The sequence below is a fragment of the Dellaglioa carnosa genome (genome assembly GCF_026948345.1).
GTDB classification, from domain to species: Bacteria; Bacillota; Bacilli; order Lactobacillales; family Lactobacillaceae; genus Dellaglioa; species Dellaglioa algida.
The window spans coordinates 288356-346026 of the sequence record NZ_JANXLI010000002.1; the positions used below are offsets into that span (position 1 = coordinate 288356).

At 35.9% G+C, this 57671-nt stretch carries 50 protein-coding genes and 1 pseudogene (2 of these 51 running past the window's edge); 36 read left to right on the forward strand and 15 right to left on the reverse strand.

The features are described 5' to 3' along the window. The 3 genes from N0K80_RS04300 to N0K80_RS04310 all read left to right on the forward strand — a co-directional run. Positions 1 to 1254: the 3' portion of an ABC transporter ATP-binding protein gene (locus N0K80_RS04300; protein WP_407932686.1), read on the forward strand. 642 nt of this gene lie to the left of the window's left edge; only the last 1254 of its 1896 coding nucleotides appear in the window; its start codon lies off the left edge, out of view; its stop codon occupies positions 1252 to 1254. Between the two features lie 176 nt (positions 1255 to 1430). Continuing rightward, positions 1431 to 3224, forward strand: coding sequence for a translation elongation factor 4 (gene lepA / locus N0K80_RS04305; protein WP_269023891.1), 1794 nt, complete (start codon positions 1431 to 1433; stop codon positions 3222 to 3224). A 21-nt stretch (positions 3225 to 3245) separates the two neighbouring features. Beyond that, the gene (locus N0K80_RS04310; RefSeq protein WP_269023892.1) at positions 3246 to 4790 is read left to right on the forward strand and encodes an ABC-F family ATP-binding cassette domain-containing protein; all 1545 of its coding nucleotides are present in this window, start codon (positions 3246 to 3248) and stop codon (positions 4788 to 4790) included. Between the two features lie 280 nt (positions 4791 to 5070). On the opposite strand, the gene N0K80_RS04315 is transcribed toward N0K80_RS04310, so the two are convergent. Beyond that, the gene (locus tag N0K80_RS04315) at positions 5071 to 5919 is read right to left on the reverse strand and encodes an alpha/beta hydrolase (RefSeq protein WP_269023893.1); all 849 of its coding nucleotides are present in this window, start codon (positions 5917 to 5919) and stop codon (positions 5071 to 5073) included. Positions 5920 to 6044: 125 nt separating this feature from the next. Between N0K80_RS04315 and N0K80_RS04320 the strand changes: the two genes are divergently transcribed. From N0K80_RS04320 to nhaC, 8 genes are all read left to right on the forward strand, one after another. After that, complete coding sequence (locus N0K80_RS04320; protein WP_269023894.1) at positions 6045 to 6485, forward strand: GNAT family N-acetyltransferase; 441 nt, start codon at positions 6045 to 6047, stop codon at positions 6483 to 6485. Beyond that, entirely contained in the window at positions 6486 to 6695 is a 210-nt protein-coding gene (locus N0K80_RS04325; RefSeq protein ID WP_057974010.1) for a hypothetical protein, read from the forward strand. Between the two features lie 45 nt (positions 6696 to 6740). Next, positions 6741 to 7142, forward strand: coding sequence for a MerR family transcriptional regulator (locus N0K80_RS04330; RefSeq protein WP_225428598.1), 402 nt, complete (start codon positions 6741 to 6743; stop codon positions 7140 to 7142). A gap of 1315 nt (positions 7143 to 8457) precedes the next feature. After that, positions 8458 to 9105, forward strand: coding sequence for a metal-dependent transcriptional regulator (locus N0K80_RS04335; protein ID WP_146342676.1), 648 nt, complete (start codon positions 8458 to 8460; stop codon positions 9103 to 9105). A 200-nt stretch (positions 9106 to 9305) separates the two neighbouring features. Beyond that, a complete protein-coding gene (locus tag N0K80_RS04340; RefSeq protein ID WP_269023895.1) occupies positions 9306 to 10682 on the forward strand; it encodes an Nramp family divalent metal transporter in 1377 nt (458 codons plus the stop codon). Between the two features lie 18 nt (positions 10683 to 10700). Then, positions 10701 to 11147, forward strand: a complete 447-nt coding sequence (locus tag N0K80_RS04345; protein ID WP_269023896.1) for a universal stress protein — start codon at positions 10701 to 10703, stop codon at positions 11145 to 11147. A 132-nt stretch (positions 11148 to 11279) separates the two neighbouring features. Further along, on the forward strand, positions 11280 to 12896 hold the full coding sequence (locus N0K80_RS04350) for a SulP family inorganic anion transporter (protein WP_269023897.1): 1617 nt from the start codon (positions 11280 to 11282) through the stop codon (positions 12894 to 12896). A gap of 397 nt (positions 12897 to 13293) precedes the next feature. Further along, positions 13294 to 14664, forward strand: coding sequence for a Na+/H+ antiporter NhaC (gene nhaC / locus N0K80_RS04355; protein WP_146342680.1), 1371 nt, complete (start codon positions 13294 to 13296; stop codon positions 14662 to 14664). A 50-nt stretch (positions 14665 to 14714) separates the two neighbouring features. Here nhaC and N0K80_RS04360 read toward each other — a convergent pair whose 3' ends face one another. Then, the gene (locus N0K80_RS04360) at positions 14715 to 15896 is read right to left on the reverse strand and encodes an MFS transporter (protein WP_269023898.1); all 1182 of its coding nucleotides are present in this window, start codon (positions 15894 to 15896) and stop codon (positions 14715 to 14717) included. Positions 15897 to 16027: 131 nt separating this feature from the next. Between N0K80_RS04360 and N0K80_RS04365 the strand changes: the two genes are divergently transcribed. Continuing rightward, complete coding sequence (locus N0K80_RS04365) at positions 16028 to 16393, forward strand: winged helix-turn-helix transcriptional regulator (protein ID WP_057974003.1); 366 nt, start codon at positions 16028 to 16030, stop codon at positions 16391 to 16393. A 47-nt stretch (positions 16394 to 16440) separates the two neighbouring features. Here the strand turns inward: N0K80_RS04365 and N0K80_RS04370 are convergent, their stop codons facing one another. The 4 genes from N0K80_RS04370 to N0K80_RS04385 are packed head-to-tail and all read right to left on the reverse strand — an operon-like array spanning position 16441 to position 19653. Then, positions 16441 to 17166 carry an energy-coupling factor ABC transporter ATP-binding protein gene (locus N0K80_RS04370; protein ID WP_269023899.1) on the reverse strand — a complete coding sequence of 242 codons (726 nt, stop codon included), beginning with the start codon at positions 17164 to 17166 and terminating at the stop codon, positions 16441 to 16443. A gap of 15 nt (positions 17167 to 17181) precedes the next feature. After that, complete coding sequence (locus tag N0K80_RS04375; protein ID WP_269023900.1) at positions 17182 to 17994, reverse strand: energy-coupling factor transporter transmembrane component T; 813 nt, start codon at positions 17992 to 17994, stop codon at positions 17182 to 17184. Further along, entirely contained in the window at positions 17972 to 18973 is a 1002-nt protein-coding gene (cbiM, locus tag N0K80_RS04380; protein WP_146342684.1) for a cobalt transporter CbiM, read from the reverse strand. Before cbiM ends, N0K80_RS04375 begins: the two co-directional genes overlap by 23 nt. Before the next feature lie 14 nt (positions 18974 to 18987). Beyond that, positions 18988 to 19653, reverse strand: coding sequence for a Crp/Fnr family transcriptional regulator (locus N0K80_RS04385; protein WP_269023901.1), 666 nt, complete (start codon positions 19651 to 19653; stop codon positions 18988 to 18990). Positions 19654 to 19949: 296 nt separating this feature from the next. Between N0K80_RS04385 and larA the strand changes: the two genes are divergently transcribed. The 10 genes from larA (at position 19950) to N0K80_RS04435 (ending at position 27364) form a co-directional block, all read left to right on the forward strand. Next, positions 19950 to 21224 (forward strand): nickel-dependent lactate racemase, encoded by a 1275-nt coding sequence (gene larA / locus N0K80_RS04390; protein WP_146342725.1) that lies wholly within the window; start codon positions 19950 to 19952, stop codon positions 21222 to 21224. A gap of 12 nt (positions 21225 to 21236) precedes the next feature. Further along, positions 21237 to 21983, forward strand: a complete 747-nt coding sequence (larB, locus tag N0K80_RS04395) for a nickel pincer cofactor biosynthesis protein LarB (RefSeq protein ID WP_269023902.1) — start codon at positions 21237 to 21239, stop codon at positions 21981 to 21983. Between the two features lie 14 nt (positions 21984 to 21997). Beyond that, positions 21998 to 22774: a nickel pincer cofactor biosynthesis protein LarC gene (gene larC, locus N0K80_RS04400; RefSeq protein ID WP_269023903.1), complete on the forward strand. Its 777-nt coding sequence runs from the start codon at positions 21998 to 22000 to the stop codon at positions 22772 to 22774. Positions 22775 to 22809: 35 nt separating this feature from the next. Beyond that, the gene (gene larC2, locus N0K80_RS04405) at positions 22810 to 23247 is read left to right on the forward strand and encodes a nickel pincer cofactor biosynthesis protein LarC2 (RefSeq protein ID WP_186726283.1); all 438 of its coding nucleotides are present in this window, start codon (positions 22810 to 22812) and stop codon (positions 23245 to 23247) included. A 2-nt stretch (positions 23248 to 23249) separates the two neighbouring features. Continuing rightward, complete coding sequence (locus N0K80_RS04410) at positions 23250 to 23963, forward strand: MIP/aquaporin family protein (RefSeq protein ID WP_057973995.1); 714 nt, start codon at positions 23250 to 23252, stop codon at positions 23961 to 23963. 17 nt (positions 23964 to 23980) lie between these two features. After that, positions 23981 to 24316 carry a hypothetical protein gene (locus N0K80_RS04415; RefSeq protein WP_057973994.1) on the forward strand — a complete coding sequence of 112 codons (336 nt, stop codon included), beginning with the start codon at positions 23981 to 23983 and terminating at the stop codon, positions 24314 to 24316. A 25-nt stretch (positions 24317 to 24341) separates the two neighbouring features. Further along, complete coding sequence (larE, locus tag N0K80_RS04420) at positions 24342 to 25172, forward strand: ATP-dependent sacrificial sulfur transferase LarE (protein ID WP_269023945.1); 831 nt, start codon at positions 24342 to 24344, stop codon at positions 25170 to 25172. A 123-nt stretch (positions 25173 to 25295) separates the two neighbouring features. Then, positions 25296 to 26033 carry a TerC family protein gene (locus N0K80_RS04425; protein WP_146342689.1) on the forward strand — a complete coding sequence of 246 codons (738 nt, stop codon included), beginning with the start codon at positions 25296 to 25298 and terminating at the stop codon, positions 26031 to 26033. An 18-nt stretch (positions 26034 to 26051) separates the two neighbouring features. Further along, entirely contained in the window at positions 26052 to 26381 is a 330-nt protein-coding gene (gene trxA, locus N0K80_RS04430; RefSeq protein WP_112250742.1) for a thioredoxin, read from the forward strand. 116 nt (positions 26382 to 26497) lie between these two features. After that, the gene (locus N0K80_RS04435; protein ID WP_269023946.1) at positions 26498 to 27364 is read left to right on the forward strand and encodes an NAD(P)-dependent oxidoreductase; all 867 of its coding nucleotides are present in this window, start codon (positions 26498 to 26500) and stop codon (positions 27362 to 27364) included. 53 nt (positions 27365 to 27417) lie between these two features. Here N0K80_RS04435 and N0K80_RS04440 read toward each other — a convergent pair whose 3' ends face one another. Continuing rightward, positions 27418 to 28158, reverse strand: coding sequence for a hypothetical protein (locus N0K80_RS04440; protein ID WP_269023904.1), 741 nt, complete (start codon positions 28156 to 28158; stop codon positions 27418 to 27420). Positions 28159 to 28496: 338 nt separating this feature from the next. Here N0K80_RS04440 and N0K80_RS04445 point away from each other — a divergent pair, with 338 nt between their 5' ends. The 6 genes from N0K80_RS04445 to N0K80_RS04470 all read left to right on the forward strand — a co-directional run bounded on the left by N0K80_RS04445 (position 28497) and on the right by N0K80_RS04470 (position 33675). Further along, positions 28497 to 29585, forward strand: coding sequence for a DUF871 domain-containing protein (locus tag N0K80_RS04445; RefSeq protein ID WP_269023947.1), 1089 nt, complete (start codon positions 28497 to 28499; stop codon positions 29583 to 29585). A gap of 109 nt (positions 29586 to 29694) precedes the next feature. Further along, complete coding sequence (crcB, locus tag N0K80_RS04450) at positions 29695 to 30090, forward strand: fluoride efflux transporter CrcB (RefSeq protein ID WP_269008271.1); 396 nt, start codon at positions 29695 to 29697, stop codon at positions 30088 to 30090. Next, positions 30087 to 30449 (forward strand): fluoride efflux transporter FluC, encoded by a 363-nt coding sequence (locus N0K80_RS04455; protein ID WP_269023905.1) that lies wholly within the window; start codon positions 30087 to 30089, stop codon positions 30447 to 30449. Before crcB ends, N0K80_RS04455 begins: the two co-directional genes overlap by 4 nt. Before the next feature lie 65 nt (positions 30450 to 30514). Next, the gene (locus N0K80_RS04460; protein WP_269008275.1) at positions 30515 to 31384 is read left to right on the forward strand and encodes a DegV family protein; all 870 of its coding nucleotides are present in this window, start codon (positions 30515 to 30517) and stop codon (positions 31382 to 31384) included. Between the two features lie 152 nt (positions 31385 to 31536). Further along, complete coding sequence (locus tag N0K80_RS04465; protein ID WP_269023906.1) at positions 31537 to 32994, forward strand: ABC transporter permease; 1458 nt, start codon at positions 31537 to 31539, stop codon at positions 32992 to 32994. A 21-nt stretch (positions 32995 to 33015) separates the two neighbouring features. Then, the gene (locus tag N0K80_RS04470) at positions 33016 to 33675 is read left to right on the forward strand and encodes an ABC transporter ATP-binding protein (RefSeq protein WP_269023907.1); all 660 of its coding nucleotides are present in this window, start codon (positions 33016 to 33018) and stop codon (positions 33673 to 33675) included. Positions 33676 to 33718: 43 nt separating this feature from the next. Here the strand turns inward: N0K80_RS04470 and N0K80_RS04475 are convergent, their stop codons facing one another. Next, complete coding sequence (locus N0K80_RS04475; RefSeq protein ID WP_269023908.1) at positions 33719 to 34309, reverse strand: TetR/AcrR family transcriptional regulator; 591 nt, start codon at positions 34307 to 34309, stop codon at positions 33719 to 33721. 154 nt (positions 34310 to 34463) lie between these two features. Between N0K80_RS04475 and N0K80_RS04480 the strand changes: the two genes are divergently transcribed. Next, entirely contained in the window at positions 34464 to 35906 is a 1443-nt protein-coding gene (locus N0K80_RS04480) for an MDR family MFS transporter (protein ID WP_269023909.1), read from the forward strand. A 93-nt stretch (positions 35907 to 35999) separates the two neighbouring features. On the opposite strand, the gene N0K80_RS04485 is transcribed toward N0K80_RS04480, so the two are convergent. Together N0K80_RS04485 and N0K80_RS04490 are read right to left on the reverse strand one after the other, a co-directional pair. Next, positions 36000 to 36758 (reverse strand): ABC transporter permease, encoded by a 759-nt coding sequence (locus N0K80_RS04485; protein ID WP_057973982.1) that lies wholly within the window; start codon positions 36756 to 36758, stop codon positions 36000 to 36002. Then, positions 36751 to 37407: an ABC transporter ATP-binding protein gene (locus tag N0K80_RS04490; protein WP_269023910.1), complete on the reverse strand. Its 657-nt coding sequence runs from the start codon at positions 37405 to 37407 to the stop codon at positions 36751 to 36753. Before N0K80_RS04490 ends, N0K80_RS04485 begins: the two co-directional genes overlap by 8 nt. Before the next feature lie 285 nt (positions 37408 to 37692). Here N0K80_RS04490 and N0K80_RS04495 point away from each other — a divergent pair, with 285 nt between their 5' ends. Then, positions 37693 to 39255: a DUF805 domain-containing protein gene (locus N0K80_RS04495; protein ID WP_269023911.1), complete on the forward strand. Its 1563-nt coding sequence runs from the start codon at positions 37693 to 37695 to the stop codon at positions 39253 to 39255. A 108-nt stretch (positions 39256 to 39363) separates the two neighbouring features. Here N0K80_RS04495 and N0K80_RS04500 read toward each other — a convergent pair whose 3' ends face one another. Further along, positions 39364 to 39711, reverse strand: a complete 348-nt coding sequence (locus N0K80_RS04500) for a VOC family protein (protein WP_269008282.1) — start codon at positions 39709 to 39711, stop codon at positions 39364 to 39366. A gap of 20 nt (positions 39712 to 39731) precedes the next feature. Continuing rightward, on the reverse strand, positions 39732 to 41054 hold the full coding sequence (locus tag N0K80_RS04505) for an MATE family efflux transporter (RefSeq protein WP_269008283.1): 1323 nt from the start codon (positions 41052 to 41054) through the stop codon (positions 39732 to 39734). Between the two features lie 307 nt (positions 41055 to 41361). Between N0K80_RS04505 and N0K80_RS04510 the strand changes: the two genes are divergently transcribed. Further along, complete coding sequence (locus N0K80_RS04510) at positions 41362 to 42669, forward strand: sialate O-acetylesterase (RefSeq protein WP_269023912.1); 1308 nt, start codon at positions 41362 to 41364, stop codon at positions 42667 to 42669. A gap of 71 nt (positions 42670 to 42740) precedes the next feature. On the opposite strand, the gene treC is transcribed toward N0K80_RS04510, so the two are convergent. Together treC and treR are read right to left on the reverse strand one after the other, a co-directional pair. After that, the gene (treC, locus tag N0K80_RS04515; RefSeq protein ID WP_269023913.1) at positions 42741 to 44387 is read right to left on the reverse strand and encodes an alpha,alpha-phosphotrehalase; all 1647 of its coding nucleotides are present in this window, start codon (positions 44385 to 44387) and stop codon (positions 42741 to 42743) included. A 21-nt stretch (positions 44388 to 44408) separates the two neighbouring features. Beyond that, the gene (gene treR / locus N0K80_RS04520; RefSeq protein ID WP_269023915.1) at positions 44409 to 45128 is read right to left on the reverse strand and encodes a trehalose operon repressor; all 720 of its coding nucleotides are present in this window, start codon (positions 45126 to 45128) and stop codon (positions 44409 to 44411) included. Positions 45129 to 45348: 220 nt separating this feature from the next. On the opposite strand from treR, the pseudogene N0K80_RS04530 reads away from it, so the two are divergent. The 4 genes and pseudogenes from N0K80_RS04530 to N0K80_RS04545 all read left to right on the forward strand — a co-directional run bounded on the left by N0K80_RS04530 (position 45349) and on the right by N0K80_RS04545 (position 56124). Then, a pseudogene (locus N0K80_RS04530) lies at positions 45349 to 47342 on the forward strand (glucose PTS transporter subunit IIA). A gap of 173 nt (positions 47343 to 47515) precedes the next feature. Further along, positions 47516 to 49546, forward strand: coding sequence for a copper-translocating P-type ATPase (locus N0K80_RS04535; RefSeq protein ID WP_269023949.1), 2031 nt, complete (start codon positions 47516 to 47518; stop codon positions 49544 to 49546). Between the two features lie 409 nt (positions 49547 to 49955). Next, on the forward strand, positions 49956 to 50153 hold the full coding sequence (locus tag N0K80_RS04540; protein ID WP_146342702.1) for a hypothetical protein: 198 nt from the start codon (positions 49956 to 49958) through the stop codon (positions 50151 to 50153). Positions 50154 to 50163: 10 nt separating this feature from the next. After that, entirely contained in the window at positions 50164 to 56124 is a 5961-nt protein-coding gene (locus N0K80_RS04545; protein WP_269023917.1) for an isopeptide-forming domain-containing fimbrial protein, read from the forward strand. Positions 56125 to 56208: 84 nt separating this feature from the next. On the opposite strand, the gene N0K80_RS04550 is transcribed toward N0K80_RS04545, so the two are convergent. Next, complete coding sequence (locus tag N0K80_RS04550; protein ID WP_269023918.1) at positions 56209 to 57114, reverse strand: proline-specific peptidase family protein; 906 nt, start codon at positions 57112 to 57114, stop codon at positions 56209 to 56211. 154 nt (positions 57115 to 57268) lie between these two features. Here N0K80_RS04550 and N0K80_RS04555 point away from each other — a divergent pair, with 154 nt between their 5' ends. Beyond that, positions 57269 to 57671, forward strand: the 5' portion of a protein-coding gene (locus N0K80_RS04555; protein ID WP_269023919.1) for a biotin--[acetyl-CoA-carboxylase] ligase. Its footprint extends 590 nt past the window's final position; the window shows 403 of its 993 coding nt (coding positions 1-403); it begins with the start codon at positions 57269 to 57271; its stop codon lies beyond the right edge, outside the window.

Consider the following 57671-nt stretch of genomic DNA (forward strand, 5'->3'; position numbering starts at 1 on the left):
TTAATTGCTTTAATTATCGTGCCTTTGAGTTTGGGTGTTGTATCATTGATTGCACCTCGTTCTCAAAAATTCTTTGCGGGTCAACAAAAGAGTTTAGGCCTTTTAAATAATCAAGTTGAAGAGACTTATGCAGGCCATACCGTTGTTAAAACCTTTAACAAAGAAGAAAAAAACATTGAGATTTTTGAGAAACAAAATAGTGATTATTATAAAGATTCATGGAAGGCACAATTTATCTCAGGATTAATTATGCCAGCGATGAATTTTATTAAAAATATAGGCTATGTTTTTGTTGCGGTTGTTGGGGGAATTAAGGTCTCACAAGGAACAATCACATTAGGTAATGTTCAAGCATTTCTACAATATGTGAACCAGTTCTCACAACCAATTACTCAGATTGCCAATTTGTCTAATACGATTCAAGCAACAGTTGCCTCAGCAGAACGAATTTTTGAAGTATTGGATGAAGAAGAATTGAAGGATGAAAGTAACGATAATGCGGCTATCTCTGATAACGGTAATAAGATTTCCTTTGAGCATGTCCAATTCGGCTATGCAGATAAGAAACTTTTAATGACTGATTATAATTTGGACGTCAAAGAAGGACAAAAAGTTGCAATTGTTGGGCCGACTGGTGCGGGTAAGACCACGATTATTAACTTAATCGAACGATTCTACGATGTTTCATCAGGTTCAATCCGCCTTAATGGTGTCGATACTAAAAATCTAAAACGTGAAGAGCTCCGAAAATCAATCTCGATGGTTCTTCAAGATACTTGGTTATTTACCGGGACAATTATGGAAAATATTCAATATGGTCGTAAAGATGCAACGGATGAAGAAGTGTATGCTGCTGCAAAAGCGGCTCACGTTGATACATTTGTTCGTCAGTTACCCGATGGCTATCAAACTGTCTTGAACGAAGATGCTTCAAATATTTCACAAGGGCAACGTCAATTATTGACCATAGCCCGTGCATTCTTAGCCGATCCTGAAATTTTGATTTTAGATGAAGCAACGAGTTCTGTTGATACGCGTACGGAAGTCTTGATTCAAAAGGCAATGGATACCTTATTAGATAACCGAACAAGTTTTGTTGTTGCTCATCGTCTATCAACGATTCGTGATGCGGATAACATTATTGTAATGGATAATGGATCGATTATTGAAACTGGAAATCATGATGCTTTGATTGCTAAAAATGGGTTCTATGCTGACTTATACAACAGTCAGTTCACAAATGGTACTATTTAAATAAGATAACGGGTATGATTTTAACAATTGTTGAATTCATGGTCGTTATTTTTTGTTCTGAAATTGGCCAAGTATGTGGACAACCCAATCTTAGATTACTCTATCACCAATTTAGCGTATAATAAAAAAGACTCTAAAATAGTAGATGATTATTTAGAAAATGAGGTTTAATCATAATGAAGCAATCACAAATTAGAAATTTCTCAATCATTGCCCATATTGATCATGGTAAATCAACTTTAGCTGATCGGATTATGGAAGAAACACAGACGGTAAGTGAACGTGAAATGTCGAGCCAATTATTAGATTCGATGGCTGTTGAACAAGAACATGGAATTACTGTTAAATCGAGAACTGTTCGGAGTTATTACACCGCAAATAATGGTGAAACCTTTGAATACAATTTTATTGATACACCAGGACATGTGGACTTTTCTTATGAAGTTTCGAAAAGTTTGGCTGCCAGTGATGGGGCCATTTTATTAGTGGATGCCACTCAAGGTGTTCAAGCACAAACGGTTGCGAATTACCGTTTGGCTAAAGAAAATAACTTGAAAATTATTCCTGTTATCAATAAGATTGACCATCCAAATGCGGACGTGGAAGAAACTAAAATTCAATTAATGGAATTAGCCGATGTCGATGAAGATGAAATGTTATTAATTTCTGCAAAAACGGGAATTGGCGTTGATTTAGTCTTAGAAGCAATTAAAGACCGTATCCCAGAACCAGTCGGAGACATTGAAGCACCACTTAAGGCCTTAGTTTTTGATTCGCATTTTGATGCATTCAAAGGAATTGTTGCTTATATTCGCGTATTTGATGGTGAGTTCAAGGCTAATAACTTACTCCGATTTATGCAGCAAACGACTGATTTTCAAGTTGTTGAGGCAGGAATTTTTAAACCAGATATGGTTGCCGTAGATAGTCTGCATGCTGGGGATGTTGGTTACGTTATCACCGGATTGAAAGATCCTCAATTGGTTAAAATTGGGGATACGTTGACGTCTCAAAACCACCCAACACCAGAAGCGCTTCCCGGGTATAAAGAGTCAGAATCAATGGTTTTTGCTGGATTTTACCCTAAGGATAATAATTACAAAGAATTAAAATCAGCCATTCAAAAGTTAGCTTTAAACGACTCTTCATTCCATTACAAGGAAGAAAAATCTGATGCTTTAGGCTTAGGATTTAGATGTGGATTTTTAGGGATGCTGCATTTAAGCATCATTCGTGAACGTCTTGAAAAAGAATATCAATTAGGCGTCTTAACAACGACACCTAACGTTACGTATCATGTTGTTTTGAAAAATGGCAAAGAAGTTACCGTCGATAATCCCGTTCAATTTCCTGATTTTTCTGAGATTGATCATGTTGAGGAACCATTCTTGGATGTCCATATGACTGTTCCGGATGAACAAGTTGGTGATATTATGAAATTAGCCGAAAAACGTAAGGGGATTTTCCAAGATATGGCTTATAATTCAGGTCAAACTGAGTTGAATTATGCGCTACCTTCATCTGAAATTGCTTACGATTTCTTTAATCAATTAAAATCACTATCACACGGTTATGCAACGATGGAAACCCAGTTCAAAGGCTACCAAACGGCCGATGTTGTTAAAATGGATGTCTTAGTTAATTACGCAACGGTTGATGCTTTAGGCTTTGTGGTTCATAGACAAGATGCTGTTGAGATTGGCCAAAAATTAGTAGAGCAATTAAAATATGCAATTCCACGTAAATTATTTCCAATGCCAGTTCAAGCAGTTGTTGAAAACAAGGCAATTGCGCGCGCGAATGTGCCACCACTTCGAAAGAGTGCAACAACAGGTAGTGATAAAAAGAATGCGGCTAAACAGGATATGCTACGCCGTCAAAGTGCTAATAAACGTTTAGGATCTAAGGCTGAAATGGACTTGCCACAAGAAGTGTTCAATGCCATTTTGGAAGTTAATAACGATAATTAGTCTTTAGAAAGAAGGAACACAATGGGAGTTTTAGAAGTACGTCAACTTTCCCATCAATTTGCGGATAAACAACTGTATGAAGACGCTCATTTCGAATTGAATACAGAAGACCACATGGGTATTATTGGCCAAAATGGTGCCGGTAAAAGTACGTTAATTAAGATTATCACAGGGCAAGAATTACCCGATGAAGGTGAAATTAAGTGGAAGAAAAGCGCCACAATTGGGTACTTAGATCAATATGCTGAGGTAGCTGAAGGTATTACCGTGATTGAATTTTTGAAAACGGCATTTCAACGATTGTATGATATCAGCGATAAACAAACGCAGGCGTATACTGATTACGCTGAAAATTTGGATGAGAAGTTGTTGGAAAAAGCCGGTCGTTATCAAGAAGAGCTTGAGGCTAAGAATTTCTATGATATCGATACTGAGATTGATCGTGTCAGAACGGGGCTAGGACTAGATGCAATTGAAAAAGACCATCAAGTTAGTGAGTTAAGCGGTGGTCAACGTTCAAAAATTATTTTAGCTAAGTTATTATTGGAGAATCCTGAAGTTATCTTATTGGATGAACCGACTAATTATTTAGATACGGAACATATCGACTGGTTAACTGATTATTTGAATCAATTTGAAGGCTGTTTTATGGTTATTTCCCATGATTTTGAATTTTTACAAAATGTGACGAATACGATTATCGATGTTGCATTTGGGAAGATTACAAAATATCGTGGTAATTTTAAGGCAGCAATTAAGCAAAAAGAAGCAAAAAAAGAAGCTCAATTGAAAGCCTTCCAGAAACAACGTCTTCAAATTGAAAAAGATGAAGCTTATATCCGTAAAAATAAAGCCGGAACTCGTGCTACGATGGCTAAGTCCAGACAGAAACGTTTGGATAAAATTGAACGCGTCACGCCACCGAGTGATATCGTAAAAGGTAAATTTGATTTTCCTTACTTGGATACTGGATCTGCATCAACGTTAGCCGTTAAAAATCTGTCCGTTGGTTATAAAACACCGTTACTATCACCGGTAACTTTTTCACTGTCACATCAAGAAAAAGTTGTTTTAAAGGGATTTAATGGGATTGGTAAATCAACTATGATTAAGTCAATTCTGAAGTTAATCCCAACCTTTGGTGGGTCGGCAGAATTTTCTGATTCTGTTGTCGTAAACTATTTTGATCAAGATTTAATTTGGGATAATAAAGAAATGACGCCATTACAAATTATTCAAGATGAATACCCTGATTTGGAACCTAAAACGATTCGTCGTCGTTTAGCTAAATCAGGTATTAATGCTGCTAATACTATGAAATCAATTGGTATTCTAAGCGGTGGGGAACAAATGAAAGTGAAGTTAAGTTTGGTTGAATTAAAACCAAGTAACTTTTTGATTTTGGATGAACCTACTAATCATTTGGATGATGACACGAAAGATGCGCTACAAAGGGCAGTTCGTCGTTTCCCCGGTAATGTTTTATTAGTTAGTCATGAATCTCCATTTTATGAATCTTGGATTGATAAAGTATTTGATGTTGAAGCAATTAGAATTCAAAAATAATAATGAATGGCCTTAAGATTAAGTCTTAAGGTTATTTTTTTGTACAAAAAAAGCACCAACCGAAGTTGATGCTTCTTGATATGGTACTTACCGAAGTAAATAGATTGTATGAATTCCACAAAACAGTGACAATCAGACATACCTACAATGCGGTAGGTAAAAAATGCCCCATCTTCGAACTAATCACTAGCCGCCGCAGCGGAACAACCGAAGTTGTCTGATTTTACTCGACTCATCGCATATATTCAGTGTAACACGATACGAGTGTTTCGTATAGCGTTTATTTACCCCAAAGGAACTGAATGACTGCCTGATCAACTTTGTCATTACTATGGAGCTTACTATGTTGAGCATTTTCACCAGTAATTTTTAGCTCTTTATACGATTTTACTTGGTCTTTTAAAAGATAACTCATCGAACGTGCGGAGACAATGCTGACGGCAGTATCTGAATTAGAACCATCGTCGATATCACCATAAATGACAAAGACATTTGTATTTGATGGGAATTTTTTGCGGTTCTCATAATAACTTTGGTAGTTCTCAGATTTTGATTTAGGTTCACCATTCTTTAAGAGAACATTTTTGTTAGCTTCTTCATTCATACCAAGAACGCCATTAATTGGAACAGCGATTGGCACAAAATTGTTTAACTTGGGATCTGATTCTTTTCTAACGGATTCGGCCCAGTAGACTGCGGATGAACCACCCATAGAATGGGCAACAATATTAACAGCCTTAATTTTATATGATTTTTGTAAATGAGTTACAATTTCTCCAATCCATTCGCCTTCTTCAGGTATTTGAGCATTGCTGCGTTTGAAGACGACTTGAATAATGGGATTTTTTACGGATTCCTGCCAGTCACCAGAGTAAGTGACGTCGCCCGTTGAAGAGACAATTGCCGTTAGAACTTTTTGCGCCTTGTCTGATTTTTCAGCGGCAGCGATCATAGCATTGGTTGAGTTTGCCGACCCGCCATAACCATGGACGTACAAGGTTGGTACTTGATTTGTATCTTTTGTTGAAACGGTAACGACATTTTTTGATGGGGTCTTGTTCAAGAAAAAGAATCCAGTGCCTAATCCTAATATTAGTAAGATGGTAATTAATATGCCATATTTTTTCATTAATAATCTCCCCCTATTGTAAGTAATTTACTCCATTATAGGTCAACGATTCTTGTCGTACAAATTTAGAGCCAGTTATGGTAAGCTATATGCGAAGATACTTAAGAAAGCCGAGGTTTAATAATATGTTTACGGTAAAATCAACTAGGGATTTAGATGGTCAAATATACAAGGATGCTCTAACAATCAGGAAAATCGTTTTTGTTGGCGAACAAAATGTCCCAATCGAGTTAGAAATCGAAAATGAGGCAGAGGCAATTCATTTTGTAGGCTATAAAGATGACAAACCTGTTGTCACAGCACGCACAATAGTCGAAGATTCCGAAACATGGCATATTCAACGTGTGGCAACGATTAAAGATGCTCGTGGTCAACACTTGGCAACAGATATATTAATGTTTATCGAAGGGTTTGCAACCGTTTATGACATTAAATATCTAACGTTAGGTGCACAAGATCAAGCACAAAATTTTTATAAAAAATTGGGTTATGAGATTGAGGGAGAAGGATTTATGGATGCCGGAATCCCGCATCACACAATGGTTAAAACGATTGAAGGAGCTTAAATGGCAAAAGAAACTGCATTTTCCAAATTGTTAACGGATGAACGTTATGCGTTTGCGAGCGAACTCGGAAACAAGTATCACAAAGATGCTAGTCAAATATTATTTACCTATCTGAAATTTATGGCGGACGGAACGCAAAATCAATCAAAGTCATTGCAGAAAAGTTTGCCAGAAATTGATAAGAAGTTTCAAACGTATCTAGAAAGCTAGAGATGGAAGGTATGGACAGTGAATAACAACCCATTAACAAATCTTATGAAACAAGATAGATTGATTGTCGGTATTAGTGAAATCAGTAAAATGACAGGCGTTTCAACACGACAACTACGCTATTGGGAACAAAAAGGGTACATTGAAAGTATTGCGGATGATAGTGCAAAAGCCCGTGAGTATCGCTTGGATATGGTTATAAAAGTGAGTCTCATAAAATCAGAATTAGACGAAGGGTATACATTAGTTGCGGCAATTGAACGTGTTAATGGAAAAATGGCTATTTTTAAACAATTTAAACATTTTATAATTGACCGTGTTTCGGATGTTGGTAAACAAGGCAATAAAACCGTGTTTGATATGGGCTATTTTGATCAGACTGAGAAGCAACGTTTGTTTGCAGTTATTGATGAAGATGGGACTCATTTTGAACTTAGAGACGTATAAAAAAGAATTTTAAAATAAATGAACAAAACACTTGCAACCGTTTTCATATGTGTTATACTTTATTTGTAGCAAGGAAAGCTATCGAAATCCCTGAACAAAATAAAACTGAAGTCACTTTTTTAAACTCACTTAATGGTTTTTAAAAACGGAGTTAGTTGGACGATGTTTAGTGCTGAAGATAGTTGAAAAATGTAACACAAGTTATTGACGTTGAGAGACGTCGAGCAAGGCGTATTAAAACGGTGCCGGTCTTGAGCATTAAAAAGCAAATCAAGACACATCAAGTTAGATGATGTTTACTCCGATAGTTTAGAATTTTGGTATTAGCGACGTCGTGAGACGTCGAACGAGGTTTTAAAACGGTGCTAGTCTTGAGCGCTAAAAAGCAAATCAGGACACATCAATTTAGATGGTGTTTCAAATTTACAATGTATGGCAAGTCATTGACGTTGAGAGACGTCGGGTAAGGCGTATTAAAACGGTGCTGGTCTTGAGCGCTAAAAAGCAAATCAGGACACATCAATTAAGATGATGGTTTAAATTTACAATGTACGGCAAGTCATTGACGTTGAGAGACGTCGGGTAAGGCGTATTAAAACGGTGCCGGTCTTGAGCATTAAAAAGCAAATCAAGATATCGAATTTTGATGATTCAAGTTTTAGTAGAACGAATAATCAGATTCACAGGTATTTGGTCTTGAAGAAACGTTTGAACTCGAATGGATAGACAAATCGCTCAAAGGGCGTCATTCGAAATTGTATGATTAATGCATGTAAAAGCGACTTCATAGAACTAGATAAGTATAAAGATATAGAGGCGAAACATATTAACAATCAAGCAAAATCGACTCTCGGTAACACGGGTTTCGGCTTTCCTACTACAAAAAGATAGGATTCGAGACATTTCTTAAAAAGAATGTTCGAATCCTATTTTAATGCAAAAAAATGGAAATCATAAAAATGACCAATATAAATATTACGATAATTGAAGAAGTTGACTTAATACCTAATATGTTTTTATCAATAAAGTATGCTGATGAAAGTATTAAGTTTGTAAGAAGTTAATTGAATATAGATGAAATTAATGCATTTAAAATAGATATCGCTGATGACGGTAAGAACTCTTTTGTTGGTTAACTAATGCTGAAGTGATTATAGTAATAATCTAAACTCCCACGTTTAGGCATTTTAAATTGAAAGGTTAGGCAATCCTAAGAAATAAGTTACAATTCATCCGTTATTCTGATATAATAAATTTACTATTAAGAAAATGGAAGTGAATTGATTAACTAATGACAAAAAATGAAGGCCCGAATATGACACCTATGAAGGAAGATTATTTAAAAATTATTTTTGAATTAGGCGGTACGCAAAAGAAAATATCGAACAAACAGATTGCGCTTAGTCTGAACATTGCGGCCGGATCAGTTACAGAAATGGTCAACAAACTTGTTAAAGAAGAACTAGTTGAACATACGCCATACGCAGGTATTTCGTTAACGAAACCTGGGATATTATTGGCCGAAGATTTAGTGCGTAAACACCGTTTGTGGGAGTGTTTCTTAGTTTATAAGTTAAACTACAAATTACAAGACGTCGATGGCGAATCAGAATTACTTGAACATGTGACAAGTGAATATTTACTTGATCACTTAAATGAGTTCTTGGGTTATCCAACACATTGTCCACATGGTGGCGTTATTCCTGATAAAGAAGGTAACTATGAGGAAGATAGCCATTTAGTTTTAGAAGCGGTTGAAGATGGAACTAAAGTTAGTATTGAACGTTTCATCGATAATCATGATTTGTTAACTTACTTAGATGACTTGGAATTACACATTGGTGATAAATTAACAGTTGTCTCTCATGCACCTTTTGAAGGACCCGTTGAAATCAAGCTGGAAAATACTGGTGAGGTTAGAAATATCAGTTATAAAGCTGCTCATTATATTTTTGTTAAGTAAGATTGTAACGAAAAAATTGAATTAAAAGTCATAGAGGTTGTTGATATCAAATTGATATCGGCGGCCTTTTTTTGTTAGATCAAAAATATTTAATAATCGGTAAAATGATTTAAGGTTAACCTAAACTTTTTGTTTACAATGTATAAAGTTTGAGTATAATAAGGAATTGAGAAAGAAAATAATTAAAGGAGTGGTGAAAAATGTCGAAAGAAGTGCAAGAACCAAAAATGGCTACCACAACAAAGAGTGCTAGTTTAGAAGAAGTAAATGGATCAGTCGAAGTTCCAAAAAGTGCCGGTTTTTTACGGACCTTATGGGCATTTAGTGGGCCGGGTGCGTTAGTAGCCGTTGGTTATATGGATCCAGGTAATTGGATTACATCAATCGTCGGTGGTGCTCAATACCGTTACTTACTATTGTCAGTCGTTATTTTCTCTGGACTTATCGCCATGTTAATGCAATATATGGCCGCTAAGTTAGGGGTCGTTACAAGAATGGATTTAGCACAAGCAATCCGTGATCATACCAACAAACCAGTTGGGTTCCTTTTATGGATCATGACAGAATTAGCAATTATGGCAACAGATATTGCCGAAGTAATTGGTGGGGCGATTGCCTTGCAATTACTTTTCGGAATTCCATTAACAATGGGCGTTATGATTACCATCTTAGATGTTTTCTTACTACTATTGTTAACAAAATTAGGATTTAGAACAATTGAAGCAATTGTTGCGACATTGATTGCATCAATTTTAATTATTTTCCTTTACTTGGTCGCTTTATCAAAACCAAGTTTAGCAGGTATCATGGGTGGTATCTTACCAAGAGCATCAATCGTTATGAACCATGATCAATTAACATTAGCTTTAGGTATCGTTGGTGCAACGGTTATGCCACATAACTTGTACCTCCATTCTTCAATCGCTCAAACACGTCAATACGATTCGAGTGACGAAGAAGAAGTTGCAAAGGTTGTGCGTTTTACAACTTGGGATTCAAATATTCAATTATTTGGTGCAACAATCGTTAACAGTTTGCTTTTACTTTTGGGAGCTGCTTTGTTCTTCGGACATGCAGATCAACTTCAAGCGTTTGGTGATTTATACCGAGCATTAAGTGATAATACGATTGCTAAAGGGATTGCATCGCCCGTACTGTCAACGTTGTTTGCCGTAGCTTTATTGGCTTCAGGACAGAATGCGACGATTACCGGAACCTTGACCGGTCAGATTATCATGGAAGGTTTTATACATCTAAAAATGCCATTATGGGCACGTCGATTAGTGACACGTATAATCGCAGTAATTCCTGTTATGATCGCCGCAATTATTTGGGGTGGTACTGAAGGTGTCCTAGATAACTTGCTTGTGTATTCACAAGTATTCTTATCTGTCGCCTTACCATTCACAATGATTCCATTAATCTGGTTCACCTCTTCAAAGAAATACATGGGCGAACGATTTGTTAATCCATTATGGGTATCAATCATTGGTTGGGCTGCCGCAATTGGTTTAACAATTTTAAATATTCAATTAGTCTTCAATTTAGTTATTCAATTTTTCGAAGAAATTTTATAGAATAGGGAGAAAAATCACATGAAAAAAAGTTTTGAATTACCAAAGCATAAGAACATTCTTGTTGGGGTCGATAATTCGGCTGACGCACAGTTAGCATTCTTAAATGCGGTTAGTCATGCTTTAGATGATGATTCTCTGCTACACATTGTGACTGTTCTGGAGTCAGACGATTTGAACGTTTTCCAAGTTTTAACAAAAGATACATTAGCTGAAAAACGCTTGAAGGTTGAAAAACAACTTCAAGAATATAAACAAAGTGCATTAGATGCGGGTGTTAAGGAAGTCCATATTGTTCTTGCCGAGGGTGAACCCGGAGAAACGATTGTTAAGGATGTTATTCCTGATGTGAAACCTGATTTAGTCGTTGTTGGATCAGCGGTAACTAAAGGATTGGGTAAATATTTAGGCAGTCAGGCAGCATACGTAGCTAAGTACGCACCAGTTTCAGTAATGGTTGTTCGTTAATAGGAATAAGTTATACAAAATGATTAAATCTACTAAAGATTTAATCATTTTTATTTGGGAAACGTTTACTTGTTTATTTATATATAAGGTTTATGTTATGCTTTTATGTATAACAAAATTAGGAGTAAAGTGATGATATCAAATTATATTTCAATGTTAAAAGATGAGTTTAAAGGGTATAACTTGGCCAAGTTGGCTAAGGATTTAATGGCAGGATTAACGGTTGCTGCAGTTGCGATTCCATTAGCTTTAGCTTTTGGTGTGTCAAGTGGTGCAACGGCTGCTGCGGGTCTGATAACTGCAATTGTCGCCGGTATTCTGATCAGTACATTATCGGGCGCTTATTATCAGATATCCGGGCCAACTGGTGCAATGGCTGCTGTATTAATGGGTGTAATTGCACAGTACGGACTAAAAGGGGTTTTTATTGCCACTTTAATTGCGGGCATTATTTTATTATTAGCCGGTATTTTTAAATTAGGGGTTCTAACAACTTTCATTCCGGCACCTGTTATTACGGGTTTTACGTCGGGTATTTCAATTATTATCGCGTTTGGTCAATTAGATAATTTTTTTGGAACGCATTCAACTGGGGGCAGTTTAATTGAGAAGATTGGGAGTTATTCTAGTCTTGGATTCCAGCCTAAACTGGCAACAACTTTGATGGCGGTTTTAGTCGTCATCGCATTATTTATTTTTCCTAAAAAATGGAATAAAGTGATACCTGCTTCTTTAATCGCTATTATTGTGACGACTGCCATTACGATGGTATTTAAGTTAGATGTTGCGACTGTTGGTAAAATTCCAACGAGCGTTATTAGTGGGGATCGGTTACAACTGGGATCATTAGATCTTCAGACCGTTGAAAATTTAATTGTTCCCGGGGCAAGTATTGCTTTGTTAGGAATGATTGAAAGTTTATTGTGTGGTGCTTCAGCCGGTCGTATGACTGGGAAGGCATTGGATAGTAACCAAGAATTAATTGCCCAGGGTATTGGAAATATGATCCTACCGTTCTTTGGTGGGATTCCAGCTACGGCCGCAATTGCTAGGACAAGTGTGGCAATTAAATCGGGTGCACAAACGCGATTAACCGGTATTTTTCATGCACTCGCATTGTTAGTTTCAATGCTTTTATTGGCACCGATTATGGCACAGATTCCTTTGGCTGCATTAGCCGGTGTTTTAGTTGTAACTTCATGGCGCATGAATGAGTGGTCAGCTATAAAATATCTGTTTAAGAATAAATTTAAAAGCGCCTTAATTTTATTTTTCTTAACGTTGGTTAGTACGGTTATCTTTGATTTGAGTACAGCTATTATGATGGGTGTAATGGTCGGAATCGTTATCTTTGTGGCTAAAAGTTCGATTCTGGATGTCGTGGTTGAAGACGTTGATTTAAGTAAAGTTGAGACGACACAAGAGGGATTGAAAGCCGACTGGGCCGTTGTTTATATCACCGGACCATTATTCTTCATGTCTGCAGATCGTTTGGATAAGGCATTGCAACCACTTCACGAACGAGATTTAGTTATCTTCTCGTTGCGCGGGGTACCATCAATTGATAATACAGCAATGGCCGTCATTCAAGATTTTTATCAGGATGCTCAGAAAAAAAATCACGAAGTTATCTTTTCTTCTGTTCAACCAAATGTGATGAAAATGTTTGAACGATCAGGATTTGAAGAGACAGCAGGAAAAGATGCGTTCTATTTCTCAGTTGACCGTGTGCTAAAAGAAATTTTATAAAAATGTAGATTGATTGACAAGAATATTTCAGCATGTTAAGATTCATTCAACTTAATAAATGAAGTTAACACAAAAGTAGTTCTTTATCTGGGAGTCAGAAAGTTGGTGGGTGATGCGAACCAATCAGGATAAACGGACCAAATACGTTAACGTTATTTAAATATCGGATAAATATCTAGAACCGTTATCATCTAGTGAGTGAGAATTTGTGTTCTCAAATAAACTGGGTGGTACCACGGCTAGAGTCGTCCCTGATACAATATTTAATATTGTATCAGGGACTTTTTTTGTCCAGAAAAGGGGTAATAAAAATGCAAAATATAAATTGGAGTAAGGTTCGATATCAAATTTTTCATGATAAATACTAGAACCGACTAAAAAATAGGAGTGTTTACTAATGAAAAATAAATTATCGTTTACAGAAGCAGCAAGTGTTTTAATGGGCATGTTAATTATTATGGGATTCGGCGTTATCAAGTTTGGATTATCACCACAAACGCCAGTAATGTTGGTTATTGGTTTGTTGATTTTATGGGCCAGAATACGTCATTTTTCGTGGGAAGAAGTTCACGCAGGGATTAAAGACGGAATGAGCACTGGATTAATTCCCATCTTTATTTTTATCTTGATTGGATCATTGATCGCAACTTGGATTGCGGCAGGAATTATTCCAACTTTAATGATCTGGGGCTTTAACTTAATTAGTGTTAAATTTTTTGTTCCTTCGGTCTTTGTAGTCTGTGCAATTATCGGACTATCAATAGGAAGTGCATTTACCTTGATTTCAACTGTTGGAATTGCATTGTTTGGGATGGGAATGACAATGGGCGTTAACCCTGCATTAGTTGCAGGGGCAATTATTTCAGGCGCTATCTTCGGAGATAAAATGTCACCTTTATCTGATTCAACGAACTTAGCCGCAGCTATTGGGGAGTCTGATTTATTCAAACATATTAAAAATATGATGTGGACAACGATTCCTGCTTTTGTGGTCTCTTTGATTCTATACTTCATACTCGGAAGTGGTAGTTCGGAAGCAAATATGGATAAGATTAGTCAGACGATTTCAATCTTATCTAGCCACTTCTCAATTACAGCATGGGCCGCATTACCAATTATTTTAATGTTTGTCTGCGCATGGTTAAAAATCCCAGCGATTCCAACGTTATTTATCAACATTGGTGTATCGTTAGTGATGTTATTTATTCAAAAACCACATACGAGCTTGCAAACCATTGCGACATTAATTCAATCAGGTTTTGTTTCCAAAACGGGTAATGCGAATGTGGATATGTTGTTAACTAGAGGTGGCGTTTCAAGTATGATGGGAACTGTTTCATTAATTATCTTAACGTTAACTTTAGGTGGATTATTGATGAACTTTAATATCATTCAAGTTGTTATGGAACCTTTAGTAAAACGCTTGAATTCATCCGGTAAATTGATTACAGCAACTATATTTGCCGGAATTGGGGTCAATTTATTCGTTGGGGAACAATACCTATCAGTTATCTTACCCGGGAAAGCATTTAAACCCGCTTTTGATAAGTCTAAATTGGATAACTTGGCATTGAGTCGCGCACTTGAAGATGGTGGGACAGTGATCAATTACTTGATTCCTTGGGGTGTTGCTGGTGCGTTTGCGGCAAGCACACTTGGTGTTCCAACGTTAGACTACTTACCATTTGTCTTCTTTAGTTTATTGTCTCCAGTTTTTTCAATTATCAGTGGCTGGACGGGAATCGGTTTGAAAGAAAAGAAAGCTTAAACTAAAAACGAGCGATATCGAATATGAAATTCGGTATCGCTCGTTTTTAATTATTTTTCATTTTTATTGAGTTTAATTAGGTACATGGTCATAAAAATAGCAATCAAAACCATTACTGTTCCGAAAAGTGGGGTCATTCCTAAACTAAGCTTAGAAACAACTTGTCCACCAATTAAGGATCCCAATGTAATACCAACATTGAACGCAGAAATATTTAGCGATGATGCTAGCGTAATATCTTTAGGTGTATATTTTTCAGCTAATTGAACAATATATAACTGCAGACCGGGAACGTTCATAAAGGCGAAAAGACCCAATGCCATAACGGTTAATAAACCTAAAATTGATAGTTTTGAAGTAAAGAAAAGAATGAATAATACAATCGCAAGACCAATAAACATTTTTAATAGGGCCTGAAGTGGACTGTGGTTTGCTAGACGCCCACCAATTGTATTTCCAAGAGCAACCATCAAACCGTAGACAATTAAGATAATAACAACAGCACTTTCACTATAACCCATTGAGGTTTGGAGAAGTGGTGTGATATACGTGTAAACGACGAACGTACCGCCATAACCTAAAGCTGTTAGTAGTAATGTGATCAATAAATATTTATTTTTAAGAACGCGAATGAAGCCATGGGCATCAGATTTACCTGGGATGGGTAAACCATCTGGTACAAGGAAAAAGTTAGCTATCAAACCGATTAAACCAATGATACTAATAAAAATAAATGATCCATGCCAACTTGTATGCTGACCAATAAAGGTACCTAGTGGAACACCAGTTACGGTCGCAACAGTTAAACCAGTGAACATGACTGAGATAGCACTGGCACGTTTTGATGGTTCAACAACGTCAGCTGCGATAACAGATGCAATTGTCATAAAGATACCATGAGCAAGTGCAGAAACGATTCGACCAACTAATAAAATAAGAAAAGTTGGTGCAAATGCTGCAACTAAGTTACCAATAATAAAAAGACCCATAATGCTAAGGAGTAGTTTCTTACGATCAAATTGACCAGTCATAATAGTTAATAAGGGTGCACCTATTGTGACGCCAAGGGCATACAATGAAACGGTTAATCCTGCTTGGCTTAATGAGATACCAAAGTCTTTGACTAATAATGGAATGAGGCCGACACTAATGAATTCAGTCGAACCAATTGCGAAAGCACTAATTGCTAATGCTAGAAGTGTTAAAGATGGAGATATATGTTTTTTTGCCATGAATGTGTAAAGCCTCCTTGATTTTTGTTGAAATAATGCTACAATTTATGATTATACGTGTACGAGTTTAAATGGCAAGAACGTACTAAAAAGTGCCATAGGCACTTTTTAGTACCCATAGGAGGATTATATTGGAGAATAAAACATATAATATTGGCGTTGAGGCAACATTGGAAGTGATTGGTGGTAAGTGGAAAACAATTATTTTATGTCATTTACGTGGTGGAAAAAGAAGAACTAGCGAATTAAAACGCGCCATTCCGAATATTACACAGAAGATGTTAACACAACAATTGCGCGAACTAGAGTCAGATGGAATTATTTCGAGACACATTTATGAACAAGTACCGCCAAAGGTCGACTACCAATTGACGGAGTATGGTGAGTCTTTGAGTCTGATATTAAACAAGTTATGCGTTTGGGGTGAGAAACATATTGATCGATTAAATGAGGATAACCAACATGTTGTTTTGATGAATAGGGATAAAGTTTCGTAATATCAAAAAAGACGCTAACATTATTTTAGATAATGTTAGCGTCTTTTTTACATTGAGGCCAAATGAGCCATTAGCTCAGAATTAGTTAAAACAAGTTTAGCTGGTGCATCTAAGGCAATAGTATGATTTTCCGAGAATTCGATGAAACGGGTCACATAATCTTTGATCTGGGTAAAATTGTGTGTCGACATAATGATTGTCTTCCCAGAATTATGTAGTCCTTGCATAATTGAAATGATATTCTCCTGGGCCTGAGCCGTAAGACCTGTGAGTGGTTCATCCAAAACTAATACGTCTGGATTTAAGGATAGCACACTGGCAATTGCGACTAATTTTTTTTCACCGCCAGAAAGATGGTAAGGAACACGATTTTCTAATTTTTTTATGTTTAGTAAGGTTAGACAATCCATTACGCGTTTATTAACCTCTGACTCAGAAAAGCCCATTTGTCTTGGTCCAAAGGCAATTTCATCATAAACGGTTGTGTTGAATAATTGAACATCACTATTTTGAAAAACAAATCCAACTTGTTGATGAAATTTTTTAGCATTTACCGAATTTTTAAAAAAGTGAGCGTTAATTTGTTGATTGTTAAAAGTGTACTGACCATCACTGGGATAAATTAAACCATTCAATAATTTAAAAAGGGTAGATTTACCAGAACCATTAGGGCCTAATAGACAAACGAATTCATTTTTTTTAATGGATAGATTAATATTATTCAAGCTAAGTTTGTCAGTATAACCATAACGTATATTTGAAAATGAAAACATAATGAGCCCCCTACTCTAATTAAAAAAAAGTGTAATTAAAAAAATAGTGATACAGGTTTGTGTGATATCAGACAAATTAAGTCTTTGTTTTGTACGAGTAAAACGATAGTCGCCAGTAAATCCGCGAGCCTCCATTGCACTGTACATTTCTAAAGCTGTACTTTTTGTTTTGAGGTACAGACTACCAAATAGATTTGATAAAGACTGATATTGATGCCTGTTAACGCCAACTGATCGTAATTCCATTGCTGAAGTCATAGCGTAGAGTGATTCAGATAATATTTTTAAATATTTAATGGTTATATCGATAATAAAAATAATAACATCTGGAAAATAACATTTTTTTAAAACGATTATAATATCAAAAAATGTGTTTGTATTCATAAAGTATGAAACGATTATTAAAATTAAATTTGTTTTGAGTATGAAAAAAATAACAGTTTTCGTATCCGTTAAAAAAAGACTTGGCAGGATAAATAAAAGAACAAAAACTAAATTAATCGGAATTCGTTTTAATATCGTTAACATATTTGATTTTGGCAACAAGGCAATTTGAAGAAATTGGTACATATAAACGATCCAAATAAATGATATATTTCTTGAAAGAGAAGTTAATAAAATTAAAGTAATTGTTGTTAAAAGTTGAATAAATGAGTTTTGTCGATTTAATGGTTGAGAGGTCGTCTTTGTTTTATCTGAAAATAGACTCAATAGATTTAGTAACCTACCTCTATTTTGTTGTAAGAAAGAATTTTTTTGTTTTACGGGTGAATAGTTCTCCGGTGAGGATAACCAATCAGGCATATTAAGATATTTTTGATTTTTCATGTGTCACCAGCTTAAATAAAATAACGAAAATAATGACTGCCGAAAAGGCTGAAAAAATATAACCAAGCGGTAGAGACACGCCGAATAGTGAATAGTCAGGTAAGAATGGTTTGAAATCTAGGCCATGTGACATTCCAGCAGGCATGTGAGCCTTAAGTCCATTTTGTGTGAGCGTGGGTAAAATATCTGATGCACTCCATTCGCCCCAAGCCGTTCCTGAAGCCAGTAAACCAAGCGGTGATAACACAATTAGTCCACCAATTATAAGATAAAAGCGAGATAACATTTTTTTAACATTTGATTGTGGTTGATTTCCGGCTAAATAAATAGAGTTAGGAGAGACTTTCTTTACAAATGAGAAGACTAGGACAGTAAAAATAGCCTCAACCCAACCGACAACGAGCAAATGGGTTAGTGCCATTGCGGGTACCGAAATTGAGAGTGGGTAAGGAGCATAAAGTGGATTGCCACTCTGGTCCTGAAAAAGTAGTGGCTGAATACCTAACTCAACGGCCACAATTAATGCGGCTAAATTAATTCCGATATAAGCACCAATGAAAGCACCTATTTTTTCTCGATTAAAACGTTTAAAAAAGGAATAAATGAAGTAACCAACAAAAGGCATGATGAAAGCCATATTAAATGCATTGGCGCCAAAGGCTAAAATACCACCATCTCCAAATAAGAGTGCTTGCAATAATAAGGCAACTGTAATCGATAAGGAGGCGGCCCAGGGCCCTAACAATATTGCGAGTAGCGTGCCACCAACTGCATGGGCTGTGGTACCACCCGGTACAGGTAAATTGAACATCATAATTAAAAAAGAAAGAGAAGAAGCGATTCCTAACAATGGAACAGTTTCTTTTTTTTCTTTAATTTGAACTTTAACCTTTGAAATAGATACTGCCCAAACTGGTGCCATGGCAACAAACATGGTTATACAAGTTTGAGGGCTAAGATAATTATCTGGAATATGCATGAGAATCTCCTTTATTAGTTTGCGATGAAATCTAAGAGGTAACTGATATCAGTGATAACAATTTTTCGTTTTATTTTTGAAATAACTTGTTCTTTCTCCAGCTCAACCAGAATTCGATTTACACTGCTTCTGGAGGAGATACCGCAGAAATTTGCAATGTCCTCGTTAGTGATATCAAAGTCGATTAAGATACCATTACTAATTTGTTTACCAAACAAATCGATGAGACTGTAAACGAAAGCACAGATGGCACCTTTTTTACCATTCATAATCATTCGTTGTGAGCGATAAATATTTTCTGAAAGTTTTTTCCGATAATAATTCTTTACGTAATTTTGTAATTCGATGGTTGAATTAACATACTCCCAAAAAGTGACGCGATCTATTCTATAGAAGGTTGCTTCTTTTGATTCAATACGAACGTTAAATGGGGAAGATGTATATTTAGAAACTTCATCGCGTAATAAGGAAATAACATCTGGCTTAGCAATGTATGACAAGTTAAATTCGCGACCATCCTGTAAGATAATACTATTTTTGATGATCCCTTCTTTTAATATGTATGTGTAGCGTTCTTCTAAACCGTTGTACGTTAGATAATTGTGTCTCTTCTTAGTAATTGTAGGTACATTTTTTTCTTCCAAATAGTTCATCAGAAACTCAATATCAGTTAATACCATGGGGGCCACCTTAATTTTATATTTATTTACAAATAACGCTGATCTTTAACGTATGACAAGGTGAAAAAAGTCTATATCACAATTGTACACATTTGTTGACATTCATGTAGTTCTAATTGCATAACAAAAGTATAGAGCCAAAAGGTGACAAAAAACGACTGATTTAAAGGATACAAATGTAGACAATAATTAATTGCATAAAATAACAACGCCAAAAGAGTGAGTTTAAATTTGTAACTCACGATATAATTCAAATGTTATAAAAGCAAGCATAGGGAAAGGAAATGACACATAAAATGGTATCAATAAAATTACCATATGATAAAAAGATGATTACGGTGAACATCGCAGATAAGAATTTTGCCGGAAAATTAGTTTCAGAAGCTGCAACATATCATAACGAACTAACTGAGGAAGAAACAGTTGAGCGGTCATTAGATAACCCAATTGGCGGTTCTAAGCTAGAAGAGTTAGCAAAAGATAAAAAAAATATTGTCATCATTAGTTCAGACCATACTCGCCCAGTACCTTCAAAAATTATTACACCTATCCTATTAAGAAGAATTCGATCGGTGGCACCAGATGCCAGAATTCGGATTTTGGTTGCTACAGGATTCCATAGGGCATCAACACATGAAGAACTTGTTGATAAGTATGGTGAAGATATTGTCGCAAATGAAGAAATCGTGATTCATAACTCTGAAGATGATTCTTCAATGGCAAAAATCGGTACATTACCCTCAGGTGGTGAATGTATCGTTAACAAAGTGGCAGTAGAAGCTGATTTACTTTTATCAGAAGGGTTTATTGAATCTCATTTCTTTGCCGGATTTTCAGGTGGTCGTAAATCCGTTTTACCTGGTGTTGCTTCATATAAAACAATTTTAGCTAACCATTCAGGACCATTTATTAATTCACCTAAAGCAAGAACGGGGAATATTAGCCATAATCCTATTCATAAAGATATGGTTTACGCCGCTAAAACGGCCAATTTACAATTTATTATTAACGTTGTTTTAGATGAAAACAAAAAAATTATAGGTTCTTTTGCGGGTGATTTGGAGGAAGCACATGCTGAAGGATGTGCTTTTGTTAAACGCTTATCAGAAGTACCAAAAGTGCAAAGTGATATCACGATTTCAACAAACGGTGGCTACCCTCTAGATCAAAATATTTATCAAGCAGTTAAGGGGATGACATCCGCTGAGGCTACGAATAAGGAACACGGTATTATCATTATGGTTGCCGGTTCTCGTGACGGTCATGGTGGAGAAGGTTTTTACCATAACATTGCCGACTGTGAAGACCCTCAAGAATTTTTGGATAAAGCAATTAATACGCCGAAAACAGAAACGGTTCCTGATCAATGGACATCGCAAATATTAGCAAGAATTTTAGTTAATCATGATGTCATTTTTGTCTCAGATTTGGTTGATCCTAAGTTGATTGCAGACATGCATATGAAATTAGCTAAAACAATTGATGAGGCACTAGATATGGCATACGCAATTGAAGGCGCGGACGCTAAAGTTGCAGTTATCCCTGATGGTTTAGGCGTTATCGTTAAATAAAGGAAAATAAAAATGGAACAAAACAATTTGAAAGATTTATTAATGGAAGTTGCATCTGGCCGAGCTGATGTCACAGACGCCATGGATAAAATTAACAATTCTGGTTTTGCAGAGCTCGACTTCGCTAAAGTTGATTTAGCTCGAGAAAAACGGAATGGGTACCCCGAGGTTATTTACGGAGAAGGTAAAACAGCGGAACAAATCGTTGGTATTATGCAGGTCATGGCTCAAAATAAATTGAATATATTAGGTACTCGTATTTCAAAAGAAAAATTCGAAATCATCAAAGAGTCTAATCAAAATGCCGTTTATTTTGAAAAAGCGAGATGCGTGACCGTTACAAATCATGAAATACCAACAACCGAAAGTTATGTGGCGATTGTAACGGCTGGTACATCAGACATGGATGTTGCAGAAGAAGCAGCGATTACAGCTGAAACTTATGGTAACAAGGTAGAGCGCGTGTATGACGTCGGTGTTGCGGGAATTAGTCGACTTTTTAACCGTCTTGATGTCATTCAGGGTGCAAAAGTTGTTATTGTGATTGCCGGGATGGAGGGTGCACTAGCAAGTGTTGTAGGTGGACTAATCGATTCGCCACTAATAGCAGTACCAACAAGTGTGGGCTACGGTACTAGTTTTGGAGGCGTTACGCCACTTTTAACGATGCTAAATAGCTGTGCATCTGGAATTACCGTTGTTAACATCGATAATGGCTTTGGCGCGGGATATTCGGCAAGCATGATGAATCATTTATAGAAGGGAACAAAAATATGCATACATTATATTTAGATGCTTTTTCAGGTATTAGCGGCGATATGTTCATTGGAGCTTTACTTGATTTAGGAATCGACTTTGAAGAGTTTAAAAGAGAATTAGCTAAAATAAACGTATCCGGCTATGACCTAGAAAATAAAAAAATTTCAAAAAGTAGCATATTTGGAACTAGTTTTGATGTTCATATGCATCATGGTGAAAAAGATCATGGATTTGTTGAAGATCACGCGCACCATCACCATCATGACGTGAGACATCTAGCTGATATATTAAAAATCATTGATGATAGTGATTTGAAAGATACGATTAAAGAACAAGCAAGCGATGTCTTCACTGAAATTGCAAAGGCAGAGGCGGTCGTTCATCATGTTGAAATCTCTGAGATTCATTTTCATGAAGTTGGCGCATTAGATTCAATTGTGGATATTGTCGGTTGTTTTGTGGCATTAGATTTATTAAATGTAGACAAAGTTATTTCTTCTACTTTAACGGATGGTAGCGGATTTATCGATGTTGCACATGGTAGAATGCCAGTGCCAGTGCCAGCCGTTATGCAGATGCGAGTTGGTAGTCAAATACCGATCAAACAAGATGCGTCAATTCATACGGAATTAATTACGCCAACCGGAATGGGTATTGTAAAAAATATCGTGTCAGAATTTAGTGAAATACCAAGTGAATTAACCGTAGAAAAAATTGGCTATGGATTTGGTAAGAGAGAAACGGGGGGCTTTAACGCACTGCGTGTCCTACTACTCGAAAAAAAAAACTAAGTTCACAAGTCATTGACCAAAATGACGATTCTGTGATGAGTATTGAGGCGAATATTGATGACCAAACGGGTGAAGAATTAGGTTATTTAATGAAAAAATTAATGAGTGAAGGAAGTTATGATGCTTTCTTCACGCCAATTCAAATGAAAAAAAATCGTCCGGCTTACAAGGTGACTGCACTATGTAATCCTTTGGATCAAGAAAAAATCACAAAACTATTTTTAAAGTATACAAGTACATTGGGTGTTCGCTACCAAACACTCAATCGAACAATTATGAAAAGACATTTTGATTCTGTTAAAACGGAATATGGTGTTGTGGGTATAAAAATAGCGACTTATGAAGAAATTAAAAAATATAGTCCTGAATATGACGATTGTGAAAAAATTGCTAAAGAAAATCAATTATCTTTAGCAGAGGTCTATCAATTGGTTTCAAATGAGTGGCAAAAAAATAAAGAAGAGGTAATTTAATAATGATGCATCAAATGATTTCAGAGTTTTTAGCAACAGGTTTAATGTGTGTGTTTGGGACAGGGGTTTTCTGTAATAACGTTTTAAAAGGGTCAAAATATCGTGGTTCAGGTGATATTTTTGTTGTTACAACATGGGGATTTGGTATTACTGTAGCATTATTTGTATTCGGCGGCGTGTCATTAAACCCAGCAATGGTTTTGGCACAATGTATTTTAGGAAACACACCATGGATCCAACTTATTCCACTATCATTAGCAGAAGTTTTTGGTGGTATGTGTGGTTCATTACTTGTTTACGTAATGTATAAAGATCAATTCAAAGCATCTGAGGGTGAAGTCAGTCCAACTGCTATTCGTAATATTTTTAGTACAGCACCAGAAATTAGAAATTTACCACGTAACTTCTTTGCCGAATTTGTGGCTACATTTATTTTTATCGGTTCAATTTTAGCAATCTCAGAAATAAAAACTGCCGGCGTTGTGCCAATTGCTGTTGGTATCTTAACTTGGGCCGTTGGTATGGGACTTGGTGGTACAACAGGTTTCGCAATGAATATTGCTCGTGATTGGGGTCCAAGATTAGCGCATTCTATTATTCCATTTAAAAATAAAGCAACTAGTGATTGGAAATATGCGCTTGTTGCTCCTGGTCTTGGATCAATTTGTGGTGGTGTGGTTGCGGCATTATTTATGCATTCATACTTTAATATTTAATAGGGGATGGGTAAAATATGAAAACTGATATGCAATTGAGCTTATATAAAGACTCATTCGAAAGATTATTAAATCTATATAATCGAGCAATATTTTCGACATCTTTAACGGCTACTAAACTAGCATTACTAGAAGAGAGTTATTCGGAATTTACGTTAATTCAAAATATTTATGCCTCATTATCCGATGAATTAAAAAGTAATTATGAGTCAATCAATGAAACTATTTGTCAATGTACGAATAAATTAAATGATGATTTTATTAGTAATATTGATAGTATCCAGTGGACAACGGATGACGTATTAAAAGAACAGTATAATCAATTAACAGAGTTATCAACACAAATAAAATAATAAAACAATGAAAGAAGAAATTATAATGACAACTATTGATGAAAAAGAACAAGCAATTGTGGCTAATCTTAAAAAAATGAATAAGGTAATTGTTGCCTTTTCAGGTGGAATTGATAGTACCTTGGTTTTGAAAATGGCTCTAAAAACGCTTGGTAAAGAAAATGTTTTAGCTGTTATTGCTAATTCTGAATTATTTACAGATGAAGAATACGATAAAGCAATTACGCTTGCTGAAGAAATGGGCGCAACTGTTTACGGCACTGAATTAAATTATTTATCAGATATTCATATCAGTAACAACACCCCTGATAGCTGGTACTATTCTAAAAAAATGTTTTATGATGCATTGAATAAAATTGCTTTAGAAAAAGGATATGATGCCGTTTTAGATGGTATGATTATGGATGATAATAGTGACTTTAGACCTGGTTTAAGAGCCAGAGACGAAGCTAACGCTAAGAGTATCTTACAGGATGCAGATCTTTATAAAACCGATGTACGTGAGTTAGCACAAAAACTAAATTTAAATAATTGGAATAAAGTGGCCTCATGTTCGGTATCATCACGATTTCCATACGATACAAAATTAACGTTAGATAATATTAAGTTGGTAATGGATGCTGAACATTATCTTCGCGGTCTAGGGTTTACAACTGTTCGTGTTCGATTCCATGGAGATGTTGCTCGTGTTGAAGTTCCTGCTGAACAACTAAATGGATTACTCGCTTTGAATGAAGACGTAAATGCAAAATTAATCGACTTAGGCTTTAAATACGTTACGATGGATCTTAAAGGATTTAAAAGTGGCCGTATGAATCAAGTGCTTTCTGACAAACAATTAAAAATGTACGCTTAATTTTTAAAGCAAAAAGGGTGGTAGACAAACGTCTATTGCCCTTTTTGCATAATGTCTAAATTGTTGTATAATAGCCTTCTACACTTATTCACAAAAATTATTAAAAGAAAGTCTGAGACTTAAATGCTAGCAAACTTATATGGACCATTTTTTGACATCAACAATTGGAAAACAGTTGTTGAATCAAGTAGTGATTGGATGATTATCCTATCACTAGCAGTAATTGAGTGTCTGTTATCGGTGGATAATGCCATTGTATTAGCAGCCCAAACACAAAAATTACCAAGTAAAAAGGAACAAGAAAAAGCGTTATTTTATGGATTATGGGGTGCTTACATATTCCGATTCATCATTATTGGAATTGGTACATTTTTAATTGATTTTTGGGAAATTAAAGTTATTGGTGCGGGGTATCTTATCTACCTGTCAGGTCATTACTTCTTCTCAAAAATTAAAACGCCAAAACCTAAAGTAGAGAAAAAAGGTAATGGACGTAAAGGCCCTTTTTCATTATTTTGGTCAGTTGTTATCTCAATTGAGATGATGGATATTGTCTTTTCGATTGATTCCGTTTTGGCATCCCTTGCCATCTCAACTAATCCAGTCGTTGTTTTAATTGGTGGGATGTTCGGAATATTAGCGATGCGGGGAATTGCAACATTAATCATGAAATTGATGAAGGTTGTGCCAGAATTAGAGTCGATGGCTTATATGCTGATAGCCTTAATTGCGGTGAAGTTATTTGTCTCAATTCCGCAAATTGGGATTGAGATTTCATCAATTCTGTTTGCTGGAATTGTTTTCGGAGCCGTTATACTGACAACTTTGGTGCATATGTACAATATTCAAAATAAAAAATAACGAAATGAGGACGACGAAATGGTAACAAAAGTAACGGATCAAACGATGACTGAATATACAAAGTCAGGGTTAACGATTGTTGATTTATGGGCGCCATGGTGTGGTCCTTGTTTAATGATGGCACCAGTTGTTGATGAATTAGAACAAGAATTTAAAGCCGATATCCAATTTGTAAAATTGAATATTGATGAAAATAAAGAAACGGCATTAGAATACGATGTTATGAGTATACCTAGCTTCTTACTTTTTAAAGACGGTAAAGCAATTGAAAAGGTTGTCGGATACCATGATAAAAGTGAATTTTCGGCGTATTTAAGTGAGAAGATAACACAAAATAAAACAGTTTAAGCAAGTAACACCACAAATTAATTTGTGGTGTTTTTTTGTTAAACTCATGTGTTATTAATGGCAGTTAAAATTTTTAAGGCGCATACTAAAAGAAATTATTGAAAAGGGGAATTATGATGAAAAAAATTGGGTTTGTGGGAACTGGCGTTATGGGTGCAGCAATCGTCAGTAATCTATTAAAAGCGGATTATGAAGTAAGGGTATTTAATCGAACGAAATCAAAAACGGATGCGTTAGTTAGCCAAGGTGCTATTTGGGCTGATTCACCACAATTAGTTGCGGCTCAAAGTGATATCACATTTTCAATGGTCGGGTTTCCCACAGATGTAGATACTATCTACTTTGAAGGGAATGGTATTTTTGCGGGTGCTAAAAAAGGATCAATCGTGGTAGATATGACAACAAGCACACCAACATTAGCTAAAAAAATTGGTGATTACGCAGAGGGTCATGAGTTATTTGCATTAGATGCACCTGTTTCCGGTGGTGATATTGGTGCTAAAAATGCAAAACTGACAATTATGGTTGGTGGACATGAAGATATCTATGAACAAGTGAAACCTATTTTTGAAAAGATGGGAACAACAATTGCCTTGTTTGGCGGATATGGTTCAGGACAACACGCTAAAATGGCTAACCAAATTATGATAGCTGGAACAATGACGGGGATGACCGAGTTATTAGTTTACGCAAAAGCTGCAAACTTGGACCTGGAAAGTGTTATTAAGACTGTCGGTGGTGGTAGTGCTGCGAACTGGAGTTTAGCAAATTACGCACCACGAATCTTAAAAGACGATTATACGCCAGGATTCTTCGCAAAACATTTTCTTAAAGATTTACGAATCGCATTGGATGAAGCGGAAAAGATGGATATCGATTTACCATCGACAAAAGAAGCTAAAAGATTATACGAGAAATTGGTGGATGAAGCTAATTTAGGTAATGATGGGACGCAAGCATTAATTAAATTGTGGTGGAAATAAGTGATAAAAATAAAGACGGCATCTCCATATAGGGGATGCCGTCTTTATTATAACTATTTAAGTGATTTAACAATTAAATTAGTCACGAGTAGTAAGAATAACATTAAAATAGTGACGAAAATAATTGGCCCCGCAATAGTTAATAGTAAAGTCATAATCAATGATTGTTGGTTAAACAGGGAAAATACGTAGTAAAGAATAACGTTTAAAAAGGCTAATAAGCTGAATCCTAGACCAAATCCTGTTCTATCGGCCGAGCTAAGATCGAAACCGCCAACGGTAATAGATATTGTGATGGCTAGCCACAGAATAAGGTGTGATGACCAATTTTGGAATAATGAGGTTAATAATTTTGAAAACAATGAGCCGTTGAACTGTTGGTTAGTGACCATCTCTACTAGTAAATTAAATGATTGCGGCAATAATAATGAAAAAAGACCAATGATGGCAATGGAACATCCAATAATTGGTGCGATTCCGGTCATTGCACCGCCAATCTTGCCCCGTAGATTTGATGGGGAGTAGTAACGAACAAAGCCAAGCGAGTTATCACCAATTTCTGGATGAGGTCGTTTAATTAGTTTAACTTCATCGATTCGAAAACCAAAGATAAATGCCATGATTGCATGACTTGATTCATGAATAATGATACCGATTGAACCTAAGTACAGTTGTTGATTTATTGATAATTGTTTTTTTGTATTATTATTTACGGCGGTTAATGAGTATGCGGCTATGAGAAGCGGTCCCACGCTGAGGAGAATGAGTTGAATAATTGTATAAATAGTTGTCATTATTGAGTTCTCCTTTATGACTAAAATTTTAACATGACCCTTCATATTTAGAAACAAAAAAAGAGACTGCTGGGAAGGCAGTCTCTAGGGAGTAAGTTGTAGAGCTAATAAATTAGCTCTCTCTTTCATTACTTTGGAGGAGAAATGAAAAAGTATAAAGGTTAGTTATTTATGTTGTTTTGGGATAAGTTCAATATACAACATGAAGCTTAAAATAACCTTAACATTAATGAATTCTTTAGATTTAATTGAAATTATTTTTAGAATGCGCTTTCAATCGCGTGGGATAACCTTTATACTATTGGTATAGACCTTAATACTATTTAGGAGGAATAATGATGGGAAAATTAGGCGTTTCGATTTATCCAGAACGATCAAACTTTGATGAGGATGCGGCATACTTAGACTTAGCAAGTAAATATGGGTATAAGCGAGTATTTACAAGCTTATTACAAGTGACTGACGGAAAAGACAAGGTGTTAGCAGAATTCAAAAAGACGGTTGCATACGCAAATCAACTTGGTATGGAAGTGATGGTTGATATTAACCCTGATTTATTTGAACAATTAAATATTAGCTATGAAGATTTAAAATTCTTTGATGATATGGGTGCTTACGGCGTTCGCCTAGATTTAGGATTCACCGGTGCAGAAGAAGCTGCAATGACCCGCAACCCATATGATCTAAAAATTGAGATTAATATGAGTTCTGGGACTAACTATGTGGATAACATTATGAGTTACTCACCAAAAAGGGAAAACTTATTAGGTTCACATAATTTTTATCCACATGAATACACAGGATTAGAGTATAATTTTTTCGTTGCTTGCAGCGAAAAGTTTAAAAAATACAATTTAAATACAGCGGCTTTCGTGAATGCCAATTCAGCAACTTTTGGACCATGGCCAACCGCAGATGGATTATGTACGTTAGAAGACCACCGTCATTTAGATATTGCAACAGAAGTTAAGCACATGGTGATGATAGATTTAATTGACGATGTGATTATCGCAAACGCGTATGCCTCAGAAAAAGAACTAAAGGCAGCAGCGGATGCATTTAATGCCAACTATCCAACAATTAAGATTGAAACTGTTCCGGATATTACTGAAGTTGAACGGACTGTTTTATTAGATAATGTACATAGTTATCGTGGAGATCGGTCTGCTTATATCCTACGTTCAACAATGACACGAGTTGTTTATAAAGATAAAGACTTTCCGGCACACAATACAGTCCAAATTAAACGCGGTGACGTTTTAATTGATAATGAAGGATATGGACAGTATAAAGGCGAAACGCAAATTGCGCTGAAAGAAATGAAAAATGATGGGCGCGTAAATGTCGTCGGTCATATCACAGACGATGAGCTATTTTTACTTGATTTCTTGAAACCTTGGAGTCAGTTTAAATTAAGCCAAGATTAACCTGATGGACCGCTAGATAATTTCTAGCGGTCCATTTTAATTTGGTATTAATTGGAAATTTCGGTAAAATAGAGAGATTAAATGTAAATTAAATAAGAAGGTATTAAATTTGAATTATATAATTGTTGCAATATTTGCTTTCTTTGGTGGGATAAGTCGATACTTACTTGGGTTAGCAGTTATAAAACCTGATGGATTTCCTCTCGGGACCTTGATAATTAACTTAGTTGGTTGTTTTATCTTAGCGTTTTTAGTTCAGTACGTTGAGGTAACTGAGAAAGTTCCCGAATGGTTAACCTTAGGTATGAAGACAGGATTTATTGGAGCGTTTACCACTTTTTCTACTTATAGCTTAGAAGCCGTAACATTAATTGAAACGCAACAATGGTGGTACGCTCTGATTTATGGGTTAACAACGATTGTTGGCGGCTTGTTGTTAACTCTAGTTGGTTACTCATTCGGAAACCATGTGGGCGATTGGCGAAAGCAAGGTGATAACTTATGATGGTAATATTAGTGGGTGTTGGTGCATCAATTGGCGCAATGCTCAGATACGGGATAACAAATTTAAGTAATCAATTTTTAACTGACCGATTTCCAGCTGGAACATTAATAATTAATCTTGTAGGTAGCCTTGTTTTGGGAATTCTAACGGGTCTGAATCTAACAAGTCCAATGCTTGTCCTACTCGGTACGGGAACAATGGGCGGATTTACAACATTCTCAACTTATAATTTTGAATTAATTAAGTTGATTAAGAATCAAAAGATATCATTATTTATGATTTATTTATTAGCGAGTTATCTTATTGGTGGATTAATGGCTTTGTTAGGATTAGTTATTGGTCGCCAATTAGGTGCGTAAATGATGAGATTCAAGGTATTCAACCGTAATATGTGATAGGATAGTAAAAATAGGGATGTGAAATAATGAAAATTGCTGTATTAACAGATAGTTCGGCATATCTTGCAGACGAGATTGTTGAACAATTAGATATTAAAGTAGTCAATAACCCAGTATTATTTGGAAATCATGTTTATCATGAAAATGCCGATTTAACGGCAACTCAATTTTATCAATTATTAAAAACAGAAGATGTTCTACCAACGACTTCACAAGTATCAATGGGTGAGATGGAGGAAAAATTTGAGGCACTTGCTGCTGAAGGATACACCGACGTCATTTGTATTCACTTATCATCGGGGATTAGTGGTTTAGTGGGTAACCTTGAGGCTTTTGCGCCCTCAGTTACTTCAATTAAAGTCCATGTCTTTGATTCTAAAATTGACTGTGCGGGAATGGGGAACATGGTTCAATTAGCTGCAACAATGGCTGGAAAAGATAAAAATGTTACCGAAATTATGGCTAAATTAACTGAATTAAGAGAAACAACGCACGTTCTTTTTGTTGTTGATGACTTAAATCATTTGATGAGGACCGGACGATTATCAAATCGTTCTGGATTCGTAGGTAATATTTTAAAAATTAAACCGATTTTAACTTTTGATAAAGAAGGTAAAATTATCGCAATTGGTAAGGAACGTAAAATGAAGAATGCTTACTCGGAAATTAAAGCTCAGTTCGCAGAAGCAACACGTTCGCTGGATTATCCAGTTCGTATTGATTTAATTGATGCAAATAATCCAGATCTTCAGGCTGAATGGGGACAAGATTTAAGAACCAGTTTTCCTGATATGCGTTTTGAATCGGGATATATTGGACCTCTTGTTGGCGTCCACACTGGCGAAAAATGTTTAGGATTAATCTGGTCGAGAAATTGGGAAAGTTTAATAGATTAAATATCAAATAGGTTTATTCTGAATTAATATTCAGAATAAACCTATTTTTGTATATATAACAAAAATATTCCGATAATAGTCAAAAATAATTCATATTTATTAGTTATGCTTATTTTTATCAAATAACTCATGAGGATATGGAGGAAATAAAAATGAATTTTTTTAAACGCGCTTTATTAAATATTAAGGCAAAAAAAGGACGTACCTTTTTACTTGTTTTAGTTATGTCGGCAATTATGTTATTCGTACTAGCGGGTTTAATCATTCAAAATGCAGCAACAACTGCGGCGAATGATGCGAAAAAAAGTGCGGGCGCAACGGTTACGCTAGCGGCTAATCGTGACAAGGCTTTTAGTGATATGAAAGCATCAAGTTCAACGAAATCAAAACCATCACTGAATTTAGCCGGAGTAGAAGTCTCAACAGCTAAAAAGATTGGTGTATTAAGTAATGTAAAAAGCTACAGTCTAACAACGTCAACGACTGCGAACGCTTCTTCATTCGACGCCATTACAACGTCAGATTCAAATCAGGGTGGCATGGGTGGAAAAGAAATGAAATCAGCGGCATCAACCGGAGATTTAACGATTTCAGGTGTCAGCTCAACTGCGAGTGCCTTGAGTTCTAATGGTGCAAAAATAACCAAAGGTCGTGGTTTAACTGCAAGTGATCTAAATACAAAAAATGTTGTGATTGAGACAGAACTTGCTTCTACTAATAAGATTTCAACGGGTGATACAATCACGATGAAATCTACGAGTGGCACAAAATATAAAGTAAAAGTTGTCGGAATTTACAAAGCAAGTTCGACTAGTTCTGCAAATGTAGGTGGACCAGGTGCTAATGATCCATCCAACACAATTTACACGGCATACACATTTGCGAATACGTTAAAAGGTAGTAAATATAAAGGAACTGTTGACTCTGTTGTGTATACATTAAGCAACCCGGCAGAATCGGCAGACTTTACTAAGGCTGCTAAAAAACTAATTAATACATCTAAATTTTCAATGTCAACGAATGATAGTACGTACCAATCAATGCTGACACCTTTAAATAATGTTAAAAGTTTTGCACAAAAGATTGTTGTATTGGTGGCGGTTGCGGGAACTATTATCCTTGCCTTGATTGTTATATTAATGATTAGGGAGCGCCGTTACGAAATTGGGGTTTTATTATCATTAGGCGAAAAACGCTGGAAAGTGATTGCACAATTTTTTGTTGAAATGTTTATGGTATTAATTGTGTCATTGGTTGTTGCAGGTATTGGTGGCAAGTTTGTCGGTAATGTTGTCGGTGATCAGTTAATCAGTCAGCAAACAACAACAGCTACAATCTCGTCAACTTCAAGTGATATGCAAGGCGGTCCTGGTGGAAATACTGAAGGAGGAGCACTAAGTGGAACTAAAGGAGGACCGGGTGGTTCGGTTCCGAGCGGTACGATGGGACAAGCGACTAAATCGGAAAAATTAAAAAACTTAAGTACAACAGTTAGTGTTAAAGATTTAGTAGAGTTAGGTGGAATGGGACTCGTAATTATCTTCATCTCAATTATGCTGGCATCATTCGGTATTCTACGACTCGAACCTAAAAAAATATTGATTTCATAAATAACAGAAAGGACTGATTACATGATTGAAATTAAAGATATTGCCTATTGGTATGAAAATAAGGATAACCCATTATTTGAAAATGTTAACTTAGTTTTTGAAAAAGGTAAATCATATGCTATTGTCGGAAGAAGTGGATCAGGAAAAACAACTTTTCTCTCGTTAATTGCGGGGTTAGATAAGCCTAAGTCTGGAGAAATACTATATGAAGGTGAGGCGATTAATAAAATTGGGTTAACACGTTATCGAAATAAAGATGTTTCAATTGTCTTTCAATCGTATAACCTTTTCAGTTATATGTCGGCATTGGAAAATTTAATGACGGCAATGGCCATCACTGGGGCATCACATGCAGGTGACAGAGATTATGCGATTGAAATGTTGAAGAAAGTTGGTATTGATGAAGAAATGGCAAAGAAGAACGTCCAACATCTTTCTGGTGGGCAACAACAGCGAGTCGCTGTTGTCAGAACGATGTGTTGTGATGCGCGACTTGTCGTTGCAGATGAACCAACTGGTAATTTGGATGAGGCTAATACAAAGGAAATTATTGAACTACTACAAGACTTAGCTAAATCTCAAGGTAAATGTGTTATTATCGTTACTCACGAACCAGATGTCGCTCAAATGTGCGATGTACAATATGTTCTAAAAGATCGTCAGTTTCAAATAATGAACTAAAAAAGAGAGTGTCTATGTGAATTTTTCACATAGACACTCTCTTTTATTTAGTTAAGGTAATGAAAAGTTCGTGCATCCATTTACGTAAATCTACTAAGTTAATTTTATGACCATCTGTTAACAACATAATTAAATGTTCAACTAATAAACGATAGGGCAAAATAAGTTGAGCACTCATTACGGTAATCTGGGCATCATTTACTGAAAGTTGTTGTTTTTCTGCTAGATATTGGCGAATTACATACTCATATTCCAACCACATCTGATTTAAACGACCACTAATAGTAGGATTATTGCTAATCATTCTAATTAATGATTTAGTATCATCATCTCTTAAATCAGCGTCATCTTCTCCAAATTCTTCAATTATATGCTTTTCTAGAACCGTAAAATATTGACTTTGGTTAACGTCATCTAGTTTTGCGATAATTATGTTGATAAGCTCTTCTTGATCATCAAAGATGATATCTTCTTTACTATTAAAATAAGTAAATAATGTTTTAACTGAAATGTTAGCTGCTTTAGCGATATCAGCGACCTTAACGTCATTGAAACTAGATTCACTAAATAACTGCCAGGCATTAGTAACAATTGATTGTTTAATTCGTTGTTTATTGTCTTCTCGTTTCCCCAATAAATTAACCTCCAGAATACTTTATTGATTCTATCTTAACATAAAAAGTAAACTCAGTTACTTTTTTGTTGACATTAAAAAGTAACTGAGTTACTATTTGAATTACAGAAAAGGTAACTAAGTTTACTTTTATCAAAAATAAAGAGGTTATATTATGGAAAAAATCAATAATACAGTTTCATTTCGTAAGATGGTACCATTATTAATCCCGCTAATGTTGGTTTTATTTATCTCAACATTAGATCAAACAATCGTTGCAACAGCTCTACCAACTATTGGTAAGGATTTAGGTGATACGCAATATATTTCTTGGGTCGCAACAGCATTTTTGTTGACGAGTGCAATTACGACTTTGCTCTTTGGTAAGATTGGTGATATGTATGGACGCAAAGGGATTTTTCAATTCTCAATTATTGTTTTTTTAATTGGTTCTATTCTCTCTGGAGCATCCCAAAACATGGTTATGCTAATTTTATTTCGTGCTATTCAAGGTATTGGTGCAGGTGGCTTAAATTCATTAGTAATGGCTATTATTGGTGATATTGTTCCACCACTTCAACGATCAAAATATATGGCTTATACCGGAGCTATTTCAATGTTAGCTTTAGTTGCTGGTCCATTCTTAGGTGGCGCACTTGTTGAACATGTTTCATGGCAATGGATATTCTATATTAATGTACCTATTGGGTTATTGGCTCTAATTATGGCTGCATGGAAACTTGATTTACCCAAACCAACGGCTCATGGTCAAGTGGATATTACTGGTGGAATATTAGCCGCTGTAGTGACAGCAACGTTATTGCTTGTTATTACTTGGGGTGGTGAGAAGTACACTTGGAATTCAACCCAGATTATAAGTCTGATTATTGTTACTGGATTAGGAATGTTGGCTTATATTTTTACTGAAATACATGCAGCATCCCCAATTACACCATTACACATGTTTAAATCAGGGACATTCGTTATATCAGCTATCCAATTTATGTTTGCAACGCTTGCCTTATTTGTAGGTATGTTATTTATTCCTATGTTCTTACAATATATGTTGCATTATTCTGCAACTAAAGCAGGATTGATGATTATTCCTATGATGATTGGTTTAATTATGACGACAGCAGTGAGTGGGGCAGCAATTTCAAAAACCGGTAAATATAAAATATATCCGATTATTGGTGCTGCAATAACGGGTGCTGCAATGTTTGGACTTTCAACAATTTCAATTCATACGAGTATGTGGTTTATTGGGACGATGATGGTAGTTGCTGGTGGTGGGATAGGATTTATGATTCAAGTCGCATTACTTGCAGGGCAAAATGCCGTATCGTATAAATTTTTAGGAACTGCAACAGGAACATTGAACTTCTTTAAAAGTATTGGTGGTGCATTTGGAACTGCATTATTTGGTGTGATATATAGTAACGCTTCAAAGGGTGTGACAACTACTATGGGCAGTGTACACGCTTTTGATGCGGTCTTTATGTGGGTGATACCATTTATGATTATTTCTGTTATTCTTGGATTAGTGATGACGGAAAAACCATTATCTGCAGAAATGGAAAAAATTGCATCAGGTGAAGAGGAAGCGCCGGAATGGTAAAAAGAGCTAAATAACTTCGTAAGTATGATAATAAATTAATTAAAAAAGAGCCAAGTTATCTTTTACGATAATTTGGCTCTTTTCATATTTAAACTAGCGTAGTTGTTTTTTATCGTTAAAAAATTGTTTATATGAAAGGTAACAGACAGTGATTGATGAGATACTTGTTGCCGAAAGTAGCATAAAAGTAACCATAATCTGATATTTAATTGCAAAAACTGGATCAACGCCGGCAAAAATTAATCCGGACATCATTCCGGGTAGACTCACAATCCCAACCGTTTTTGCTGAGTCAATTGTTGGTGACATTCCCGTCTTGATACTTTCACGGATGATTGGGTACGATGCTTGCTTTAAATCTGCACCTAAAGCTAATTTTTCTAAAATCTGTTGTCGTTGGTCACGAAAGTTACTATTAAGATTTCGGTAACAAAGGCCAATCGCGACCATTGAGTTGCTGGCAATCATCCCAGTGATGGGGATGATTTGTGAAGGAATAAATTTTAATGTTCCGGCCAAAAGTAAAAGTCCGAGTGTAACTGAGGTGCTACAAAAAATGGCAATAAATGAAATTTGGAAACTGTGCGGAATTCCCGCACTTTTTTTATAGGCGCTATATGAAGCGTTAAAGAAAACAATGAACATCATAACTAGCGTTAGAATGATATTGTTAATGTTAAAGACATATTTTAAAATATAACCGACGATAACTAATTGAATAATCGCACGGATAACACTATATATGATATCTTTTTCTAGGCCTAGCTTCTCCTTGTATACAATGCCAAGCGAAACCACAACTAATGAAAAAGCGAAAACGAGAGAAAGATTATTAACAGCTAAATTATTCATGAGCGACCTCCATCATCTGGCCCTTTTCAATGTTAATTAATTGATCAGCCATTTGTATCTCATTGTCATCATGTGTGACGGCAAGAATTGTGATTTTATTTGAGTCATTTAGGTGATTAATTAGTGTATGGATAATTTTTTTACTTTCAGAGTCTAGAGCACTTGTGATTTCATCGAGTAAAAGAACTTTAGGTAAAAAAATAAGATTACGAATTAAAGCGACTCGTTGTTTTTCGCCACCAGATAATTCATTGATAGACTTACTTAAGTAATGACTAGGTAGCCCCACTGATTCAAGTTCAGCAATCGCGTGCGCTTCGTCAAAAGTTTTTTTTCGAATTACATAAGGAAATTCTAGATTATCCTTAACTGTTTCGCCGAATAAAACAGGCGTTTGAAAACAATAAGAAACGTCTCGACGATAGTCGATTGGATCGTAACCGTCGATGGATTGATTCTCAAACTTGATATCGCCAGAAGTTCTTGAAATTAACCCCGCAATTAATTTTAGGACGGTACTTTTACCACTTCCGGATGGTCCTGTGATTGTTAGGAAATCTCCCGAGTTCACTTTAAAAGAGATGTGTTTCAAAATTGATTGATCATTAATTTTTAATGAAACACCTTGTAAATCGATAATATTTTTCATGTTGCCCCCACCTTTCTACGACTATAGATTATCACGTTCACCACCGATAGTCCATAGATGTAAAAATATATAAAAAGCTGTTTTGACGGTGTATCCAGCACTTATTAATTGACAGATGATAATATAATTAGGTAAAATATTTGATGGTTAAATATAAGTTGTTTGAAGTTATTAGAACAAAAAATATTGGGGATATCAATTGAGCAAAAACGGTAAAATAGCATACCGAACTGACCGGATTAATTTTCAGACAATTCAGTAATAAATAAGATTAGGGGTTTCAGAATGATAAAAGCATATAAAGATTTCTGGGTACATATTTTAGATTTTTCTGGTCGAACCGGACGTAAAAACTATTGGTGGGCAATAGTTATTAATTATGTGCTAAGTGGGATCATAATTACCGTTATTGATAATTTTCTTTCGCAGACAGTGGCCATTAGTGATGTTGATGGTGCGAATATTCTGCTAATGAATATGTCACTTGAAGTTATAATAATTTTAACTTGGTTGGCGACGTTATCGGTAAGAGTTCGTCGACTTCATGATACAAAACGATCAGGATGGTGGGTCTTATTGCAGCCAATCCCTGTTATCGGAACGATTTGGTTCTTTGTTCTAATGGTATTACCAACAAAAGGTGATGCAAATGAGCAACTAGATTATTATGTTAGTAAACGTAAATTGGCACTTATGTCTGTGCTTGTTGTAGCCTTGTCTTTGGGCAGCGTAATCTGGAAGAATTTAGAAACTTATGGTGACGAGGCGTATGAAGCATCACAAGTTAAAAAATGGACAGCAGAGCAACACGCATTACTAACTGATGAACAATTTAATCAAATGGTTTCAAAGTATTCTGATAAAAAAATTACGGGTATGACTAAAGGTAAAAATCGAACGGTCATTATTCCGGGACTTCGTGGTGCGTGGTCTATTAATCATGATACTAAAGACGCAGCATTTGGAACTAACTGGGTACCTCAAGGTCTAACGGAGACAAAAGAGCAGTATTTAATTAGTGCTTATGATGGTAATCATAGATTGAATTCAGTTATATTTTTGGTGAATAAGGATACTGGTAAATACCAAAAAACAATTATTCTTTCCACTAAGTCTCATGTCGGTGGATTAGCAGTTGATAAGGATCATGGACTTTTATGGGTCTCAAATGATACCAAAGCGGAGGCAAGAATAGAGGCTATCTCCTTAACTGATATGGCCAAATATGATGCTGCTAAAACAGAAAAACCGATTAAGGCAACGCAAAATGCAAAATTACCTTGGGCAAGTAAAGTATCAGGATTGTCATATTATAAAAATAATTTAGCAATTGTTAAATATGGAAAAAATAAAAGTGTACGTAGTGTGACTGATATCGAGGTTGATCATAAGTCAGGACTCGTAACTAAAAAAACAATGCAAGGCGCACCCATTCCTGATGAGGTAACAACTTTGAAGGGTGTCGCGGATATACTGAAAAAGAATAATGTTATTAAATCATACACCCCGGGATACGATCGGATGCAGGGATTTTCGGTGGTACCGTCTCCTGATGATAACTGGGTAATTGCTTTGTACACACAGAGTAATGGTGATAGTGCAAGTAAACTTATTATGCAAAGTGAAGCATTCAACAACGGACAATTGAATTTTAATAATAAATCAACATTTTTAGCAAGTCTATACTTACCACCTTCAGTGGAGCAGGTAAGTGCTGATCCCAGCGAGAAACAGATTAGTCTTTTATTTGAAGGCGCGGCAGCTGAATATAGTAAGTTTAGGTTTGGATTGTTCCGGGCACCCTTCATTGATCGGCTAGTAATTTTTAATTATGGACTTAACAAATAAACTATCTAAGTCATTTTAGAATAGATTAAGTGATGCACTTCGCATCGCTTGATCTATTTTTTTGGAACAAAAAACCCAATACCTTAGTTAGGTATTGGGTTAGCAGGTTTATTTTTGATAGCTAATTAATTCAATTATGTGGTTATCTGGATCAGAAATTACGATAGATTGGGCATTTTTAACATCTGATTTATCAATAGGGCCATTAATAATTGTCACAAAATAATTCTTTAAGTGATTTTCTATAGCTGACATTGGATCACTGACAACGAAACTCAGTGACATTGGACTAATTGTATTTGATAATTCAAAGTTGATTTTTTGATGACCAAAATGAACAGTTGGTTGATCGCTATTTTCAATAACGGTCATATCAAAGACTTCATGATAAAAACGTAAACTTCTTTGGATATTGGAAACGGGAATTGTAATTGCTTCAAAACGTTTAACTTTCATGAATGTAGGACCTTCTTTTACTATTTTTTAAGTTGTTTATTGAAGAAACTGAATAAGAATAAAGTACTTACCACAACAACAATTAATTCGGTAACAGGTAATGCAACCCATACGCCTGTTAGATTGAAGAAGTGAGCGAATATAAACAGTAAGCTTAGTAATAAAATGTAGCCGCGAAGAACCGCAAGAACTAAGGCATGTTTAGGTTCTTCAATCGCCGAGAAGAACATACTAAAGATAATATTGAGGGATGAACCGAATAAACTTAAAAAGTAGATTGGAATCCCAATTTCTGCGTAATGGATAAGGTCTTGATTATTACTGTTATTAAATAGCGCAATAATAGGTCCTTTTGCGAATGTCAATGCGAGGTACAGAATGGTTCCAATAGCGAAACTGACAGTTAAGCCAAAACGCAGAATTTGTTTAACTTCGGGCCAATTCTGAATCCCGAATTCTCGACTTAATAAAGGTTGGATTCCTTGCGCAACACCATTAAAAAGTGATAAAGCGACTAAAATAATATTCGCAATAATGCCGTACGCCGCTACAGCAGTATTTCCGGCCAGACTTAAGATGACAAGGTTGAAAGCGAAGATGCTGACACCCGTACTCATTTCAGTTAAAAAGACGGGGAATCCAAGTTGGACCACCCTTTTGATTATTTTAAAATGGATAGTTGGCTTTTGAAGTGTTAAAAGCCGATCTTCTTTTTTACGATGAAGCGTTAGAATAGATAAGGCAACAATTGGAGAAACGGCAGTTGCCATTGCGGCCCCACCCATGCCAAGATGTAAGGGGTACATGAAAATATAATCGAAAACGATATTGAATAGACTAGAGACCAGCATTGCAATCATTGATAATTGCGGATTATTATCATTTCGAATGAAACTTAAGACTAGATAGTTACATGCAAAAAATGGTGCGGCTAATAGAATATAAGTAAGGTATTCAGAGGCTAATCCATAGGTTCCTGCGTTCGCACCTAAAAAATGAAGTAGTGGGCTCATGAATAGAAAGCCAAAAACCGAGAATGCTAGACCAAAAATGATACCAACAGCCAAAACCTGCGAGAAAATCTTTTTGCTGGCCGCTTGATCCTTAATTTTTAAAATAGAAAATAAGGTGGCACCACCAATTCCGAGCATTAGTCCAACACCGTTTAATAAATTAAAAAGTGGTAAAACAATATTTAAGGCGGCTAGTCCAGTGGTACCGACTGCATTGGCGATAAAATAAGTATCTGCCAGAAGATACACGGATAAACCTAAGGTACTTAAAACATTTCGTGTCACGTATCCCGAAAGTTCGCGACGGATTGATACAGTTTGGTTGGTCATTTCGCTCTCCTATTAACACCTATCTTTTATCACGCAATAAAGTGTAATAAAAAATAGGTACCAACATCCTTCATTGAAAAATGGCCTCTTGGATGTGATAACTATTATTTTTGTAAAACCCGGCGATTTTACTCTGCTTTAACTTTCTTCATTCTAGCAACTATTATTCAAAATAGCTAGGACTAATGATTAAGAAATCGTGAAAAAATGATGGTTAATCGCTTTGATTAAAAGGTAGTCAGGGCTTATCTTATGTTATAATCGTAAAGGATACTTAATGGACAACGACTAGAAAGAAGGTTTAACAGTGGCAACTACATTACGATTAGCACCACTATTTACTAACCATATGGTCTTGCAACAAGACCAAACGACGCGTTTTTTTGGCTACGCAGAACCTAATCAAGAAGTGACCGTAACCATTTCAATGGGCGGTAGCGAAGATACAGTTGAAACCGGAATTGCCGACGAAACGGGCTATTTCCTGATTGAAAGTATTTCATTTTTGGCACCCACGATTGTGACTATTTTGGTAACATCTGGTACAGATAAAATTATTTTACGCGATGTCCAATTTGGTGATGTTTTTCTAGTTGCCGGTCAATCAAATGCTAATTTTAAAATGGCTCAAGATGATGAATATGAACATAATAAATCGATGCCAATGATGAATCTCCGTTTTATTAATATACCAGAAACACAATCAACAGAAGATAATCCTTGGCAAATTGTTGATGGAGAAAACATCGGTGATGTTACTGCAATGGGTTATTATATGGCTAAAAAAATTCGTCAATACGATGAATATACACCGGTTGGTATTGTTTTATGCGCAAAAAATGGAACTTCGGCTGCAAGCTGGGTCTCAGAAAAAACGCTAATGAATGATGCCACTTTAAAGGCAGCTTATGTTGATACTAAGATTCCCAGTTTAGAAGAATCTGAAAATCTTTATGACACAATGTTGTCACAAGTGGGACCTTATCGCTTTAAGATGCTTGCTTGGTACCAAGGTGAACGAGATGCCGGAATAGATACGAAACATTATGGATTGCTTTTAAAGAAACTAATTCGTGAATGGCGTAAAACGCTCAAACAAAATAAATTGCCGACCTACATTATTCAATTACCACAATATAATAAAAATATTGTTAACTCATGGGCAGAAATCCGTGAAGCGCAGCAACAATTTGCCGCAACAGAAAACCGTGTTTACTTAGTAACAACGATGGATGAACCTTCTGCGGATGAAATTCACCCAAGTAGTAAAAGACAATTAGGCTACCGTATTATTGAGTTATATTCTAACTTCGGTAAGTTTGATGAAATGCAAACGAGTCCTCAACTATCTGAAATTTCTGCGGATGTTAAACAAATGCGCCTTAATTTTTCAAATTGTGAACAACTTGAAACTGTTTACCCAATTGATTTGAAATGGATGATGCCAGGGGATGTCTTAAAACCTGCAGTAATTGATTTAGGTACAAATGATATCAAGATTCAATTAGAAGAAGACTCATTAGGATTACAGTATGCGTATGCTAATGTGACTACAGCAGGCTTATGGAATGAAAATCATACGCCCGTCAGTCCATTTAGAATATATTTTGATTAATCCAATTAAATAAAATATAAAAAGCCTTGCAATATTGAAGTGATAAACTTCGCCATTGTAAGGCTTTTTTGTTATTCAATTAAAAAGGCGATTGATTGATAGGGTTCTAGTGTCATAAGTGACGTTAAAGGCACGTCCGTTGAATAATTGGTAATAATGACTGACGATATTCCATCAAATTCAGGTAGATCAATGGTTGTTTTTGTTCCATAAAAGTTATTTAAAACAATTAAACGCTGATTATTAAGCGTTCGTTGATAGGCAAAGACATGAGTATTGTTCATGAGAAGCGGTAAATAATCACCCACTGAAATAATTGGATGGGATTTACGTAATTTGATTAATTTTTGATAGTAATTAAAGATTTCGCCGTTCACTAACTCATTTTCAACATTCACTATTGCCTGATTCGTGGGCATTAACCATGGTGTCTGCGTTGAAAAACCTGCATATTCGGACTGATTCCATTGCATGGGCGTTCGGCTATTGTCACGAGATTTAGCTTGGATGATTGTCAGTGCTTCAGCGGGACTGTTCCCATTTTCTAATAACTCCGCATAGGCATTTTTAGTTTCAATGTCATTGTAATCAGACAATTTTTTATATTGCGGATTACTCATACCAATTTCTTCACCCATATAAATGAAAGGTGTTCCGCGTAATAAATGAATGGTAGTAGCCAACATTTCAGCGGATTTTTCACGGTAATGAACGGGATCGCCAAAACGATTCAATGCACGAGGCTGGTCATGGTTATTCCAGAAAAGAGCGTTCCAACCGTGGCCACTTGTCATACCTAATTGCCAATCATTTAAGATATTTTTTAAATTCATGAAGTTAAAAGGTGTTGTTGACCATTTATTTCCATGTTTATAATCAACTTTTAGATGGTGAAAAGTAAAGACCATCGATAATTCATTTCTTTCCGCTAACGTATACTCAATACAATTTTCAATCGAGGTGGAGGACATTTCACCAACTGTTACTGCATCTGGATCTTGGCCAAAACTGGTTTGATTTAGCTCCCGTAAATATTGGTGGACAATTTTTTTATCTGTATATAAAAACTTGCCATCACTGTCAACGGGCGCGTCAATTAGGTGACTGTCTTTTCCAATGACGTTAATGACGTCGAAGCGAAATCCTTTTACCCCTTTCCCACGCCAGAAATTAACAATTTTAGACATTTCGTTTCTAACCGCTGGATTATGCCAGTCTAAATCGGCTTGTGTTGGGTCGTATAAGTGAAGGTAGTACTTGCCGGTTTCCCCAAAAGGTTCCCATGCGGAACCACCAAATTTAGAACGCCAATTCGTTGGCGGAGATCCATCGGGTTTGGGGTCACGAACATAGTAGTAGTCTAGGTATTTTGGATCACCATTAAGCGCTTTTTGAAACCATTCATGTTCAGTCGAAGTATGGTTAAAAACCATATCCAGCATAACTTCAATCCCTATGGCCTTAAGTTTAGACACAAGTTCTTCAAAATCAGCCATAGTTCCGAAACGAGAATCAATATGATAATAATCTGAAATATCATAACCGTTATCATTTTGTGGCGAAATAAAAAATGGATTAAACCAAATCATATCTATATTGAGTTGCTCTAAGTATGGAATTTTCTCAATAATCCCTTGTAAATCGCCGATACCATCACCATTACTGTCGTTAAATGATTTGGGATATATTTGGTAAATGATTTTATCTTCAAATTTCATAATTACGCTCCCATAATTTATTTATTTTTTAACTCGACGAGCAAATTCAACAAAACTAAAACGATCTGCACGGTGGATAGCTTCAGTTATTTGGAACAAGCGACTGTCTTGCAAGTAGGTCTCACTTCGAACTACTACGACAGATTCAGTTTCTGGAATATCTAATAGTTCTTGAACGGTCTTGTCTGCTGGTTCAACTGTGATTTTCTTAACAGCGTAGCTGATTTCCAGACCCAATTTATTTTCAAAATATTCATATATAGAATTTTGAGCAACCGTTAATGGTACCGTGGGAACAATATTTGAAAGTATGTAATCGCGATCGATAACACTAGGTTCATTTTTTACAAGGCGTAATCGTTCAATGAAGGTAGCCTCATCACCAACAATGGATTCTGGAGCAAAACTTCCCGTAGGAATGGTTAATTTAGTCAATTGAAGAACCTTAGTTTCCGAATCCATTTGTAATGATTCGTCCAGTTCCTTATATGACGTAATGCCTGAGACGGGAAATACAAAACGCTTAACGTCTAAGACTAATGACCCTTTTCCGCGAATTTTTTGAATATAACCGTTTGTAAGTAAGTTTTGTAGTGCTTTTCGAATTGTTTCACGAGAACTCCCATAGAGTTCACTCAGTTGAGTTTCACTAGGTAGAAACGTTCCCGCTTCGTAGATATTATGCGTTATTTTAGTGACAAGGTCTTGATAGATACCTAAGTACTTATTTTGGTTAGTCATAATAATTACCTCCAAATGATAAAGTCATTTTAACACAAACAATCAAGTCTATACAAGACCGTGTAAACCTTTTATTTAATTAAAAAGAAAGCGTTGACATGTTGTATATACAGGTTTATTATAAGTGTAACTTGAAAGCGTTTAATTAATGACGCGTAGATAACCACGATATGAGTTATTAGGTTGGAAATGGGATTAACTACAGAAAGAAGGAAAAGAAATGTCAATTTTTAGAAGAAAACAAAAAATCAATGATGATAAGTTATATGCACCAGCCACAGGATCTTTAATTCCTTTGGAAGACGTCAGTGATTCAGTCTTTGCCCAAAAATTAATGGGTGATGGATTCGGATTCAAACCAACAATGGGGAATATTTATAGCCCCGTATCAGGAACTGTAACGTTAGTGGCTTCAACGAAGCATGCACTTGGATTTACGATGGATAATGGATTAGAAATTTTGCTGCATATGGGTGTTGATACGGTTGAATTGAATGGTGCACCATTTGATATTGATATTAAAAAAGGTGCACGTGTTCGTGGTGGAGAACTATTGGGAACCATGGATTTAGCGCAAGTGTCTGAGGCAAAACTCGATGATGTATTGATAGTTGTTGTTACAAATACGAGTGATCAGTTAGACAGTCTAACTTTGTCAGATCCTCAAGCGTTTGATGGCGGCACAGAGTTAGGGTCCGGAACGTCGAAAGGAGAGAACTAGTTATGGCAAAAGACTATACGCAATTAGCGACTGATATTATTAGAGAAATCGGTGGCAAAGAAAATATTAAGAGCCTAATTCACTGTATTACGCGGTTACGGTTTTATCTAGTTGACGAAAGTAAAGCCGATGATGAGGTTGTTAAAAATTTAACGGGCGTTATTGATGTTCGCCATGCAATTGGGCAATATCAAGTTGTGATTGGGCCAGCTGTCACGGATGTCTATGATGCTGTGATTGCTCAATTAGGAGCGGAATACGCCGGTGGCGAAGTTGATGCTAATGATGATAATCAACAAGCTGATGAGAAGCCAACAACATTTCGTGGTAAATTAAACGCCGGATTCAGCGGATTGATTGGCGTAATCACGGGTTCGATGATGCCTGTGATTGGATTGTTAGCCGCAAGTGGTATTTTAAAAGGGTTACTCCAAATGGCTGTTGATTTTCATTGGACAGAAGCCACATCACAAACTTATATTTTCATCTCAGCAATGGGGGATTCAGCATTTTATTTCTTACCTATTATTGTTGGGTTTACGGCTGCCCAGAAATTAAAAGCTGATCCAATTATTATGGCCATTGTCGGAGGTGTCTTGGTTTATCCGTCACTTTTCGGAATTGCAACAGGAACAAAAGTTTTCGGTCAAGTGCTAGGAATGTCATTAAACACTAATTTGTTTGGTATTCCAATTCACATGGTTAACTATACTTACAGTATCTTCCCAATTATTGCTGGTGCGTGGTTGGCACATTATGTTGAAAAAGGGCTTAAAAAAGTTATCCCACAAGTATTACGAATGATTTTTGTACCATTATTAGAAGTTATGATTGTATCAGCTGCTATTATTGTTATTGTTGGACCTATTATCACATTAATTAGTACAGGTATATCTATTATTTTAAACGCAATTTTAACAGCAAATTACCCCATCGCAGGTTTTGTTATCGGGGGATTATACCAATGTTTAGTTATCTTTGGATTACATTGGGCAGTTGTTCCATTAATTGCGAATGATATCGCATCAAAGGGTTATAGCTACTTGAATGCTATTGTGTCAATTACAATGGTTGCTCAAGGTGCTGCCGTGATGGCAGTTATGATTAAATCAAAAATAGCCAACATTAAAGAGTTATCTGGTGGTGCTGTAATTGCGGCTTTCAGTGGTATTACTGAACCCGCAATTTATGGAATAACGTTGAAGTATGGACGTGTTTTCTTATCGGCTAATATTGGTGGTGCAGTTGGTGGATTAGTTGCCGGATTGTTGAATGTTAATATGTATGGATTCACTGGTTCATTAATTGGATTTCCTTCATTCTTCACACCATTAAAATTTGGTGGTGGTATGAGTAACCAAATTAATTTCTGGATTGCGTCAATCGTGACGATTATCGTTGCATTTGCTTGCACATGGTTCTTCGGATTTAAAGATTCTGATGTTACAGAGGCAAAAAATGTCACTCGTCGTAAAACAATCGGCAAAAATTAATATATAAAATACCCCTTAAAGTTAAAGAATTTAAGGGGTATTTTTGTAGGTTCTTTTAAGTTGTCAAATCGAAATAGTTGACTTTTTAAGTTTACGATTGTAAACTTAAAACATAAATTATGGAGGCGATAATGATGGATCATCAAGATATGAGTAATATGGATCATGATAATATGAAAGATATGGACCATCAGCATATGGATATGCCAGGGATGGACCACGATAAAATGGACATGGACGATATGCCGGGTGGTCATATGATGCACATGGGAAATTTAAAATTGAAATTTTGGGTATCATTGGTGATGGCAATCCCAATTATTTTAATGACTCCCATGATGGGGCTTAAATTACCATTTCAATTCACATTTACTGGATCTGATTGGGTCGTAACGGCGATTGGGACTGCATTGTTCTTTTATGGTGGTAAAACATTTTTAGACAGTGCAAAAATGGAGCTGGCAGATAGGAAGCCAGCAATGATGACACTGATTGCAATGGGAATTAGCGTTGCTTACATATATAGTTTGTACGCAGTAATCATGAATAATATTGTGGACCCAAGTCACCATGTAATGGACTTTTTCTGGGAACTGGCAACCTTAATTGTGATTATGCTGCTAGGTCATTGGATTGAAATGAACGCGATTATGGCAGCGGGTGACGCTGTACAAAAATTAGCAGAACTCTTGCCTAAACAAGCGCATGTCATGGATGAAAATAATGAGATTAAAGAAGTTGATTTAACTCAAGTCAAAGTGGGAAATGTACTATTAGTTAAAGGGAATGAAACAATTCCAGCAGATGGCTTAATTATTTCTGGTAAAACGAGCGTTGACGAAGCTATGATTACTGGTGAGTCAAAACAAGTTGAGAAAACAATTGATGATAAAGTTGTTGGTGGGTCAGTGAATGGTAACGGTGAAATAACAATGACTGTTACGGGAACTGGAGAAACGGGATATTTAGCTCAGGTTGTTAAATTAGTCTCGAAAGCACAGTCAGAGAAATCAAATACTGAAACGCTAGCTGATAAAGTTGCGGGGTATTTATTTTATGCGGCTTTATCTGTTGGAATTTTAGCGTTTATTGTTTGGATGTTTACGGGAACGTTTAGCCAGGCGTTGTCAATTCTTGTAACCGTTCTGGTTATTGCGTGTCCCCATGCATTGGGATTAGCAATTCCATTAGTTGTTGCGAGAAGTACCTCTCTCTCAGCGAAAAATGGTTTATTGATTAAAAATAGAAATGCGCTAGAAGTTGCGCACACAATTGATACATTACTTGTGGATAAAACGGGAACTTTAACAGAAGGTCATTTTGTGGTAACGAATTATCAAACATATTCAAAAGATTTTTCTGAATCAGAAATTATTGGCTTGATGGCCTCATTAGAACGCGGATCAACACATCCCTTGGGTAAAGGGATTATTCAAAAAGCAGAGGATTTAAGTCTTCAAATTCCAACTGCAAATGATACGCAACAAATTAATGGTGTCGGATTAGAGGGTCATATCAAAGATGATTTATATAAAATTGTTTCTGAGGCATACGTTAAAAAAAATCAGTTATTAACCGATGAATTGGTTTCGGATGATGAAGGAGACTCTATTAGTTACCTCATTCAAAATGACAAAGTAATTGGCTACGCCGCTCAAGGTGATCAAATTAAACGGGAATCATTTGGCCTAGTTGAACAATTAACTAAGATGGGGATTAAAACGATTATGTTAACGGGTGATAACCAGCACGCTGCTGAAAAAGTAGGTGTTAAATTGGGAATTGAAGACGTTCGAGCTAATTTAATGCCGGAAGATAAAGCTAAAATTGTCGTGCAATTAGAAGGCGAAGGGCACAATGTGATTATGGTTGGTGACGGAATTAATGACGCGCCAAGTTTGGCTGGGGCAACAATCGGTATGGCAATTGGGTCAGGAACAGACGTCGCCGTAGATTCTGCTGATGTGATATTAGTTAAAAGTAATCCTACGGATATAGTAAAATTCTTGACGTTAAGTCGTAACACCAGATTGAAAATGATTCAAAACCTTTGGTGGGGTGCGGGATATAACATTATTGCGTTACCACTAGCCGCAGGTATATTAGCGCCAATAGGCTTTATTTTGAGCCCATTGGTTGGTGCAGTCGTGATGTCATTGAGCACAATTGTTGTTGCCGTTAATGCAATAACGCTGCATGACTAAACCGTTAAAATATATTGGTATAATATTAACCTTATTTATATAATTAATTATAGAGAATCTTCCCCCTTTGGACTAGTTAATGGTCAAAGGAAAGGCGGATTCTTTTTTTGTCTAATTTAATAAAAAAGCGTCATTAAAGATGAACAATTATATCAATAAGGATAGATATAAACGGATAAACGGCGTTAAAAATCAAAATAAAAAATGCTCTAAAAAAAAGTTTTTTTAAAGCGCTTTAGTGTTGCACGCGACATGTAGCCCCATGTAATGCTATCTATAACTTAAATGACTGCATTCTATAATTAAATCGTGTGCAATATAAAATAGTAAGCGCATTACAAGAATGATATGCTACTGACATAGTCATACAATAAGGTATAAATCTTGAACGACATAAGGGGGTATAAATGTGGTAAGTAAAGTAAAAAAAATATTATTTTTAATTGTACTATTCATATTTGTAGGGGGTATCACTTCGGGATGTGGTAATACAGCTAAAAAAACGTCGAACGAGAGTACAACAAGTAGCAGTCATTCGAAGAAACAAACGGCAAAAAAAATATCTGAGAAATCAAATGCCGTTACGGTTCACGTAAAAGGAAAGTAGGGGGATATAGATGGGTATATTATATAAGGCAATTACAATATTATATATTGTAATGCAAGTTATTTCGTCACCATTATCAGTTATGAATCAAATGAGAAGCGTATCCGCAAAAGCAGTTGAAGGAATTAATGTCTTAGATAGCAAAGATAAGACAATGGAAAAATTAGACGTAACAGAAAAGGGCGAGTATCAGCTTAAAATTAGTGATAGTCGCGTTAACCTAGAAAAAATGGAAATTGAACTACCTGATTTCTTAACGTATAAATCTGCGGATGGGTTAACACAAAATAAAGTAGATTACGCAAAAGATACAAATAAACTGACATTTAATTTAGATGATTACAAAGTCAGCAAAACAATCCTATTAACGTTGGTTGCTAACAAGGGCCAAAGTCAAAAGGGTGACATTGTCTTAAAAGATTTTGATAAAAATGGTAAAACAAGTAAAAAAGTAATTAACGCTAAACTGATTTCTGAAAAAGCAACAAAAGAAACGGTTAAAGAAGATAAAGCAACAAAAGATGACTCAGCTGAAGCTAAAATGGCTCAAGGCGAAAGTAGCAACGTTAAAGATATCAAACAAACGACACGTCAATTACCAAGTGAAGTGCCAGATCCACCAAAATCAGACATTGTTTTAACGGATACTTTCCAAGTAATAGAAGGATTTAATTCATACGTTCATAAAACGAATGTGAATGAGGTTGTTATTACAGATGATGAAAAGAAACAAAAGGGTGGACTTTGGTATAAAAATCAAATTGATTTAACTAAAGATTTCGATATGGGGATGTATGTTTTCTTAGGCGATAAAAATCAAGCCAATAAAGGCGCTGATGGAATTACATTTGTGATGCAAAATGACCCTGAGAAATTAAAGGCCGTTGGTGCCATGGGTGCTGGTATTGGTGCATATGGTATGGAATCATACCCTGATAGATATATTAGAAATGGATTGGCACTAGAATTTGATACGTATCGTAATAACGATGCAACGGTTGGAACAAATGATGCCGATATTAATATGAGCGCTAAAGATTATGGACATATCGCCATCCAAAAAACACAATCTGTCGCACGTAACCATGAAAATATTATGTTAGGTACCGCTACAAATCAATTAGCTAATAATAAATGGCGTAAAGTAGATATGTCATGGTCTTCTCAAAGTAAAACATTATCGTACACGATTGAAGGATTTGGTAGCAAGACTTACAAAATAGCTAATCCAAACGCTTTATTCGGTGGCGAAAAAGTTTACTGGGGATTTACGGGTTCAACAGGAACTTACACAAATAATCAAGCAGTCGCAATTGATAAATTGCCTGATCAAACAAAATCAACATTGAAAAAAGATGTTAAAAACATCACGAACAAAGATGCTGATTACAAAACAACAACTATTGAGAAAAAAGGCGATATTGTTGAATACCGTTTAGCTTATGAATCTGACAAGGAAAACACGCAAGACTTGCTTGCTGCTGAACTTAAAGATGTTCTTGATGGTCGTCATACTTATGTACCAGGATCACTAACAATTGATGGTAATAAACAAACTGATTCAGTATGGAATAACGGTACAATTAAATTGGGTAACGTTATACCTGGGTCAAAACGAGACATCGTTTTCCAAGTTAAGGTTAATGGAACCGGGGATATCTTGAATCAAGCGATGTTCTCTTCTAAATACGCTAATCCAGTAGAATCTAATAAGACAACGATTTACAATGGCGATGCCGTTATTACTAAAACAGATGGTGATACGGGCGTACCTTTAAAAGGCGTTAAGTATGTTTTAAAAGATGCTAATGGTAAAGTCATTAAAAGTAATTTAACAACAAATGATAAGGGTCAATTTGACTTACATTATTTAGAACCAGGTAAATATACTGTTGAAGAATCTTCAGCACTTCCTGGTTACATTAAAGATACAAAGAGCCACAGTCTTGTGATTACTAAAGATCAAAAAACACCAGCTACATTAGATCTTAAAAATTATAAAGAAGTTGTTAAACCTGAATTAACAAAGAGCGTGAGTGTGAAATCAGCTAAATTAGGTGACACATTTACGTACACATTAAAAGTAACAAACCCAAGTTCTAACGGAACTTGGAATGATGTTGTCATGACAGATAATTTAGATACAACTAATCTAGAATTAGTTGCAAACAGTACAACATTAGACGGTAGTGCATTATCTGATGCAACCGTTTGGAACAACAATAAGACATTTACTTACAAAGTAGGTAACTTAAAAGCTGGGGAATCTAAGACAGTTACTTTCAAAGTAAAAGTCATTAACATCCCAGCTAAGAAGATTATTGATAATACCGTTAGTGCAACAGGTAAAGATGCGGCTGGCAAAGAAGTTGCACCAAAAGATGCCAAAGTTAGCACTCCTGTAGATTACAAAGATGGTGAGTTAATCTCAACCAAAACTGTAACAGATGAAAATGGTAACAATATTAATGGTAAAGAAGTAAAAGTCGGCGATACAATTCATTTTGATATTAAAGTGAAAAATACGGTTGATAATAGTATTGTAACGAACGTTATCGTTAAGGATTCTTTAATTAAAGCATTCGCCTTTAAAACAGGAACATTAACAGTGACAGACGTTAACGGCGTTAAAAAGACAGTTTCAGATACGAACTTTAAGGGCCAAGACTTATCAATTAACGTTGGAAGTATAAAGGGCCAAGAATACGTAACTGTTGGCTTTGACGTTACAATTACAGAAGATGCAGACGGCGACTTGAAAAATGTTGGACTCGTTTCAGGGACAACACCAGGCGGTGAAGTGCCACCAACAACAACGCCAGAAACAGAAAATAACGCACAACCTAAACCAACGCTTAAGAAAGAATCAAATGTAAAGCACATTCTAGGAATGGGCGACAAATATGGATACAGAATTAAAGTTGGTAATGAAAAAGGTGCCGGTATTTGGCATAACGCACAAGTAACTGATAGTCTAGAAACTAAATATTTGGAATATGTTCCAGGTTCAACTAAATTAGACGGTAAATCAGTTTCAGATGCGACAGTTTGGAATAAGGATCGTCTTACAATGAAACTCGGCGATTTAAAGGCTGGAGAGACAAAAACAATTACGTTTGAAGTAAAAGTTAAAGAAATTCCAGCAACACAAACAGTTATTCCTAATATTGCCAAAGCAACAGGTGAGGATAGTAAAGGGAATGCTGTTAATCCACCAGATTCTAAAGTTTTAGTTCCAGTGGATTACAAAATTGGAGAATTATCAATTGTTAAAACGGTTAGTGATAGCAAGGGAAACAATTTAAATGGGGATGTCGTTAAAATTGGCGATACACTTCATTTTGATGTCATTGTAAATAATATTAGTGAAGTTGGTACAATTGTTAAGGGAATTAAAGTTAGAGATGAACTTATCAATGCATTTAAATATACGGCAGGAACACTAACAATTACTAAGCCAGATGGCACAGTCGTTAGTGCAGACGATAGTAATTTTAATGGTCAAAAATTAAATCTTGATGCAGGAAACTTGAAGGGTCAAGAATCTCTGACTGTTGGGTTTGATGTAACAGTAACACCAGACGCTACTGGAGAATTAGAAAATGTGGCCTTGGTTTCAGGAACAGATCCTGAGATACCAGAAAAACCAACACCACCAACAACAAATTATGTTAATCCAAAACCTTCATTGCTAAAAACAAGTGATGTTAGCGAGACAACGTTAGGTGGAGAAATTGAATATACAATTTCTGCTAAAAATGCTGTTGAAGCGGGTACTTGGTATGGAGCAAGTATTTCTGATAAATTAGACTCTGCTTACTTAGAATTAATACCAAATAGTACAACGGTTAATGGTAAAAAAGTTTCAGATAAAGATGTTTGGAAAGACAATGTTTTAAACGTCGCACTAGGTGATGTTGCCAGTGGCAAAGAAAATAATGTGAAATTTAAAGTTAAAGTTAAAGCGATACCCGATAGTAAGGTTGTTAAAAATACAGCGAGTGCTACTGGGAAAGATAGTGAAGGAAATAAAGTAGCGCCACCAGATTCTAGCGTGAATATTCCAGTTGACTATGCACCTGGAGCACTGAAGAGTTTAAAAACAGTTTCAGATGCTGATGGTAATAGTTTAAACGGAAAAGAAGTTAAAGTTGGCGATACGTTACACTTTGAAATTAACGTAAAAAACGTTGTTAAAGATAGTATTGTTACAAATGTCTTCATTAAAGATTCTCTAGAAAAAGGATTCACTTATAAGGCAGGTTCACTTAAAGTTAACGCTAATACAGTTAGCGATAACAACGTTAAGGGACAAGATATCAGCGTTAATGTAGGTGATCTGAAGTACAATGAAGAATCTGTTCTAAGTTTTGATGTTATTGTTAACGATCAAGCTAGTTCAGAAATGAAAAACGTGGCCTTGGTTGGCGGTACGACTCCAGAAGGAGAAATTCCACCAACAACGACGCCTGAGACAAATAACGGCGCAAATCCTGAACCTAAATTAGAAAAGACAGCTAATGTAGAAAAAACGCATTTAGGTGAAACTTTCGAATATACGATTAAGGCAAGTAATGCTAAAGACGCTGCTAAATGGCAAGATGCAGTTGTTAAAGATAACTTGGATGCACGTTACTTAACATATGTTTCAGATACAACAAAAGTTGACGGTAAAGCCGTGTCAGATACAGAGGCTTGGTCAGACAACAAATTAAATGTTAAGATCGGCGATTTAGGAACAGGAAAATCAGTTTCGATCACATTTAAGGTAAAAGTAATTGCTGTTCCAGAAAATGGCATTGTTCACAATACGACACAAGCTACAGGTACAGATAGTAAGGGTAATGTCGTCACACCACCAGATGCTTCCGTAGATGTTCCAACAGATTTCCAAGATGGTAAACTGAAAATGGATAAAGCTGTTTCAGATGCTAAAGGAAACGATTTGAATAATCACGAAGTAAAAATTGGTGATACCCTTCATTACGATATTACGGCTGAAAATGTTAATGAATTTGGGATGCTTTACAACGTTATTGTTAAAGATGATTTGGTTAAAGGACTAGAATTTAAAACAGGTACTTTAACAGTTAACGGAAAAGCGGCCGATGACAAAAACTTTAACGGTCAGAACTTAAAAATTAATATCGGGGATTTAAAAGGTAAAGAAAAAGTAGTTATCGGATTTGACGTTACAGTTACTAAAGATGCAGATGGTAAATTGGATAATGTTGCCTTGGGTTCAGGGACAACACCAGGTGGAGAAGTACCAGAAACACCAACACCAGGAACAGAAAATCCAATCAAACCAAATCCATCATTGGAAAAAACGGCAAGTCAATCAGAATTAAAATTAGGCGACACATTCACGTACACAATTACGGCACGAAATGCGGCTGACGCAAGTACTTGGTACAATGCAGTAATTAGCGATACGTTGGATACAAAACATTTGGAATTAGTTGCAGGTTCAACCATTGTAAATGGTAAATCAGTTTCTGATAAAGATGTTTGGAAAAACAATATCTTAACGGCTTCAATTGGAGATTTACGCTCTGATGAATCTAAGGTAATCACTTTCAAAGCTAAGGTCATTTTAATTCCAGAAAATGGAAAAATTGCGAATACGGCTAAGGGTGAAGGTACGGATAAAGATGGTGACAAGATTGTGCCACCTGACGCAACTGTAGAAATTCCAGCAGTTAAAAATCCTGTACCACCTGTAAAACCAGGTGAAGTAGTGACACCACCTGTAAAACCGGGAGAAGTAACACCGCCCGTAAAACCTGGAGTAACAGCACCAGGAACAGCAACACCGGCACCATCACAACCGGGCGTCACATCACCAACAACACAAAAAGAATTGCCACAAACTAATGATGCGGATGGTACATTATTAAGTCTTGCGGGAATTGGATTAGTAGGTTTAGCTGGCTTCGTTATTGCACGTCGCAAAAAAGCTAAAAACTAATCAGCTACAATTTTTAAATAAGTTTCCATAAAAAATAAGCACCCTCGAAATCATTGATTTTGAGGGTGCTTATTTTTTTATTTATTAGTCTTTAAAGTTATCGTTTTCAACATCTGCTAGGAAAGTACTTAAATGATCAAAGTAAACAGGAGCGTTATCAATCATATGATGATGACCACCTTCAGGAGTCGTTACAAGACGAGCGTGTGGAATTGTTTCCGACATTCTTTTGGCTGTTGCTAGAGGCATTGTTTCGTGTTCGCCAAATGTAATTAAGGTTGGAACAGTAATATTTTTGATACGGTCGCGAGTTGACCAATCTTTTAATTTACCGGTAACGACGAATTCGTTATTACCTTGGAAGTAGTTGTAGACAGGTTCGGCCATTGTGCTAACCAAATGAGCAATTTGAGCTGGTTTTTTACGATCAACATAACCGTCATTTAAAATGTTAACGTAGCCTTGGTAACGTGCGTTATCAAGGTCGCCTGTTTTTTCGCATTCTTGCATGTAAGCAAGCGCATCAGCATCTAATTCTTTAGCACGAATAGCGTTAACGTTAGCTAAGTATTCATTAATATCGTCAGTCATACTTGAGATAATAGCACCTTTTAAATGGTCACCATATTTCAATGCGTATTCTTGAACAAGAGCGCCACCCCATGATTGACCAATTAAGTAGAAGTTATCTAAGCCTAATTTAACGCGGACTTCTTCAACTTCATCAATAAAGTAATCAATATTAAGGAATTTGTCGACATTCTCTTGTTTAGTAAAATCTGGTTGGTCAGAGTACCATGAACCAAGTTGGTCATACATTGAAACTTGAACGCCAAGAGGAGCTAATTTTTCAGCAAAATTTTCGTAATATTCATGTGTACCACCGGGGCCACCATGGAGACAAAGTAATTGAATATCGCCTTGTCCTTCTGTGTGTGTCCAGAGATGATACCCATTATCTAACGTAATAATTTTCGTTCCATATGCCATATTAATCCACCTAATTTCTTAAGAATAGATTAAGCATAGCACTTTTGAGGTTATTTACCAGAATGAAAACAATTAAAAAGGCACAATTTGCAATTTATAGTCATTTAGTTTAAAGTTATGTTAACTTAAAAAAATAAAAGGTTAACGGTGGATAATGAAAACAAAAGATCAGATTCTTAAAATTTTGTCTGAACGACAAGACAGTATTGTTTCAGGAGAAGTTCTGGCTGAAACGATTGGTGTTTCAAGAACGGCCATTTGGAAGGCAATTAAAGGGCTACAGGAAAATGGCTTTGAAATTGAGACGGTTGCTCAGAAAGGATACATATTGAACGATGGTAACCGATTGAATCCACAACTTATTTATTCATATTTAGATAACCAAGGGATTCAGGTGGAAACATTCGATGAATTAAAATCAACTAATCAATTGGCTAAAGAACGTGCTAGCCAACAAGGTAATAATGAACCGCTGCTAATTGTGGCTAACGGTCAAACGGGTGGATATGGACGATTTGGTCGAGATTTTGAATCACCGGAAGATACCGGTATTTATA

Bases quoted from the DNA above. Each gene is read 5' to 3' on its own strand.
- N0K80_RS04375 (WP_269023900.1), bottom strand. From the start codon at position 17,994: ATGAAAAATCAAAAATATCTTAATATGCCTGATTGGTTATCCTCACCG.
- N0K80_RS04500 (WP_269008282.1), bottom strand. From the start codon at position 39,711: ATGAAAGTTAAACGTTTTGAAGCAATTACAATTCCCGTTTCCAATATC.
- N0K80_RS04315 (WP_269023893.1), bottom strand. From the start codon at position 5,919: ATGAAAAAATATGGCATATTAATTACCATCTTACTAATATTAGGATTA.
- N0K80_RS04320 (WP_269023894.1), top strand. From the start codon at position 6,045: ATGTTTACGGTAAAATCAACTAGGGATTTAGATGGTCAAATATACAAG.
- N0K80_RS04330 (WP_225428598.1), top strand. From the start codon at position 6,741: ATGAAACAAGATAGATTGATTGTCGGTATTAGTGAAATCAGTAAAATG.
- cbiM (WP_146342684.1), bottom strand. From the start codon at position 18,973: ATGCATATTCCAGATAATTATCTTAGCCCTCAAACTTGTATAACCATG.
- N0K80_RS04545 (WP_269023917.1), top strand. From the start codon at position 50,164: ATGGGTATATTATATAAGGCAATTACAATATTATATATTGTAATGCAA.
- nhaC (WP_146342680.1), top strand. From the start codon at position 13,294: ATGAAAAATAAATTATCGTTTACAGAAGCAGCAAGTGTTTTAATGGGC.
- N0K80_RS04360 (WP_269023898.1), bottom strand. From the start codon at position 15,896: ATGGCAAAAAAACATATATCTCCATCTTTAACACTTCTAGCATTAGCA.
- N0K80_RS04350 (WP_269023897.1), top strand. From the start codon at position 11,280: ATGATATCAAATTATATTTCAATGTTAAAAGATGAGTTTAAAGGGTAT.
- N0K80_RS04415 (WP_057973994.1), top strand. From the start codon at position 23,981: ATGAAAACTGATATGCAATTGAGCTTATATAAAGACTCATTCGAAAGA.
- larA (WP_146342725.1), top strand. From the start codon at position 19,950: ATGGTATCAATAAAATTACCATATGATAAAAAGATGATTACGGTGAAC.
- larE (WP_269023945.1), top strand. From the start codon at position 24,342: ATGACAACTATTGATGAAAAAGAACAAGCAATTGTGGCTAATCTTAAA.
- N0K80_RS04340 (WP_269023895.1), top strand. From the start codon at position 9,306: ATGTCGAAAGAAGTGCAAGAACCAAAAATGGCTACCACAACAAAGAGT.
- N0K80_RS04385 (WP_269023901.1), bottom strand. From the start codon at position 19,653: ATGGTATTAACTGATATTGAGTTTCTGATGAACTATTTGGAAGAAAAA.
- larC2 (WP_186726283.1), top strand. From the start codon at position 22,810: ATGAGTATTGAGGCGAATATTGATGACCAAACGGGTGAAGAATTAGGT.
- N0K80_RS04460 (WP_269008275.1), top strand. From the start codon at position 30,515: ATGAAAATTGCTGTATTAACAGATAGTTCGGCATATCTTGCAGACGAG.
- N0K80_RS04550 (WP_269023918.1), bottom strand. From the start codon at position 57,114: ATGGCATATGGAACGAAAATTATTACGTTAGATAATGGGTATCATCTC.
- N0K80_RS04480 (WP_269023909.1), top strand. From the start codon at position 34,464: ATGGAAAAAATCAATAATACAGTTTCATTTCGTAAGATGGTACCATTA.
- lepA (WP_269023891.1), top strand. From the start codon at position 1,431: ATGAAGCAATCACAAATTAGAAATTTCTCAATCATTGCCCATATTGAT.
- N0K80_RS04310 (WP_269023892.1), top strand. From the start codon at position 3,246: ATGGGAGTTTTAGAAGTACGTCAACTTTCCCATCAATTTGCGGATAAA.
- N0K80_RS04345 (WP_269023896.1), top strand. From the start codon at position 10,701: ATGAAAAAAAGTTTTGAATTACCAAAGCATAAGAACATTCTTGTTGGG.
- treR (WP_269023915.1), bottom strand. From the start codon at position 45,128: ATGACTAACCAAAATAAGTACTTAGGTATCTATCAAGACCTTGTCACT.
- N0K80_RS04465 (WP_269023906.1), top strand. From the start codon at position 31,537: ATGAATTTTTTTAAACGCGCTTTATTAAATATTAAGGCAAAAAAAGGA.
- treC (WP_269023913.1), bottom strand. From the start codon at position 44,387: ATGAAATTTGAAGATAAAATCATTTACCAAATATATCCCAAATCATTT.
- N0K80_RS04370 (WP_269023899.1), bottom strand. From the start codon at position 17,166: ATGTTTTCATTTTCAAATATACGTTATGGTTATACTGACAAACTTAGC.
- N0K80_RS04440 (WP_269023904.1), bottom strand. From the start codon at position 28,158: ATGACAACTATTTATACAATTATTCAACTCATTCTCCTCAGCGTGGGA.
- N0K80_RS04495 (WP_269023911.1), top strand. From the start codon at position 37,693: ATGATAAAAGCATATAAAGATTTCTGGGTACATATTTTAGATTTTTCT.
- N0K80_RS04335 (WP_146342676.1), top strand. From the start codon at position 8,458: ATGACACCTATGAAGGAAGATTATTTAAAAATTATTTTTGAATTAGGC.
- N0K80_RS04470 (WP_269023907.1), top strand. From the start codon at position 33,016: ATGATTGAAATTAAAGATATTGCCTATTGGTATGAAAATAAGGATAAC.
- N0K80_RS04485 (WP_057973982.1), bottom strand. From the start codon at position 36,758: ATGAATAATTTAGCTGTTAATAATCTTTCTCTCGTTTTCGCTTTTTCA.
- larC (WP_269023903.1), top strand. From the start codon at position 21,998: ATGCATACATTATATTTAGATGCTTTTTCAGGTATTAGCGGCGATATG.
- N0K80_RS04505 (WP_269008283.1), bottom strand. From the start codon at position 41,054: ATGACCAACCAAACTGTATCAATCCGTCGCGAACTTTCGGGATACGTG.
- N0K80_RS04490 (WP_269023910.1), bottom strand. From the start codon at position 37,407: ATGAAAAATATTATCGATTTACAAGGTGTTTCATTAAAAATTAATGAT.
- N0K80_RS04435 (WP_269023946.1), top strand. From the start codon at position 26,498: ATGAAAAAAATTGGGTTTGTGGGAACTGGCGTTATGGGTGCAGCAATC.
- N0K80_RS04535 (WP_269023949.1), top strand. From the start codon at position 47,516: ATGAAAGATATGGACCATCAGCATATGGATATGCCAGGGATGGACCAC.
- N0K80_RS04445 (WP_269023947.1), top strand. From the start codon at position 28,497: ATGGGAAAATTAGGCGTTTCGATTTATCCAGAACGATCAAACTTTGAT.
- N0K80_RS04455 (WP_269023905.1), top strand. From the start codon at position 30,087: ATGATGGTAATATTAGTGGGTGTTGGTGCATCAATTGGCGCAATGCTC.
- N0K80_RS04410 (WP_057973995.1), top strand. From the start codon at position 23,250: ATGATGCATCAAATGATTTCAGAGTTTTTAGCAACAGGTTTAATGTGT.
- trxA (WP_112250742.1), top strand. From the start codon at position 26,052: ATGGTAACAAAAGTAACGGATCAAACGATGACTGAATATACAAAGTCA.
- larB (WP_269023902.1), top strand. From the start codon at position 21,237: ATGGAACAAAACAATTTGAAAGATTTATTAATGGAAGTTGCATCTGGC.
- N0K80_RS04325 (WP_057974010.1), top strand. From the start codon at position 6,486: ATGGCAAAAGAAACTGCATTTTCCAAATTGTTAACGGATGAACGTTAT.
- N0K80_RS04425 (WP_146342689.1), top strand. From the start codon at position 25,296: ATGCTAGCAAACTTATATGGACCATTTTTTGACATCAACAATTGGAAA.